We start from the raw sequence: 53,216 nt of genomic DNA, 5'->3' as shown, positions 1-53,216 counted from the left end.
CGACGTAATCACCACCTGACCAAACGCCGGAAAGGAACCGGGCGCAGGACCGGACTTTTCGCATCCAGAGGACTAAATGCGTTCTAGGGTGCCCGAATCGGCGCTTTTTCCGGTGGGTGGTCGCACTGCGTGTTCCCTGGGGCACCTATCGGATGTGGAAACGTCTGAATGGCGGTGGACCATACGCGGCAGTTGCGAAAGCATGCAAAGGGTGGCGGGAAACGCGTGGTCCGAACTCGGCGAAGGGATCCGCCCCGGCCATGCCGCTAGGCGTGGAGGTGCCGGGCCTGGAACTGGCTGGACCGCTACGTGGACCAGCTCGTGCGGGCCGGTGACAAGGACAATGACGCGCTGATCGGTGTGCAGCGGGTGGACCTCATGGTCGGCCTCGCGAGCGCGGCCGAAGCCCTCCGAGCTTAGGAACGGCACGAGTCGGAATCCGCCGAACGAAAGCTGCGTTCGGCACTCGGACTTATGCAGGGGATCGATCTGGATCGCTTTGCGCTTTTCGCTCGTTACCGGCCCAGTAAGCGTCACTCTCTCGAGTACGTGAAGAGCCCGCTCACTCGGGCAGTGTTCGCCGACGGAAGTCCCCATTCTTTTCCTGTGCGCTGTGTGAAATAGCCACACGCAGTAGACAGGAACCATGTCAGCGGGCGACGTCACAGGAGCGCATCCCGATCGGGCCGTCTGCGTGCTCGATACGCAGTATCCGTACTTCTATCTCAGCGAGAACACCGCGTTGATCAATCCCGGGGTCTCCACCTGGACCGGGATGGTCACTGCGTCGAGTGGAAAGCTGAAGCTGCAGGTGCCTTGGACCGCGAAGCGGGTGCGCGTCGTCGCCGAGGTGCACTCCGACAGGCCGGAAGACGTGATCGAGAACTACGACGACGTCATCGAATTCGGTTACTGGTCCGCGACCGGTCTCGCCGCGGTGCTGGACTGGTCGCGGACACTCGCGAGCCCATTGGAGCTGCTGCCAGGTGGCGCCGGTGACTACCGCCTGCGTTATCACGTGCGGGAGTATTCCCGTGAAGCCGCGGACCTCGGAAGCGAGCGAGGCGCGGTGGCGGAAGCGTTGATTCAGCTCTGGCCTGCGAAGCTCGGCGGCAAGGAAGAGCTGCGGATCACCGGTGCACTCGGAACCTTCTGGCATCCCGGCTCGCGGCTGAAAACCGTCTGGAACGACTGAGGAACGCTCATTACTGCCCGAGCACAGCCCTGCTTACACAGTGCGGTGATCGGTAGCGCACGATCTCCTCGACAGCCGCACCGAACAGTTCCGGGGCGGCGATCAGCTTCTTCACCGTGTCCGTCCGGTCGAGCGGCAAGGCGAGCCCGGTTCCGGCGGTGGTCACCGGCTCCGAACCCTCGATGAACAACACCAGGTACGTGAAGCCAACTCGTCGGCGTTCATGCCGCCGTCCGCTTCGTGGATCCACGGCGACCTGGTGAAGAGGTCGTTTCCTGGCCGCGCTTCTTCACTTCGATCATGCGGAGGGCGAATTCGTGCCCTGGTAACAAGACGAACGCGGGTTTCACAGCGTGGAACCCGCCGAAACCTCGGCCACAGGGTTTCCTATATTCCTGGTATCACTCCGAGTGTCAGCTTCTTCGCGCGAGTCGATCACCTGCGGGCGCGCGGGGTGTCGAAGAGGCGGCTTCATACCCCCATGACCTCGATCGACCCGTACCTGGACACCGTCATCCGGTTGCGCGTTCGCCGGAGCGGCAACTTGCGATGACCAGCCGGTCTGCTCGTCGTCGACGGCAGCAATCCTCGCCCATGAGGATTCAACGGAGCCTCAGGAGGCAAGACCATGAGGGCAGCGGTATTGCGTGGACCCGGCCGGGTCACCGTGGCTCAAGTACCAGATCCCAAGATCGAACAGCCGACGGACGCCGTCGTGCGTGTAGTGGCTTCGGCGATCTGCGGCACCGATGTTCGCGGATATCTCGGCAGGCCCGGCCCGGTACGGGGGCCACGGTGCGGACACGAGTTCATCGGTGTGGTGGCCAATGTGGGTTCGTCGGTCCGGTCGATACGTCCGGGAGAGCTGGTGGTGGCACCGTTCATGTTTTCGGACGGTGAATGTCACCGCTGTGTTCACGGAGCACAGAGCTCCTGCGCTCGCGGCGGGATGTTCGGCGTCGCGGCGGGCGGCGCGCAGGCAGAGGGCTTGCGTGTGCCGTTCGCCGACGGCACTTTGGTGCCTGTGCCGTTCGACGAGTACGACGAGCGGATTCCGGCTGTGCTGACGCTCGCGGATGTGATGGCGACCGGCCAGCATGCCGTGCACGCCGGTGGAAGGCCCACACCCATGACGATGGCCGTCGTCGGCGACGGCCCGGTGGGGTTGTGCGCCGTCCTCGCGGCGAGCCGCCTGGGCATAGAGCGGATTTTCCTGCTGGGACACCACGAAGACCGGCTGCGGATCGGGCAGAAGTTCGGCGCTACTGATCTCGTGAGCTTGAGAGGCGCCGAGGGCCGGGCGCAGGTGATCGATGCGACCTGGGGCGCCGGGGCCGGTCTGGTGGTGGAAGCCGTCGGTGAGCAGGACGCGCTGGACACCGCGATGGCCATCTGTGTCGACGGCGGCGCCATCAGTGTGGTCGGAGGGCCGCACGGCACCCTGGACTCGACGGCCTGCTCTTTGCGGAACATAACCGTCAGAAGCGGCCCAGTGCCCGTCCGCGCCTATCTCCCGGCATTACTCGGCGAAGTCATCGCCGGCAAACTGGATCCGAGCGCGGTTTTCGACCGGACTCTTGAACTCGCCGAAGTCGGCCACGGCTACCAGGCAATGGTGGACCGTAATGCGACCAAGGTGCTGATCACATTGTGAGCGTGACGAACGCGCCGTTCCGTCCCGTGGAAATCGCGATTGAGGCGGTTCCACGGGCGGACTTAACATCAAGACCATTCACCACTCCGATCCTGCGAAAGATGTCAGGCGCGTACCGCAAATTCGGCCGCGAGGGTCCGTCGCCCGTATCGGGCCACGGCTGGACGTCGATCGGTGATTTCCCAGCCGAAATCGAAAGGAAGTGCCTACTGTGGCGCTCATTCAAGAGCAGATTTGCGTGCCTGTCATCTCGGTCGCCGAAGCACGTACGTTGGCCGATCTCGAAGCCGCCGCGGGCCCCGTTGAAGTCGTCCTCGGCCCGGCCACCCGGAACAGGGTCGCGGAAGGTCGGGAATTCGTGATGCGATGCCTCGCCGAAGGCCGTCCTGTCTATGGCGCGACGACAGGGTTCGGTCCACTGGTGGGCTTTTCCGGGCGAGACGAGGACACCGATCAGTGTGAGAACCTGCTCTCCCACCTCACCGCGGGGCAGGGGCCCGATCTGCCGACGTCCATCGTCCGCGCGGCCACGCTCGCCCGGCTTTCCTCGCTGGCGCGAGGACGGTCGGGGGTTTCGGTCTCGGTGCTCGACGCGCTGGCGGAAATGCTGAAGACAACCTTCGCTCCAGCCGTACCCCGGCTCGGCTCGGTCGGTGCCAGTGGTGATCTGGTCCCGCTCGCACACTTGACACAGGCTTTGAAAGGTCGTGGTCACGCGTACGCCGATGGAGTGCGGCAAGACGCGGGTGACGCACTCGCGTCCTGTGGGCTGCGACCTCTCGACCTCGACGGACGGGACGCACTGGGCCTGGTGAACGGTGTCTCGCTGACCGCGGCCGCAGCAGGGCTGGCGATGGCGCAGTTCATCCGGTCACACCGGATCGCCGGACTTTTGTCCGCCATGCTCGCCGATCAACTCGGATGCGGTACCGACTTCTGCGATCACCACCTCCTCGAGGCTTTCGGGCATCCCGAAGCGATCGCCGAGGCCGCTGATCTCCGTGCCCGCCTACGAGGTACCCGGCCCACCGGGGACCGGCCACTGCAAGAGCCCTACACCATCCGTTGCGTTCCCCAGCTCCTCGGCGCGGTGAGGGCAAGCCTCGGCCAAGCGCGAGATGTCATCGTGCGTGACCTGAACGGCATCAGCGACAACCCGTTGTTCTTCCCGGAAGACGACCTCGTCGTGCACGGCGGCAACTTCTTCGGCCAGCCTGTCGCCTTTGCCGCCGATACGATGACCACTGCCGTCGTACAGACGGGCAACCTCGCCGAGCGGCAGCTCGATCTCCTCGTCGATCCCCACCGCAACGGCGGTCTGCCGCCCGTACTCGCCACCGAACCCGGGCGACAGCACGGAGTGCAGGGAGTCCAGATCGCCGCGACCGCGATCATCGCCGACATGCGCCGTTCTGCCGTCCCCGCGTCGCTGCAGAGTCTGCCTACCAACCTGCACAATCAGGACATCGTCCCCTTCGGAACGCAGGCCGCGTTGAACGCGTTCGATCAGGTTCGTTCGCTGCGGCTTCTACACGGGTCCTTGGCCGTCGCCCTGCGCCAGGCGATTCACGTCGGTGCGCGCAGGCCTACCGCTCCTGCCTGTGCCGACGTGATGGAGAGGCTGATGGACGCGATCGCCCCCATCGAGCCGGACCGGCCTCTCCACGAGGACGTACGACGGGCCGCCGACGTACTCGACGATGTCGTGGCCTCCCAAGTGGACCAATGACTGAAACTGGGCTTGTCCGACAGCAAGAGGATCGCCCCGCGGTACTCCGAAGCGGAGGTCAGAGACACTGTGACCAGTGGCGTGGTGGCGCGTGCCTGGCTACTGGACTGCTGAGGTAGTCCAGTAGTAACTCAACGGGCCCCAAACGGTTCGCGTGAGGTCGCTGGAGTTCGTCGGCATCCGGCCAGCCGCCCTATTCGCTTCTCGCGGCGCGTCCGGCTCGATCGGACAGCTCCGCGAACGCCGCACGCAGCTCCGGCGGCCCGATCACCTCGATCTCGGTGTCGAAGCGGGCCAACGCCGCCGCGAGGGCGGCCCAGGACCATGCCCCTGTCGTCAGCCTGGTCCGGGTGGTATCGAGCGCCTCGACGACGCCGTCGCCGGCGAACGGGGCCACCTTCGCCGCGGGCAGGTCGAGGACCACCTCGCCGCGGCAGGGCCAGACGTCCGCGCTCTCGGAGCCCTTGAACCGGGCCGACAGGAAGGCGGCTACGTCGCCGCCCGGCACTTCACGGGGAACGAACCGTGGTCCGGTCGGGACTCGCGGTGTCATCCGGTCGGCACGGTAAGTCCGCCAGTCGTCGCGGTCGGGGTCCCAGCCGACGACGTACCAGCGTCCGGCTCGCACCACGAGGTGGTAGGGCTGCACCCGGCGGGGCCGGTGCAGCTCGGCGTCCTCGTGGCGCCCCGGCGATCGGTAGTCGAACCGCAGCTCTTCCCGGGCGCGGACCGCAGCGCTCAGCGTGAGCAGGAGACCGGTGTCGATCTGGGGCTCGGTGCCGTGTCCGGCCGCGCTGATCTCAAGGGCGTCGACGCGCTGCCGCAACCGCGACGGCAGCACCTGCCGCACCGTGGCCAGGGCTCGCGCGGCCGCCTCCTCGATGCCCGCGCCCGTTCCGACGGCGATCCGCAACGCCACGGCCAGTGCGACCGTTTGCTCGTCGTCGAACAGCAGTGGCGGCATTTGACTGCCCGCTTCGAGGCGGTAGCCGCCGTCGGGGCCCTTGACCGCCTGCACCGGGTAACCAAGCTCGCGCAGCCGGTCGACGTCGCGGCGCACAGTCCGCTCGCTGACACCCAGCCGGTCGGCGAGCAGGACGCCCGGCCAGTCGCGGCGGACTTGCAGCAGTGACAGCAACGAGAGCAGTCGGCTGGAGGTCGTCGCAGAGGAGGCAATCGGCATGTTTTTCACCATGCCACAAGTAGCGGACGTTCCCTGACCGGTACTGCTGACATCGTCATTCTCGTTGCCGGAAGCCTCCGGCGCCAGGAACTACTCGCGAAGGACCGGAACATCATGTCGCTCAACGCTGTCGCCCACCTGAACTTCCACGGCCAGGCCCGCGAAGCCCTGGAGTTCTACCAGTCGGTGTTCGGCGGGCAGCTCACCGTCGCCACCTACGCGGACTTCGGGATGCCCGCCGAACTGCCCGGCGCCACGAACGTCGTCTTCGGCCAGGTCGTCGCCGACAACGGCTTCCGGGTCATGGCCTACGACGTGCCCGGCGAGCACGCTCCGGCCGTTTCGGGTGCGCCCACCACGCGCCGCGAGAACGGCACCACGATCACCAAGGAGTCGTTCTTCCTCTCCGTCCGCGGCGAAAGCATCGAGGAGGTCACCCCGGTGTGGGAGGGCTTGGCCAAGGGCGCGGCCGTGATCGAGGCGTTCGGCCCCGCCCAGTGGGCGCCCGCCTTCGGAATGCTCGCCGACCGCTTCGGCGTCACGTGGATCATCGACGTCGCGGCCGAGTACACCCAGGACTGATCTTCCCCTACCAGGAGTGCGGCCGGTCCCGGCCGCACTCCTCCATCCTCGCAGGAGAACCCATGCAGACCCGTCCGCTCGGCCGGACCGGTATCCAGGTCAGCGCCTACGCGCTTGGCACGATGATGTTCGGCCCGTATGGCAACCCCGACCCCGACGACTGCGTGCGCCTCGTCCGCCGGGCCCTCGACAGCGGTATCAACCTCATTGACACCGCCGACGTTTATGGCGGCGACGGTGAATCCGAGAAGATCGTCGGGAAAGCCCTTCGCGGCCACCGCGACGACGTCGTCCTGGCTACGAAGTTCAACGGCCGATGGGATCCGGTCCCAACCAGCGCGGCAATTCTCGCCGGTGGATCGTCTCCGCCGTCGAAGGGTCGCTGCGCCGCCTGGGGGTCGACCACATCGACCTCTATCAGGCCCACCACCCTGAACCCGGCACCGATATCGAGGAAACTCTCGGCGCGCTGACCGACCTGCTGCGCGCGGGCAAGGTGCGCGCGATCGGCCACTCCAATCTGCCCGCGTCGGACATCGTCGAAGCCCAGTGGGTGGCCGAACAGCGCGGGCTGGCGCGCTTCCGCACCGAACAGCCGCACTACTCGATCCTCAACCGCGGGATCGAACGCGAAATCCTGCCGGTCTGCGATCGTTACGGGCTGGGTGTCCTGGTGTGGAGTCCCCTCGCGATGGGCCTGCTCGCCGGTCGCCTCCGAAAGGGCAGGGCGGAAACGGCGTCGGACGGCCGCCTGCACTGGGCACGGCAGCACATGACCGACGAACGCAAGCACGACGCCGTCGAAGCACTCGCCGGGCTCGCCGAACAGGCTGGGCTGTCGCTGCCCCACCTCGCGCTGGGCTTCGTTACCGCCCACCCGACGGTCACCTCGGCGCTCATAGGCCCACGCACACCCGAGCAGCTTGACGACCTGCTCGCGGGAGCCGGCACGCTCCTCGACGACGACCTACTCGACCGGATCGACGAGATCGTGCCTCCGGGTACCGACGTCGGACCGGTCGACGTTGCCTACGTTCCTCCGGCACTCACACAGCCGGAGCTGCGCCGACGCACCGAGACCCGGGCAGCGCGACGGCCGACACTCGGGCTGGGCCAGCACCCCATACAGCCACCTCCAAGTTGACTGCATGACTCGGCCGTGGAGTAGGTGACTTGGGCCGCAGGGCTGGTCCACCCGGGCAGGCGAGGGTGGCGCGCGACTCTCCGGCGGCGAGCGGCAGCGGGGCGCCCCTCAGAGAACGCGGCACCAACGAATACCCCGAGCCGGATCGTGCGCGAGTTCCCGCTCAAGAGCGTCGGCATCCCCGCCGGTGGCGTCCTTGTCCTCGTAGGATTTCCGGCACCGCTGAAGTGCTCCAAGGGCCGGAGCGGGCAGCCTCCTTGGTTCACGGCGTTCGCGGACTCGGCGCTGATGACGAGATTCGCTCACCCAGGCATATCGGCATTTGGTCACCCTTGTCGGAGGGGCGCAGGTCAGACATCGATGGCGGACGTCTTCTGGATGGAACAACTTCGAAGATTTCGTGCTCGCGGGTCTCGCTAAGATCGCCAAGGGGTGACACGTGACCGGCGCCAAGGCATGACTCACGTCGGCGCCGGGCTCTCGCCGTCGTGATGGCGGCGGGGCTCGGCCCACGTGCTCCCGGCCGGCGGCTGAGCGCCGTCGCGCGGGATATGGCGGGTCGAGGTTTGGACAGTGCGGCCGCGATGTTCAGATTGCTGAGCTTGGAGTAGACGTAGGTGGTGCGGGTCGACGGCAGACTGCGACGCTCACTCTTCATCGGCGGAAGCCTGCTTCAACGACGTTGCGTGGCCGAACGTGTGTTCAACTGTTGTCCGTTGATCGTATGGCTCGATCGCACTGTGGGATCGCGACGTGGAGGTGGCCGGATTTTGGGCTGGGTGTTGCGGGAGCGTGCCACGGAGCGGGAGTCGCGCGTGGAAACCAGAGCGTGGTGACGCTGGCGACCCAGTTGAACCCGTTGGCTGGTCCACTCGGGACATCAACGTGCGGATGTCGCCGAACGGCTCCCGTGCAGCGGGCACGGCGGGTAAGCCGGTCAACGAGGAGTGCGCGGAACGCTCACGGGCCGCTGAGAAGCCGCCGGTGAGGACGGCTGGGTTCAGTACGGGAACTGTCGTCGTCCGCGGTGGACAGAAATCCACTTGAGGGTGGTGAACTCGTCAAGGCTGCGATCACCATTGAGGCGCCCGAACCCGGACTGCTTCTCGCCGCCGAAGGGAACGATCGGCTCGTCGTGGATGGTCGTATCGTTGATGTGGACCATGCCGGTGTGGAGCCGCTTCGCGATCGCGACGCCGTGTTCGAGGTCGCGAGTGTGGACGGCACCGCTCAGGCCGAAGTCGGTGTCGTTGGCGACGTCGACCGCCTCGTCCTCGGTATCGAACGGGATCAGGCACGCCACCGGACCGAACATCTCCTGCCGCATCACCGACATCGCCGTTGTCACGTCCGTCAGCACTGTGGGACCGAACAGGTTCCCGTTGACCTCGCCGCGCAGCGCTACCGTCGCACCCTCCGCGATGCCCTGCTCGACCAGAGCGGCGAGCGCGGCGGTTTGCCGCTGGTTGATCAGCGGTCCGACGATCGTCTCCGAGTCACGAGGATCGCCGGTCTGCAGCGACTTCGCCTTCGCCACGAACTTCGCCGCGAACTCCTCGTACACGTCCCGGTGGACGAGGATCCGGTTCGCCGACATGCAGATCTGGCCCTGGTGGGTGAAGCGGGAAAAGGCCGCCGCGTCGACCGCGAGGTCGAGATCGGCGTCCGCCAGCACGATCAGCGCGCTGTTCCCGCCCAGCTCCAGCAGCGGTTTCTTGAAGTGCCGTACCGCGACCTCGGCGACGTGCCTGCCGACGGCCGACGACCCGGTGAACGAGATGACCCTCGGTGCGGGGTGTTCGAGGAACGCGTCGCCGATCGCCGGGATCTCGGTCACGACGACGTTGAGCAGGCCCGCGGGCAGGCCGGCCGCCTCGAAGATCTCGCCGATGAGCGTGCCGCCGGTGATGGGCGAGTCCTCGTGCGGTTTGAGGACAACGCCGTTGCCGGCGCCGAGCGCGGGCGCCACCGACTTCATCGACAGGAAGAACGGGAAGTTGAAGGGGCTGATGACACCGACGACGCCCACCGGTTCGCGGTAGACGCGGTTTTCCTTGTCGTCTATCGGGGACGGCAGGATGCGGCCCTCCATGCGCAGCGGGAAGGTCGCCGACTCCTTGAGCATGTTCAGCACCAGGCCGATCTCGAACATGGCCTTGAGCCGGGTACCGCCGAGTTCGTCGACGATGATCTCCACGATCGCGTCTTCGTGCTCCTCGACGTACCGGACCGCTCGTTCGAACACCGTCCGCTTGGCATAGGGGTTGACCTGATCCCATTCGAGCTTGGCACGCGCCGCCGCCCGGTACGCGTCGTCGATGTCGTCGGCTCCCGCGATCCGGAACTCGGCGACGGTGGTGCCGTCATACGGGTTCCGGTCGACGAGGACCTTGTTCATCGAGCCGTCGCGCCACTCACCCGCGATGAATTGGTGGCGCCTGGGCGAGCCTGCGCCGCCGTGAGCGGGCGGCGTGGGCGACGCGACCCGGGCGGCCCGCTGTGCCGGGGGCTGAGCGAGGTGTGCGGCGACCGCGTCGGCACCATGGAGCCGTTCGAGCGCCGCACGGGCGCGCTCGGTCGCGGTCGGCTGCAGCTCCGGAATCTGGGGGTTGTCGATGAGCACCGTCGGCTGGGAACGGAACTCGTAGGCGCGGATGGACTTGTCGGGGCTCAGGTTCTGCACGGTGTGCGCGTACTTCCGTCCCTTCTTTATGGGCAGGAGATCGCCGCGGTACTGCACGGCATCGTGCTCGAGGTGCTCGCCGTGCAGGGTGAGCGCCCCTTCCTTTCCGCAGTCGACGACCAGCACGATCACATCGGTCCGGGGGTGCATGTGCGCCTTGGCGAGGAACCAGGCAGGGACCTCAAGCCCGCCCACGGAAATGCCCATCCCGGGGGGATCGGCCTCGTGGCGTCCGTCGACCAGCGGCCGGATTCGGTGCCCCTGGGGAGTCAGGACCGGTTCGACGGAGTCGAACGGGACAACAGTGCAGCCACCGTTCACGGAGGGTGTTCGAGATTGGTTCTTCCGGCGGGCGGCCGCGTGGCGCTGTGCCACGTCTCGCAGGTCTGACCGGACGACAGTGTCGGCGAACAGGCACTCGTCCGAACGCACCACGTAGCCGGTGGCGCCGCGGTCGAACCCGGTGCTGACCGCGTAGGGCGTGCCACGGCGGATGGTCAGCAGGTCGCCCTGCTCCTGGACCGCGAGATAGCGCAGGTCATCGCCGTAGAAGACCCACACCGGGTCGCCCTCGGTGAACAGCAGCACCGTGTCGGTGTTGGGATGTTCCAGCGGGTCGCTGAGGAAACCGGCCGACAGCTCCAGTCCGCCGGCGGACAACGCGAAACCGGGAACGTTGCCGGTGGCGGTGCCGTTGACCAGCTCTCTGGCTCGCCCCCATCCCGGTGCGCGGCACGGATCGACGGATGTGAAAGAGATCGGGCTCAACTGCGTGGTGATGGAGTGGGTCGAGGTCACGGTCGGCTCCTTTCACGAGCCTTGTCTCTGAGGATGGAGCGCGCGACGTGACCGGTCCTGTGGTGCTCCTGCCGAACCTTGGCGTTTTCAGGAATTGTCTTCGATATCGGCTGAGTGGTCCTGGCGCGCCTCGTCGCGGGAGGTCAGACACCTGGCCAGAATAGTGATCATGGAGCTGTCGACAACGTCGCGGAGTGTTCGGGGGAGAGGTTCTTAGCCGTACGTCGCGGCGGGCTTGTGTGATCCAGGGCGCATGGGTAAAGAGTCGTGGACTGGCGCGACGGGCGGCCCTTCGTGTACCGGCAATTCCTGGACGAGGAGGTGGTGGTCCAGCGTCGGAGAAATCGATTCAGGGACGCGACGTCAGGCAACTTGTCCGCCGAATTCTGCAGGCGTTTCGAGGTTCTTGGTGCCGCGCATGAAGACGAAGGCAGTGAGAACTGCGACCAGTGACGCTCCGGCCCACATCGCGGACTGCCAACCCGCGACGAAGGACTCCCGCGCGGCTCGGGCCACTGGCTGCTCCCGTTCGCCGGCGGTTGCGATTGCCTGGGCGATGCCTTTTCGAGCGGCTTCGGCGGTCGCGGTGGGAACGCCGTCGAGTCTGGAGTCGATGTTGCTGCGGTAGCCCGCTGACAGCAGCGCTCCGAGCAGTGCGATTCCCACTGCGGCACCGATCTCTCGCGCGATGTCGTTGAGCGCGGAGGCGACGCCTTGGTGGTCCTGCGGCACAGCACCGGTAATGGACTCTGTGGCGAGCGGCATGGACACGCCCATGCCGCTGCCCGCGGCGATCATCCCGGGCAGGACGGCGAGGTAGCCGGAATCGGCGGAGACGGAGGTCGCGAGTAGAACCAGGCCCGTCCCGGTCAGGATCAGTCCGGTTGTCATGGTGGCGCGCGATCCGATCCGCTCGGCCACGCGCGTGGACAAGCCGGAAGCGATCGCCATCAGGCCGGCCATGGGTAGGAGTGCCACCGCAGAGAGCACCCCCGACCAGTCCAAGACATTTTGGAAGTACGGGTAGAGGAGCACGGCGGACCCGGCGTGAACCGCGAAGACCGCCGCGAGCGCGACGGACCCGCTTGCCAGGCCACCGTTTTTGAACAGGCGCATGTCCAAAAGCGGAGCCGGGTGGCGAAGATCCCAAGCCACGAAACCGACGGTGCCGAGGATTCCGCAGGCCAGGCTGATGGTGGTGCCGACCGCCCACCAGCCCCGCTCCGGGCCTTCGTGCAGGAACAGGGTGATCCCGACCACCCCCAGTACTGATGTGAGGGAGCCGATCAGGTCGAAGGGACGTGTCGAAGGCGCACGGGAGCCGGGGACCGAGTGCCACGCCGTGGCGAATGAGAAAAGCACCAGAACGACGGGAAGCACGAACAGGAAGCGCCAGCTCGCCGCGTCGACGAGGACACCGGAAAGGAGCATGCCGAGCACCGCTCCGACCCCGGCGACCCCGGTCCACACCCCGATGGCACGGACTCGCTCCTGCGCGGGGAAGGTCGAGGTGATGACGGCCAAGGTGACCGGCATGATCATCGCCGCGCCCACCCCGCCGAGCAATCGCGCCGCGAGCATGAGCCCGGCGGACGGGGCGAGACCGGCCCCCGCGCTCGCGACCGCAAAGACGGCGAGCCCGACGAGAAGCACGGGCTTGCGGCCCTGTCTGTCGCCGACTGCGCCGAGCGGCAGTAGTAGCGCGGCCAGGGTGAGGACGTAGCCGTTCATGATCCAGACGACTGTGCCTTGTGCTGCGTCGAAGTCGGCGGCGAGGTCCGGCTGAGCGACGTTCAGCCCCGTGACGGAGGCGACGACAGCGAGCAAAGCGGCGCACATCGCGGCCAGGATCGAGCGTCGTTGCCGCGGATCGGTGACGAGGGCTTCGGCAGTCGTGCTTGTCAAGCTGTCCTCCGGGGATGGGAGTGTCGGCTCGCGATGCGACTGGCCGTAGGTCATCTCCGCCGGTCGGCATCTCGCTCCACGGCAACCCGGGCAGGGGCAGCGGCCGCCTACAACCAGATCTGGGGACTCCGCTTCGATTCGTCCCGTTTGGTCTTGGCGCGGCGAGAGAGACGCGCGGCATCGCCGTACGGAAAGTGAGTGATTACCGCTGTGCCGGATGGTGGAAGGGTAGGAAGTTCGTCTGCCGGGGGACAAGCGACGTTCCGTCACGTGGAATGGCAACGCAGGTCGGTCCGTGAGGCGCCGGACGCCGTGTTGGCCGCGTGGCCGACGTTCGCAACGGCAGGTGTTGCCGGCCGGTTCGTCGATCGGCGGACCGGACACTTGGAGGCCGGCGGTTCTCCCCGCGAAGCTCGCTCACGTGCTCACCCGCGATCTGCTTCGCGCGGGCCAATGCGCGTTGCTCATCGGGCAGGCGCCGGAGTGACGCCCAGTGCCGTCGTCATGGAGCGCGTCTGAAGTCGCGGGGTGCGCAAGTCGCCCTGCGGCCGGCGGAGTTCCATGAGCCGGAACGTGATCTTGTCAGCAGGTGGAGGGCGAGAGAGGCTCCCGGCAGGCGGTGTGTGCCGAGTTGCGGAGGAACCATGGTGCAGGTCGTGTTGGCGTCCATTCCCATGCCGGGACACTTGATTCCGCTGCTTCCCATCGGCCAATACCTCGCCGACAAGGGTTACGGCGTCACAGTGCTGACGTCGCAGGCTCTGGAACCCTTGGCACGAGACATCGTGACGACGCCGGGCTGTCGGTTGCACCCCTTGCGCGGCAAGGCCGCGTTCGACGGGAACCGTGTCCTGGCGGAGTTTCCGGCGATGAAGGACACGCCATCCGGGCACCGGCAGGTCGTGGTCGCTCCCCACGAGATGTTCATTCCGCCCATCCCCGAGCAGTTCGCCGCTGTTCAGGAGATCCTCCGGACCGGGAATCCGGCCGAGACTGTCGTTGTCCACGACTCGTTCTTTCACGGCACGTGGCCCTTGCCGCTCGGAGCTCCGGGGTTGCGACCGGCCGGGACGATCGGAATCGGCGTCTCCGTACTGGCACTGGAAGATCCGTGCCTCGCGCCCTTCGGTTTCGGTGTCGCTCCCGACTACTCGCCGGCCGGGATCGAGCGTGCGGGGCAGCTCCGCGTTCAGTTGCGTCAGGAATTCGAGCCGGTGCAGAGTCATCTGGACCATGTTCTAGCCGGCCTCGGCGCGGTCAAGCCGGCGCCGTACTACTGGGATGCCTTCTCCATGCTGTGCGACACCTTCTTCCAGCTGTCGCCGCCGAGTCTCGAGTACGGCCGGTCGCAGTTGCCGGAACACATCGAGCTGATCGGTCGCCCGGAACCGGCTTCCATGGCGGCCTTCGAGCCACCGGCGTGGTGGCAGGACGTCTTGATGACCGAGCGCGTTGTTTTCGTCACGCAGGGTACGTTGAATAACGTCAATCACGCGGCTCTCATCGGACCGACGCTGGATTCGCTCGCTGGCTCCGACGTCCTCGTGGTGGCGACTTTCGGCGGCCGGCCGGTGCCGCCCGATCTCACGGTGCCCGCCAACGCGCGGGTCATCTCGTACCTACCGTACGAGATGATCTTCCCGTACACGTCCGTTTTTGTCACCAACGGCGGTTTCGGCGGCGTTCAGGCCGCCTTGATGGCGGGGATCCCGATGGTCGTCGCGGGTGACACCGAAGACAAGCCGGAGGTCGCGATGCGCGTCGAGTACTCGGGAGCAGGGATCAACCTCCGCACGGGGCTCCCCACGGGCTCTAGTGTGCTCGCCGCGGTCGAACGGGTGCTGCGAGAGCCGACTTACCGGTTCAGGGCAAAGGAAATCCAGGATGAATACCGGGCAAGCGACACACTGGCCCGGATCAGGCACGAGGTCGACGAGATGCTCGCGGCAGCGTCAACCTGATCGCCTCTTGCGAAGCGCCTCGACGGCTCGCGATGGCCACCGGTCGGCAGCCGGGGCCGGCGTGCGCAGCTTTGCCGCGAGCGCGGGGAAGAGTGCACTGCGTCGCTCTGCGAAGTGGTTGAACCGGCCGCCGTCGTTCGGTTTGCCGCCGGAGACATCGGGGTGCGCCCGCGGTGGCAGGCCTTCGGTGTCGACACCAACCGCATCTACTGGCTCGATCGCCCCAGGGACCCAGTGCCCGTTGCGGAACTGGTCAGCGGCAGCCGTGCCCGCCGACCGTCGTCACGACCGCCGCGTTGACCATGACGACGCGGCCACCGACGTTAGCGATGCACGATGAAACCCTGATGACACGGCAATCCTCGCCCTGTCATCCGCACGGGCGCGAGAGCGGCGGCGGCTCGACGCTGCTCTGTCGCTGTTGCGCTGGTGGTGGATCGTCGCTGGACCTCGCCACCACGCTGTTGAGGTCCACAGGGAAGTTGCGCTGTTCGCCGGTCACGCCAGCGCCGCGGTTGCCGTTTACTGCTCCCAGAGGTGGGTGCACAAGCCGTGTCTCGGTGGAAAGGAAGCAACGTGGTCCGGAAGGCGCGGGCTGTCCGGCTGGAAATCGCGCGGACGACGGTCGCCCTGGTACTGCTCGCTTCGGTGCCGGTGGTCGCGTGCGCCGCACCCCGCGCCACACCGGCGGATCCAGGCGGCAGCTCGACTGCGGGAACGGCACCTGCGGTTCCCGCAGCCGAGGCACGGAAGCTGCTGGGGACCTTGCAGGTCGCGGTCCGCGGGACTCTGGACGGGTATGACCGGGACACGAAGTTCCCGCACTGGAAGACCGTGTCCGGTAGCTGCGACGTCCGCGAGGAACTGCTCAAACGCGATGGTGTGAACGTCACGGTCAACGCCGAGTGTGCCGCGGTGTCCGGGGCCTGGCGCAGCCCGTATGACGGTGAGACGTGGCGTAAAGCGTCCGATGTGGACGTCGATCACGTGGTGCCGTTGGCGCACGCGTGGATCAGCGGTGCGAAGTCCTGGTCACAGGCCAAGCGTGAGGACTTCGCCAATGACCTGACGCGGCCGCAACTGCGGGTCATGACCGACAAGCTCAATCGGCAAAAGGGCGACAAGGCACCGGATCAGTGGAAGCCACCGCTGGTGTCGTTCTGGTGCACTTATGCGACAGACTGGATCGTGATCAAAGCCCAGTACGGGTTGACGATCACCGTCCCAGAACGCACGGCACTGTCGGGCATGCTGGACCACTGTTGAGGACACGGTCGCGTGCCACATCGTTCGCCCAACGCCGCGCCGGCAGAGGAGGAAGCGCTACCTCGAGCACAGCCCCAAACCTGTCGCCTTCCTGACAGTCCGAGCCTTCCGACGCGCGTTCGGCCCCACGCCACGGTCATGGCCGGACAAAGTTTGATACCGCGCCGCCCGACTTAGAGCTTTCGGATCGTTGACCAGCCCGCACCGCGGCGTGAGCGGACTGCTCAACCACTGCTGCGGCGGTAGCTCGTCCTCCATGACCGCCCGGCACTCTCTCCGGCGCAGCAAGTCATCACGTGCCGCCTCGATTGCCAACGTTGGCAGTCCTGTCGGGCGACGCAAAGTATGGGCAACATCGACAGGCGAACGGCTGGTACTCGAGGACACCTTCAAGGTGTGAGTACCAGCCGCCCGTCTGTTCCTGTTGGCCGACTCGACGTGGTACCCCCACACACGAGCTGACCAGCAGGTCTGAATGTCGCTTACTTCACCGCCAGCCCGGTCCGATCGCGACGGCGGACAAGCGGCCAGATCCTCAAGCCGTGTGAGGCTGTAGTGGGGCGTCACCTGTCAAGGAGGTGAAAGGGACCGACGCCATCGACGGTCTGCCCTCGGGGGCTTCGGTGAACGTGTCGCGCACCGCTGGCTCCCTGCCCGGCGGTCTGATCGTTGCGTTGAGCCTGATTCGGGGTTGTGTGGTGTGCGGGCGGCTCCGAAGCATCAGTCGTCGGCCTCGTTGACGATGTCGTTGATGTCCTTGCCGGAGTCACGGATGGCCTTGTATGTCTCCTCGGCGATCGCGCTGCCCGCGATGCCTCCGGCGAATCCGCCGGGGGCTCCGCCGAACCGGCCACCTACCACGCCGAGGACGACGCCCCCTCCGGTGCCCCAGGCCACCTCGTCCAGCGGCTTGTCGTCCTCGAAGACGTCGTAGCCGATACCGACACCGGTCGCCAGGCCGGACATCAGGTGACCGGTCGCCTTGGCGGCTTTGAGCGTGCGCTGTTGCTCACGGAACAGGTCCGTCGCGTCAGTGGTCACCGTCCGCAGGGCCTGACGTTTGCGATCCAGTTCCGCCCGGTGCTCCGGCGGAATGGTGCCGTCAGGCGCGCGGACGCTCCTCCTGAAGTCGGTCAGGTCCCGCGCGGCGGTCCGTGCCTGCGCCGATGCGGTTTCGAACTTTCTATTTGCGTTCTCCACCTGTTTGTCCAGCCCTACCCCGACACCGGTGTCGAGGAGCGCGGCACCCATCTTGATCGGGTTCGTCAGGTCTTCACCGATGCTGTCGGCGATCTTCTGTGTGACCGGCTTGCCCGCGTCGTCGACGTACTCCAGCCAGGCCACGTTCCGCTTGGCGTTCTTGACGAGTTCGTCGAACGTGGCTCGCTCGTCCGACCCCTCGGGCTGCTGGTCGCGAAGCTTCCGGAGCGCCTTCTCCTCGTCCTTGGCCGGTTCGACCGCTGCTTCGATCTGGGCACCGACCTCGATCGCTCGCAGTCCGCGAGTCGGCTTGGGCAATGGCTGGTAGCCCCGCCTGACGACCGGCCGTTTCTTCTCCGGTGGAGTTATGTAGTTGTTCCTGGGCCCCTGAAGTTTCTCCAGCCGGGTCGCCTCATGGTCGGCCTCGTCGGCCAGGCGAGCTGTGGTCTCCCACGCGCGGACAGACCCGGTCGCGCCCTTGTCGCGGTCCTTGGCGAGTCGGGTCGACTCCTCGCGAGCCGTCTTCGCGTCGCGGTCGATCTGGATTCCGGTTTCCAGGGCCTTCAAGCCGGGGGCCGCCGTCTTCTTCTCACCGTCGTCTTCACGGGTCTTCAGGTAGACGTTGCCCTTCCCGGACTTCCGGACCTCGTCGTTGCCCCGTTCCCGGTCGCTGTCCCGATCGTTGATCGCTTTCAGTTTGCGATCGCCCTGGTCTTCCATGGGGTTCTTCCGCGCACGGTCGACGGCGTCACGCTCGATCCGTTTGGCTTCGGCTTCCTTCTCTTTGTGCTTGCCACCCCCGGTGGGCGGAGCGTATCGGTTCTCCTTCTGCTCCTGGCGGGTACGGCCCGGGTGCTTATTGGCCTCCCGGCCTTTGTCGACCTGCTTCTTGTCCTCTTTCTGTGGAGCAGGTTGGGTCGACTTCACGTTCGCCGCTCGGTGCTTGTTCATCTGGACTTTCTCGGCCTGCTGCTGGGCAGGTGTTCCACCCGGCTCGGGAGCGGCCTGTGCGGCGGAGGCGGCGAGTACGCCGAATCCGATAGTCAGCAGGCCGCCGGAGACCGAATAGAGTACGGCCCTTCTCAGCTCAATACTGTTGTTCACGGCTACCTCCGAAACGTAGAAGCGCCATGATGCAACGGGGCGGTATACGCCAGGTACATTCCGCTCAGGGATTCAGCTGGTACGCACAGGAAAGCGACTCGGCGACCTGCTGGCCCCCGTCGAGGATGCGCCGGACCGCGGGTGCGACACCTCGCGCCCGTGTCACCGTGCTGACCGCCTGCGCCCACCTGGCCCAGCTTGACGAACAACCAGTGGAAGCCATCGCTGGTGTCGTTCTGGTGCACTTCCGAAAAGTGGTGGGCCGGCGAGGCCACGTTGTCACCCGGTCGGGTCGATTTTGTTCCCGTCGTCGGCGCCGTACGATTCCTGCGGCGAAAAGCGGTGGAGATCGTTGTCGACAAGATCGATGTGCGTGAGCGTCGTAGCCCTGAGGGCCGTGAGGTGCTCTCGGTTGATTTGGGCTCTCGACCGGGTGTCGTTGACAACGGACTAGGAACTAGTGCACTGGGTCCTGCGATTTCCACGCCAGCGAAGCAGCACGACCGAGGCCCGGATGGGTGGTCGTGACCACCGGCCGGGCAGTGCCCGCTCGGGCGAGCACTCACGAAGACGGAGTCACTGGGGTCGGTCGAGCTAACCGCAAGGGGTTTGCGGCCGGGATGAAAGGGCTATGTCTGGTGGGCCGGGCACGACCGTGCCGGGCAACTCATCGAGGAGGTTACGGTGGCTGCTGTCGCGCACTACATAGAGGTCGATGCCCCGGCTCAGGCGTGCTATGACTGGTGGCGGCCGTTGACCCGGCTGCCTCAGGTGTTCTCCGACGTCAAGTCCGTCGAGGCCGTGGACGGTGACGCGACCAGGACCCGGTGGAAGGTCGACGGTCCGATGGGAGCCACGGTGGAGTGGGAAGCCCGGATCGTCGAGGACGCCGCGCCGCGCAAGATCGCGTGGGCGACGGTCGAGGACGCCGACCCGGATGTGAAGAACTCCGGTGTCGTGCGGTTCGACGACAAGGGCAACGGTCGCACCGGTGTCGAGATTTCCCTTGAGTACGAGCCCCCGGCCGGGAAACTGGGGGAGGCGATCGCCTCGTTGCTGGCCGATCCGCAGAAGAAGGTCGAACGGGCCGCGGCCGAATTCAAGACCGTTATCGAAGCCCGCTGATTCGGTGCTCACTTGCACTTCGGGCAAGGGCCGGGGATCGGCGTGGCGGGACCCATGGGCCTAGGCCGAGACGCAGTGTGCCTCGCCGATGACGATCGGGGAGGTCTCCAGCCTGTGCAGCGTGTCGAAAAGGTCTTTTTTGGACAGTTGCTCCGGCGAGAGCAACAGGTTTCCTGTATCGCCTTCCACGCGTTCTTTCGCTCGCTCACGCGCGGGGAAGAATTCACCGCAACCGCGTCCGGCTTTCCTCGGTGCTTACCCGCTGAGCGCTCTGCAGGGCGGTCAGCGCGGCACGTTCCTGCGCACGGGCCAGCCGGAGATCTCCGCGGCGATCGGCTGCAGATCCTCGCGTCTTCCGTTGCCTTCACCGGCCGGTGTTCCGTGCGGAAACGGCGGATTTCCTTCGCGAAGGTGTGCGCTGTGCCGATCCGGGGTAGCCAGTCGGTGATCCATCCCGCTTGGCGAAAGGGAACGACGTGAGCCTGAACGATGACGACATCTCCACCACATCGGACAAGGAAACCGAAGGACCGGCCGACTCCGGAGCGAGTCAGGGCACACCGGGCCAGCACGACGGCGGGGCCGACGGCGGTGCCGAAGGTCCGGCTGACTCCGGTGCCGGCGAAGGCACCGCCGGCCAGCACGATGGCGGAGCCGACGGCGGCGCGGACAGTGGCGCGAGCTGATTCGAGCGAGCCGAAGACCGGTACCGGACAAGGCGGCGAGAGCCTCCCGGTACCGGTCACCGGCCGCGTTTCGGAAGGTGTCTTGGCCCGGTTGGTCGGTTCCGACATCGAGGAGTTCTCCGTCCGGCACTGGGGCCGTGAGCCGTTGCTGCGGCGGACGAGCGGCAAGTTCGGTGACCTGCTCGACCTCGACGGCGTGGACGAGCTGCTGTCCCGTCGTGGGTTGCGTACGCCGTTCCTCAGACTGGCCCGCGACGGGTCGGTGGTCGATTCACGTTCGTTCACCGGCGGCGGCGGGGTCGGTGCCGAAATCGGCGACCAGATCCGCGACGACCGGGTCGCCGCGCTCTTCGCCGAAGGCAGCACCATCGTGCTCCAGGCCCTGCACCGCACCTGGCCGAGCATCATCGACTTCACCACCCGCCTGAGCGGCGAGCTCGGCCACCCCGCGCAGGTCAACGCCTACATTACCCCGCCGTCTTCACAGGGCTTTTCGGCGCACTACGACGTCCACGACGTCTTCGTGCTTCAGCTGGCCGGTCGCAAGCGGTGGAAGGTGCACGCGCCCGTCCACGCGTCGCCGCTGCGCGACCAGCCTTGGGATGAGCACGCCGAGGCCGTCGCCGCGCGTGCCCGGGACGACACTCCGGTCATCGACGAAGTCCTGGAGCCTGGTGACGTGATGTATCTGCCTCGAGGCTGGCTCCACTCGGCGAAGGCGCTCGGTGATGTTTCCGCGCACCTGACCGTCGGCATCCACGTGATCACCGTCTTCGCCCTGGTGGAAGCGCTCACCGCACTCGCCGGTTCCGACGAACGGCTGCGCGCGTCCCTGCCGCTGGGAATCGACGTCGCGGATTCAGACCGGATCGAGGGCCACCTCGAGTCCGTCCGCCAGGACCTGATCGACGTTTTGCGGACAGTGCCCAGCGAGGACGTCGCCCGGCACGTTCGCGATCGGACGTGGAAAGGAAACCGCCCGGAACCGCTGGCACCGGTCGCCGCCGCCGAATTCCTGCTCGGTCTTCGCGACGGGGATGCCGTACGGCGCCGCGACGGCCTGCGTTTCCGTATCACGGGCCCGGCAGACGGCCACGTCGCGCTCGAACTCCCGGATCGCCGCCTCTCGCTGCCGGGGTCCACCTCGACCGCCTTGGCGGCGCTGCTCGACGGGAGCACATGGCGCGTGGGGGAGCTCCCGGGGCTGGACCGAACCGATCAGCTCGTGCTCGTGCGCCGCCTGCTCCGGGAAGGCGTGCTGATGGCCGCGACCGCATGACCGCGACACCGGCGGACCGCTGCGCGGATTTGGCGGACGCCGCGGGCGATCCCGGTGAAGGCACGGCACCACCCGCGGAGCAGTGGCTCATGATCGAGCATCCGGGACCGTGGGGACGACTCGCGCTCAGGGAGTCCGGAATCGATCCGACCGCGGTCGCTTCGTTGAGCTCCTGGGCGCGGCGGGTCAACGGCCGGATCGCCTTGATCCGCCGGGTCGCCCGGCGCACGCCCGCGCGCGAGCACCCCTATCGCTGGTTCCGGGTTGACGCGCGACCCGGTCATGAAGAGATCCGCACCGGGGAATTCACGAACGCCGCCGAACTCTCCCTGGCCAGTTCCGCTCAGGGGCGTGTGTGGCCGGAGCCTCTCGCGCTTGTCTGCGTTCACGGCAGGCACGACACGTGCTGCGCGGTGCGCGGTCGTTTGCTCGCGGCCGCACTGGCCGCCGAGTTTCCCGAGGCCACGTGGGAATGCAGTCACCTCGGCGGCTGCCGCTTCGCTCCCTCGATGGTCTTGCTGCCGCACGGTTTCACCTTCGGCGGCCTGCGTCCTGGCGACGCGGGCGGCGTCGTCCGCGACTACCTGCGTGGCACGCTCGACACGAAGTACCTTCGCGGCCGCTCCTCGTTCGAACCGATGGTCCAAGCGGCTCAACATCACGCACGTGCTGCCACCGGCGCCGTCGGGATCGACGACCTCCGGCCGGTCGAGGACGTACGCGACGGCGGTTCCGGCCGTCGGGTCGAGTTCGCGGGCCCCGACTGCACGGTGTACCTCCGCGAACGACACATACCGGCGAACCGCAGGCTCACGTGTGCGACCGAACCGGTGAGCAGGATCAGGGTGTTCGAGTTACTGGAGCTGCGCTATCAGGGTCTCCGTTGACCGGAGATGACTTCCATGGCGCTCGGCCAGGTGGGAACGAGTCCACTGTGTACAGCCGAATCGCCAACTCGCGAGACCCACGACGACCGATCGCGTCGCCGACCCGCTCTTGGTGCCTTGTCATGCCCGGCGTTGCTGTTTGGCCGGTTCGGCGCGGAAGCGAGTGATTTCGCCGAGCAGGTCGCGGGATTCGGTGTCCGTGCGACCTGCCAGTAGGTGCGTCAGCGGCGCAAGGCGATCTTTGGTACGGACGGAGCCCAGGGCGTCGGCGAGTTCGACGGCTGCCGTACCGGCCTGTATCGCCTCGTCGAGCTGGCCGAGAAGAGCATGATTCTGTGCGAGCATGATCGTGGTCAGTGCGCGGCTGCGGGCCATGGTGGTGTGGTAAGCGTCTGTAGCGGATACCAGGTGCGCGATGGCCTCCTCGCCGTGCCGGGGCGTGACACGGTAAGCCAGTTCCGTCAATACGGTCCCGCGCATCGCTGCCATGTCCGCTCGGCCGAAGAAGGCCTCCCATGGCTGTGGGGAGTGCCAGTTCTCCCAGTCGGCGAATTCACTTTCGGCCGCCGTCAACAGGTCTAGTGCCCTCCTCTCCTCGTTGCATTTGGCCAAGGCCCATGCCTGGTTGACCGTCGAAATCGCATGACCGCGCGGCGAGCCGGATCGCCGCGCCGCTGCGCAGCCCCGAGCGAACTGTGCGAGCGCTGTCCTGGGGTCACCGTAGTGAAGCTCCAGCCGGCCTAATCGGTAGTGAATATTGGCCGTAAGGCTGCCGTTGCTCGCTTCGGCGGATAGTTCGGCCGCGCGCCGGAACCTCAGCCGCGCGGACGCCGGGCGGCCGGTGTCGAATTCGGTCCAGCCGAGCAGGTTGTGTACGTCTGCCAGTACCGTGAGCAGTCGCGGGCGAAGGCTGTCAGGAACCGAACTCCAGCGAAGCAGCAAGCCGACTGTCTTGAGAATATCCACGGTATCGCGGCAGAACCCGCCACCCTGCCGGTAGTCCACCGCGCGCAGGACTTCTACCGCACTTTCCAGTCGAGCCACGTCGGTGCTCCCCACGCGGCTCGGTGGGGCTGCTTTCGCCGTCATCGCGTCCTCAATTCTCCTGAGTGAGGCACACCCGACTATGGATTACCCCCCTCTGGTGACGGGAAACTACTTCCACGCGGAGGTTTCGCGGGAGTGAGGCACACCCTCCGAACCTCAAGATGAAAAAGACTCGGTGTCGATTCCCCCGCACACGCGATCGATTTCGCCTGATGTTCGCATGGTGTGCGGCAGGTCTTCGACCGCGTCCTCCCGGTCGCTCTCCTGCCGGGAGCCGCACTGGCCGTCATGGCGAGCGCCGGCCTGACTTCGCTCCGGAACGGCGGTTGAAATTTCTCCCTGTTTACCCCGAAACCGCACGGGTAGCCCCGAGTGTTCGAGCCGCTCTCGATCCCCGGCTCGATTCGACGCACTCCAGATTTCCTTCAGGAGGTTCACATGTCGCAAGGACCGGTCGGTCAGGCGCCGCCGCAGCGCGGAGCCGACTCGACGTCGACTGCACAGAAGGCGAAGGACGAGGCCAAAGAAGTCGCGACCAGCGCGGCCGATCACGGCGAGACACTGGCGAAGACCGCCGTAGAGGAAGCGAAACACGTCGCCGAGCACGGTCAGCACGAAGCACGTGACCTCCTCCGGGAAGGCCGGGCCCAACTGGAAGATCAAGCCCGCAACGGCCAGCGGCAAGCGGCACAGAGCTTGCACGGCCTGGCCGACCAACTCGACCGCATGGCCCAGCGGACGGATTCTCCCGGTGTCGCGGCGGATATCACCCGCCAGGCGTCGGAGCGCGTCCATACGGTGGCCAATTGGCTCGACGAGCGCGAGCCGGGTCAGTTGCTCGAAGAAGTGCGCCGATTCGCCCGCCAGCGCCCCGGCACCTTTTTGGCGGGCGCGGCGATCGCGGGCGCGCTGGTGGGCAGACTGACCCGCGCCGCCGTCGCCGGTGAGCCGGAAGGCTCCAGCCACGAAGCCGAATCCGGCCAGGGCTCGAAGCACGCCACCCCACTGCCGGAACCGGTCGCTCCGGCACTGTCTTCCGAGTCGTCTCCCGCACCGCCCATCCCCACCGGGCAGGTCGGCGATGCGGAAGTCACGGCACCGACCACCACGGCCGGCCCAGGGGGCTACTCCGCGCCCCAACCGCCGGAAGCCGCTTCCCCGAGCGGGCCTCGATCGCCCGGTACAGGCGAGGTGCCGTGATGTCACAGGCTCCGGGCTCCACACCGGCCGGCGACCAGCATGCCGACGTGTCGGATGTGTCGGTCGGTGAACTCATGACCAACGTCATGAAAGACCTCTCCATCCTGGTCCGTCAGGAGGTCGAACTCGCGAAGGCCGAAATGAAGGCGGAAGCGGGCAAGGCGGCCAAGGGCGCCGGCATGCTCGGGGGCGCCGGATTCGCCGGCTACATGGTGCTGCTCTTCCTGTCCTTGGCGCTGTGGTGGGGCCTCGCCAACGTGATGGACCAAGGCTGGGCCGCGCTCATCGTCGCGGCGGTATGGACCGTCATCGGCGCCGTGCTCTACACCACCGGCCGCAAAGCCATCCGCCGCGTTTCGCCGAAACCCGAACAGACCATCGACACACTCCAGCAGGTTCCCGGCGCGCTGAAAGGGGAACGACCATGACCGAGCCGGACCAGATCCGCCAGGAAATCGAACGGACACAGCGCACGCTGAGCACCGACGTGGACGCGCTGACCGAAAAAGTCACCCCAGGCCGGATCGTCGAACGCCGAGTCGGCCGGCTCCGCGACGCGGTACACCGTGCGAAGGACACGGTGATGGGCACCACCACCGATTACGCCGCCAAACTGGGCGACAAGGCCGGTTCCGTGGCATCGACAACTCAGGAAGGCACCAGCTCGATGGCGTCCGAAGCCGTGAACCAGATGAGCTCCGCCGCCGAGGCGATCGGGGAAGCGCCCGAAGCCATTCGACGGAGTACTCGAGGCAATCCCCTGGCCGCGGGGGTGATCGCTTTCGGAGCCGGTTGGCTGATCTCGTCGCTGCTGCCCGCCAGCGACCCGGAACGGCGCCTGGCCGGCAAGGCGACAGACGTGGCCCGTGAGCACGTGCAACCAGCCGCTCGGCAAGTCGCCGAGGAAATGAAGGACAACCTCCGCGAACCGGTGAAGCAGGCGGTCGAGTCCATCAAGTCCGAAGCCGCCGGCTCCGCGTCCACCGTCACCGACGAAGCGCACGCCGCCACCGATGACGTCACCGAACGCGCCCAAAAAGCCCAGCACAACCTACGCTCTCCGAGTAGCGAATAGTGCCTCGCCGCTTTGGCCCGCCACGTCCAGCGACCAAAGCGGCGAGCCCCGGAGACCGCGGCTGCCTCGGTTCGTCGACAACGGTTGCCATTCACCGGCAGAGTGCGCCGGTGAGTGCATCCACTAGTCGTGGTAGCGCGGTGGGGTCTGATGCCGCGTGGGCGGGATCGAGCTGTCCGATCGACAGGGCGCGGCATTGCGGATCGCTCCAGAGCGTGGACAGGGCGGCACCGAGCTGGGCGATGGTCGGCCCGCTGTTGCGGCCGTTGACGTTTTCGGCGATGGGTGCGTCCAGGAAGTCCAGGACGTCGACATCGACATGGATGACGAACTCTCCGGGAGACAGTGCGTCCCGGGCTGCCTGTGCCGCGCGACGCGGGTCGTTGACGAGATCGTCCTGCGCGACGACGGTCAGTCTCAGTTCGGCCACTGCCTTCCGTTCACCCTCGGTGGTCGCTTCCATGTCGACGCCGAGATAAGCCAGATCGGCAGGAGTGAGCAAGGGTATTTGCCCCGCCGAAAGGAGCGCACCCGTGCCAGGAAGGCCCAGGGCGTGTGCCATGCCCATCCAGCTGAGAGAGCCCTCGTCGGTGGACTGCGGCGTGTTGAGATCCAGGTGCCGGTCGAGATAGACGATGCGGGGTTGCTCGCCCGTCCGGGAGACCGCCGCGCACAGTCCCACCGCGACCGTGCAGCTACCGCCGAGAATCAGCACGCGATCACCAGTTCGGAGCAGGGCCGCGGCCGCTTCCGCGAGTTCTCGCACCGACGCGCTCTCCTCATCGACATTCTGCAGGAACGGGTTTGCCCGGTCCGGCACCCACCGACGCTGGGTGAGATCTCCGGCGTCGACAACGTCCCAGCCTCTGTCCTGCAACGACGACGGCAAACCCGCCGCCCGAAGTGCCGCCGGGGCGAGTTCGACACCGACACAATAGGCGCCGGCGCTGCTGGGAACCCCGAGTATCCGAAGCCGCCTCATCATGTCTTTCCTCCGATTTTCTTTCTTCAGTGCCCCGCTGCCATAGGTAACTTTTCGTCCCCCGGTGATCGTCAACGGAAGGTACCCGGACCGGCGCGAACTGATACCCGCCGTCAGCTGTCGTCGTCGGGAATCGCCACGGAGGTATGTCCGGTCCGGCTCTGGCGGCGAAGGTCGCGAAGGCGTGCACAGTGGTGGTTTCGTTGGCTGCGAGCCATATCGGTGCCAGTACACGGGCTGTGAGTCGATGTCGGCCGACGCCCCGGTACGCCTTCTTACCTCCCGCCGGCGGGCTGGCGCGTCCGTACGAGTACCCCTCAAGTGGGTAGGTGGGTGGTGCTGAGGGCAAGGGCGCGGTCAGTTCATATTGGAATCCTTCGCGCCCGCTGGCCGGCTGAAGCGCAGCCGAGCAGCCAGCGGCCTGCCCCGCCCTCGGCATGAGGTGACGTCAGAGGCAAATCGGTCGACAGCGGTCCGAGGTGGTGAGCAACACTGCCGGGTGATTCGTTTTCACTTCCGTTTCAAGCCGCCGGCCGATGTGGAGCCCTGGGGTGACCGCAGGCTGCACTGGTTCGCTTTGACGGACGGCTGGTTCTGGATCGAAGAGCAACAAGCTGGACGACAAGCGCCGCACGGTGTCCCGATCAGCGTGCTGTGGTGACCGATAGGAGAATGGCTAAACGACGGGGCGGAGATCGGTGATGAGGCGAAAGCGTTGCAGAACCGTCAGTGTCGCGTCGTCCACGGTGAACTCGGGGTCTTCCAACGCCGCACGTGTCTCCTCGCTGTGCCAAAACCGCTCGTGGCTCGCCCGCCACTCGGCCACGCTGGTGTACCCCTCTCCCTCGTCCACGGCGTGAGCGAGATCCACCTGCGCCAGCGGGACGACGCGTACGCCGGTCACCTCGATGACCGCGACTGGACGGTCGTCCGAGTCGATGACCACCGAACGACTCCCGACTTCCGGCAGCGGCTCCCCTTCATGCTCGTAGTCGACGAGGAGGCCTGTGGTAGAGGTTTTGGAACCGTTGAGTATTGCCGCGACAAGCTGGTCACGCAGTGGGCCGGGGAAAGCGAACTCGATCCTGGGCAACGACACGAGGTCTGCAGGTGCGAAGGCGTCATTCGTCATGCGGTCACCGTAACGACCCCTTCCGCGCAAGCGAGCAGAGTGGGCCATGACGTGGCAGGGCCGCGGCGGGTCATCTCATCGAACATCCACTTCGTGACGAGGTCTGTTTCGACCATTCCCGGTAGGCATTCATGGCGACGCACCCGCCTGAAGTCATGAAGTCCGGCCCAGCTGAGTTCACTGATGCTCCGGATCCCGGTACGCATCAACGACGCCGCGTCACGCGCAGCATCGTTGGATGCTCTTCCGGGCAGCGGAACGGGCACTGGTGTGGAGAGCGCCCCTGACAGCTGACTCGGCGTTCCGGCCTCCGGGCAGTGGTACACCGGCGTTGAGCGCCGCTGGCGGGGGTGAGGCGGCTTCGGCTTTGATGCGGGGTTGATGGTTTCTGTGGGGTTCGGCCGTGGTCAGCGGGTGAAGGCCAGGGTGATCCAGTTCGAGAACTCGCAGGCGAGGTGCATCCGGTGCTGGGTGACCATGGAGGGCATCGTGAGTCGCGGGAACTCGACGCACAGGTGGGCGTGGAAGCCGTCGGCGTGGTCGCGGAACTCGTGCCGGACGCCGCCGATGGCCAGGCCGGTGCCGGTTCGGGCGACACCCGAGGCATCGAGAGGGAATTCCGGGTTCCGCTGGGTGATGATTTCCGCGGTGTCGGAATAGTCGATCAGGAATCGGGTCGCGAGTGGGCTGCCGCCGGTCGTTTCGATGACTTCCTGTTGTCCGTCGGGTGCGGTGTCGATCAGGAAGTGGTCCGGGTTGGCAGCGATCATGCTGTGGGCGTAGTCGTCTCGTCCGGTGTCGTTGAACCAGGCGAGGAACTCCGCGGCGGTGCCGGCTCCGGTGACATAGAGGTCGCAGGTGCTGGTGGCGCGGCTCCCGCGCGAGAGGCGGGTGGAGGTGCGCGCGACGGCGTCGGCGCGGCGGATGTCGCGGGCGAGGCGGCGACGGATCTCATCCGGTCCGAGTTCGGATTTGGCGTCGGCGAAAGCCATCCGCGCGCGGGCCAGGTCGCCAGTCGGAACCGGCAGGCCGATCTTCGCGGCGGCCTTTCCCAACCGCTTCGTCTCCCACGCCCGCACGTCTTCGCGTGTGACGGGACGCCCGGCCAGGACGGCCTTGATCGTCGGTTCGCTAGTGGGCATCGGTGCCTCCGGATGAGCTTCGTGTCGAGAACGACCTGTTCAATGCCAGTGTTTAATGTCACTGAACACTGGTGTCAAGAGAGGCGCGCCATAGGTCACCCGCTCTGGAGGCGATGGGCAGTGTCGGGTCTCGGCTCGGCGGTAGTGTTCAGTGATAGCGAACTGAGCTGCAAGGGGGCTCGTGATGGAGGACAAGATCGGGCCCGCGCTGCGGAAGGCGCGGGAGGAGCGCAAGCTCGGTCTGCGCAAGGTGGCGGCCGCGGCCGGGATTTCGGCCAGTTTGCTCTCGCAGGTCGAGACCGGCCGGTCCCAGCCTTCGGTGAGCACGCTGTACGCGCTGGTCAGCCACCTCGGCATCTCGCTCGACGAACTGCTCGGCATCGGCGTTGGGCAGGTCAAGCCGGCCGAAGAGAAGTCGGTGGAGCGGCCGGTTCCGCAGACGTCGGCCGGGGTCGTCCAGCGTGCTGCCGACAACCCGGTCCTGGAGATGGCCAATGGTGTCCGCTGGGAGCGGCTTGCCGTCGGCGGCCAGGCCGATGCCGATGCCCTGCTGGTCACCTATCAGCCGGGGGCCGCCAGTTCGGCCGACCGGAAGCTGATGCGCCACAGCGGAACCGAGTACGCCTACCTGCTCTCGGGTGAGCTGACCCTGCTGCTCGACTTCGATCGGCACCTGCTCGCCGCGGGTGACTCGCTGTGCTTCGACTCCGCCCGTCCGCACCTGTACCTCAACCATGGATCCGAACCTGCGCGCGGCGTGTGGTTCGTGGCGGGCGGGCGAGACCTCGACCACACCCGCGAGTGGGTGGAATCCCAGGTCGGCGGTCTTTCCGGGGACACCTCCTCGCGGCCTTCGAACGTCGTCGAGGCCCTTGCATTGCTGGAATCCAGCCTACCGGCAAGCCCTTCCGAAATGGAGCGAAACCAGAGCCACTGAGATCCTTCTCGTCCGCTGTCACATGACGGTAGCGCCCAGGTGTTCAATATTAGTGAACACCTGGGCGGACGGGTGACGGAGGGAGATGCCGTGCTGATCGGATTCGCCGGGCTCGGACGAATGGGCCTGCCGATGGCCCTCCAGCTGGTACCGACGGGACATCGGGTCCTGGCGCAGGACCCGCGTCTCAGCAGTGTCCCGGAGGGCATCGCGGTGGTCGCCTCGGTGTCCGGACTCGCCGAGGCGGAGCTGTCCATCAGCATGCTGCCGGACGGCGCGGCGACCAGGGAGCTGGTCCTGACCGGGCTGGCCGGTGCCGGGAGCGAGCACCTGCACGTCGTCATGGGCACCGTCGGTCCCGCCCTGGTGAAGGAACTGGCCACCGTCGGGCCGGTGGACGTCATCGACGCGCCGGTGTCCGGGAGTGTGTCGATGGCCGAGGCCGCCACGATCACCACCATGGTCGGCGGCACGGCGGAGCAATTCGGACGGGTGCGGCGGCTGAAGGCGCTCGCGGCCGTCGTGTCCGGACAGTCGAGCGACCAGCCACCTACGCCCAGCCGGGCACGACGACCTCGGAACGCCCCGGTCCCGGATGAATTGGCCCTCGCGTTCCGACGAGGCCCCTGAACTCGCGGTTCACCACGGTGTCACCAGCCTCTCGGCCGACCACAGACCGCGTCGCATGCGCAGCGGGTGCGGTGACAACCACGGACGGACGGCGTTGCCAGGAATGCAGGTAGTGCGGATCCAGGTCAACGATTCTAGTTCACCGGCGGACAGTACCCCTGGATCGGAAAAATCCAAGGCTGTCGATTTCGCTTGCGCGGACGCCCGGCCGGCCTCCGCGGGTTAGGAGTGCGGGTTGCTTGTGCGTAGCCTCCGCCCGGTGGTTCATCTGGCCGCGTCCGCCAGGCCGATGCCGTACGAGGCGTGACGACCGCGAGGGTTCGCTGCCTCTTTTCGGTTCGTTCCCTGTCGGCAAGTCCCACAGGGAACGCACGTACTGCCATGCTTTCGGTGCTGCGGATGTCGCTCATGGCGTCGCCCACAACCAAGGGGGAACAGCAGTGGGGGAGACTTCGTCGTCGGACGGCGAGCGCTGGATGTCCCGGTTGCCGGATCGCCGCCTGGCGCGCTGGGTCGGCTTTTACCTGGATTTCCAGCGAATCGCGCCGGTGCCGGAGACGCGGACTGTGGCGGCGTTGAACTCGGTCGTGGTGGTCTTCGATCTGGACACGCCGGTTCGGTATCCGGTGGCAGGCTCGCCGCTGGCGGCGGTTTCCCCGGTCGTGGGGCTGTCGAGCAAACCGTTGACCTACACGCGGGTGGGCCGGGAGCGAGGGATCATCGTCGAGCTGACGCCGCTGGGCGCGCGGGCGCTTTTCGGTCTGCCACTGCGGGAAATCAGCTGTACCAGGGTGGGAATCGACGATCTCCTGGGCGCACGAGCCAGAGTTCTGCGGGAAGAGTTGCAGGAGGCACGGGATTCGAACCACCGGTTCCGGATCCTCGACCGGCGGTTGGCGAGCTGGCTCCTGGACGCACCGGAACTGCCCGAGCCGGTTGACCGCAGCTGGCGCAGCCTGACCATATCGGGCGGTGCGGTCAAGGTCGACGACCTCGCGAAGCGGGCCGGTCTGAGCCGGCAACATCTGGCCACTCGCTTCCACCGGGAAGTCGGGCTACCACCGAAAGTCGTCGGGAGAATCGCCCGATGCCACCACGCTGTCCGGCTCCTGACAGGCACCGACCCACCACCGCTACCACGGCTCGCCGCGCTCTGCGGATACACCGACCAGGCGCACCTCAACCGGGACTTTCGCCTGCTGATCGGTCGCACCCCGACAGCGCTACAGCGGCCTGGGAGCGCGACCGACCTCCATCTCGGCAGCCTCTTCAGCCTGCGCCCCACACCACTGACCGGCACAAACCTGGAAGCGGGCCGCCCGCTTCTCTAGCGTGGACCACGACCGGCGGTCCAGCGCGTCGGGAGGCAGCGCACCTCCGAACTGCCTCGCCGAACGCTGGATGGCACCTTCGCCGTCGGTATGAGGATCGGCCTCGGTCGGGAACGCCCGCTCATGCCCGAACACGGCCGAAGGTTGTGCTCTGCCGCTGGTGTTAGCTTCTTGACCGTGAGTCTTGATCTCGATGGTGGCGTCGAGCAGCGTCCGTCCGATTCTCCGTATGTGGAGCGGGTTTACCGCGCTGGGATGGGCGCCGTGGTGGTGCCGGCGCGGATGCGGTCCCTCGCGAACTCCAATTGGGAGCTCGTGATGTGGCGTGACCGGGGCGAGACGCAGGTGGCAGTGCGCGGCCCTGAGACGGGTCCCACTGTGCTGGACCTCGGCCCCAGCCTGGGTGAGGGGCATACGATCGGGATCATCTTCCGGCACGGCGCCTTCCTGTCGCCGATGCCGGTGCCCAAGCTGGTCGACACCGCCGTGTCGAGTCCGCACACCACGGCCCACTCGTTCATTCTGCAGGGCGAGGAATGGGAGACACCGACCTACGACAACGCCGAGGTCTTCGTGAACCGCCTGGTCCGTGCCGGATTGCTGGTGCGCGATCCGCTGGTCGCCGATGTGCTCCGCGGGGACACGGCCACTCTGGTCACACCGCGGTCGGTGCAGCGGCGGGTGGCCGCGGCGACCGGGTTGACCCAAGGCGCGATCCGGCAGATCGAGCGAGCCAGACAGGCCGTGATGTTGTTGGGCCAGGGGATGGCCGCGATCGAAGTCGTACAGCAGGTCGGATACCACGACCAACCACACCTGGCGCGCTCACTGACCCGGTTCACCGGGCGCACGGCATCCCAGCTGAGGCAGGCCAGCGGCGACGAGATGTTGTCGCTCCTGTACAAGACCGAGGTCGCTGTACGCCCCTAGAGTTCGGTCGTGACACCGGGAACGCCCGGCACACTGACATCCTGGAGGGCGAGTCATGGCAATCACGCAGATCTACGTCAACCTGCCGGTCACCGACGTGGAAGCGAGCACGAAGGTCTACGTGGCGATGGGGGGCACGGTCAATCCGGAGTTCAGCGGTGACACCTCCGTCCAAGTGGTGTTCGCCGACGCGATCGTGGTGCAGCTGATGACACGCGGGACCTTCGCGACGTTCACCAAGCGAAACCCGGCGGACGGCCCCATCGAGGTGATCAACGCACTGGCCGCCGGGTCGCGCGAAGAAGTGGACCGCCTGGCCGACGCGGCGCTCGCCGCGGGTGCCACCGAGCCTCGTGCGGCCCAGGACATGGGCTGGCTGTACAACCGGGCCGTCGACGACCCGGACGGACACTCCTGGGAGTTGCTGGCCTACAACGCGGAAGCTCTGGGCGACAACACGACCGCCGGCCAGGATTGACGCCGGGAAGGTGGGAACCGCCCACCCGCCGACCAGCCGCGCGTCAAGGACCGTAGTCGGCCGGGTCGCGGCCAGTTCCCGGCGTGCGCATCGGAACCGGCCACATCGGCAGGCGGCGTGAGCCGGGGAGGGCCGCGCCGCTGCCGAGTAGTCCCATCTCGGCATTCGTGGAGATTCACCCGCACTTCCGGGGCGGGAAACCGCACATTCAGGTGGGGTAGCACTTCATCCGGAACCAGGAAGGCCCAGATCGGCGAGCGCAACACCTGCGGTCACGACCTCCGCAATATCCCCGGCTGGCCCCAAAGCCACGCACTCGGTTTAAGTACCCCAGGGGGTGGCACTCATGGCACGGGGTGTTGTTCAGAGAACAGTAGCGCTCTGGTCCCGCCGGTTCATCCTATGTCCGGCGGGACGCAGTCAATTCCCTCGACGAACTCGGCGAGACACTCCGGTGCTCCGGCAAACTCGCTGAGGATCGCAGGGCCTTCGAAGTGGCCGTCGCACCGGCTCGAACTCGACGCCGCCACGGCGTTGGCTTTTGGGTAGGCGGGGACGCCATCGCCGCCGGATCAACGAGATCGCCCGTCACGTCATACACACGAGCGAATCCCTTCCCGCTTCGGCGGCGCATGGTCAGGGAGAGTAAGCAAGCTCGCCGCCCGCTACGAAGCCATTGTCACCGCCGCAGTGACCAACGAGTGGCTCTGACTTCGAGACCCGGCCTAGTTGGCGGTGTCTTCGAGTAGAACCACCGCTCGGGGCGTTCGTTGGTACAGCACATAGCGTCCGTCCCTGACCTTGCTGACGAGGCCCGCGCGATGCAGGGCGCTGAGGTGATAGGAGACGGTGCCCGCACTGTATCCGGTCCGGTCGGCGAGTTCCGCGGTCGACCGCGCGCTTTCCAGGTCCTCGAGCAAGGCCGCGCGTGCGGAACCGACAACCTGCGCGATCGTTCCCCTCCTGTGGTCCCGGCCTGTTCCGATCCGGGTGGCGGGATAGTAGACGACGACCTCCCCGGGAACATCCACCTGGACGATGACGTCGGGCCAGGTGAGCACGCCGGGCACGAGGACCAGTTCCCGGCCGGCGATATCGAGTTCACCGTCCCACGGCTTGGCCAAGGTGACAGCGTCACCTACCCAACCGATGTCCGGATGGATTTCTCCCAGCGCCCGGCCGACACCATGGCCGACAACGGACTTCGCGCGACGTGAGATGTCTTGGTCGACGATCGAGCCGAGTTCGGACCAGCTATCGGACAACACCACTCGCCAGAACTGAGCCAAGCCGTTGGCCAGGCGTCGTTGCAGCCGTCCGGACTCCGCGAGCCGACGGGTAGCGGCCGACAGGGGCCTGCTCCAGTGGACCTGAGTGTAGGCGAACACCTGACTCTCCAGGTCGTCCTGCGTTGTCGCTTCGATCCGCGCGATCTGCTCCTCGATCAAGTCGCCGCGCCGGGTATCCGCTCCAGGTTGCGGCGTGAGCAGGTCAGGCAGGTAAGTGTCGCCACCTCTCGGCAGCAGGTCCACGAGGAGCGCGACGTCCCGATGGGCAAGTGACGCGCGGGCGAGCGCTCCGGGATCTCCGAAGACCGGATGCCTGCCCGAGGAGGCGGTGAGTTTCAGCCAGGCCATGGACTCTGACGCCGGCGATGGCGACCAACGTGTCCTGGAGATCGTCTCGGCGTCGACCCGCAGTGTGAACACCGGCCGACGGTAACAGCCGCCGCGCCGGATTCGGACCGGCTGGAAAACTTCCGGCGGGAAACCGGAAGGCCGTGTTGCTCCTTTCGGCGTGCATGAACAGCGCGGCTAATCGCCGAGTGGCCATCTTCGGTTCCGACGCTTCGATCCGCGCGGTGACGAGCCCACCACCACCCCGAGCAGCGACTCGGCCTTCAGATAGCCGAACTGACGCGAGTCGTAGCTGTCCTCGGGATTGTCGCCGACGACGACGAACCGGCCGGGCGGCACGAGCGGCTCCTGATATCCCCACAGCACCGGTACCTCCGCGCGCGGCACCCGATCGCCGGGCGCGGCCAGTACCCGCTTGATCATCCAGGAACGCTGTTCCTCGCGCGGCCTGGCGAATACGACGAGATCACCCCGTTCGAGCGAGCGCGCGGCCATCCGGCGAACCAGCACCCGGTCGCCGGGCCGCAGCGTCGGCAACATGCTGGTGCCGTTCACGACGACGTGCACGAATCGGAAGCGCAGCCCGGCCAGGACGGCGGCGAGCGTTGCCGCGAGGACCACCGCGACCGTGCTCACGGCAGTGCCACCTCCTCGTGGTATCCCTTGGCCTGCAACGTGTACAGCCGGTGATATATCCCGCGGGAAGAAATCAGCCCGTGGTGGTCGCCGACCTCGGTGACCCTCCCGTCGGACAGTACGGCGATCACGTCGGCGTCGCGCACCGCGCCCAGCCGGTGGGAGATCAGGACGCTGGTCCGGTCGGCCCGGTGCGCGCGCAGCCGGGTGTGGATGTCGGCCTCCGCCTCGGCGTCCAGGCCCGCGCTCGGCTCGTCCAGGATGAGCAGGTCGCGCCGGTCCCGGAGGAACGCGCGCGCCAGTGCGAGCCGTTGCAGCTGCCCGCCGGAGAGCACCACGCCGGTGGACGGGTCGTCCCGGTCGATGTTGTCGGTGAAGATCCGGCTGAGCATCGTCTCGTACCCACGGGGAAGCGCCTCGATGAATTCGTGCGCACCCGCCCGCCGGGCCGCGGCACGCAGCCGTGACTCGTCGGTAAGCGCGTCGAGGTCGCCGACCGCGATGTTCTCCGCCGCGGTCAGGTCGTAGTCCATGTAGTCTTGGAACACCGCGCCGATGCGGGTGCGCAGCTCGTCCGGGTCGAACGCGCGGAGGTCGACGCCGTCCCAGTGGATCGAGCCGCGGTCCGGGTCGTAGAGCCGGCACAGCAGCTTGATCACCGTGGACTTGCCGGCACCGTTGTGCCCGACCAGCGCCAGCGCACTTCCGACCGGAATGGTGAGCGTTACGCCACGCAGCACCCACGGGTGGTCTTCGCTGTAGCGGAACCACACGTCACGCAGCTCGATGCCCCGCCGCAAGGGTGGCACCGGTATCGGCGTCGCGGACACCGGCAGGTCACCGGTCACGGCGGTGACGAACACATAGTGGTCGAACAGAAGCAGCGCCTGATGCATCCGGGCGGCCTGGTCGACACCGGACGCGAGCGCGGCCTGGATCCCGGCCACCGCCGCGACGAACACGGCCAGGTCCCCGACGCTCACCGAGCCGTTCGCGGCCGCGCCCACGACCCAGAACAACCCGTAGCCGGCGATCCCGGCGGACAGCACCGCGAGCAGCCCCTGCACCCGCAGCTCCCGGCGGTCCAGTACCCGTTCGGCCCCGTAGATCCCGCGCAGCTCGGTCACCATCCGGGTGCGAAAGAACCGGCCGAGCCCGAACAGCCGGACCTCCTTGGCCGCCCGCGGACCGGACAACAGCTGCGCGTAGAAGAGTTCGCGCCGCTGCGCCGGCTCGACCTCCCACATCATCCGGGCCCGCTGCCGTGCCAACGCGAACTCGGCGATCCCGACCGGAAGGGCACCGATCAGCACGATCACGGTCACGAACGGCCCGATCAGCAGCAGTGACACGGCGAAGCCGATCACGGTGATCGCGCCCCTGGCCAGTTCGACCACGCCGGACAGCACCGACGGCGGGCTGGCCCGGCCCGCGTCGGCGGCCAACTGCAGCCGGTCGTGGAAATTCGGGTCCTCGAGCCTGCGCAGCCCCCGAAGTCGTTCCAGTGCACCGAAAAGCCGGTCGCGAGCGAGGATCCCGACCGACCGGTCGAGTTCGGCACGCAGGTATCGCTCCACGTTCGGTAGCACGGCGGCGCACACGCCGACCAGGACCAGCGCGAGCGCGAGGCTCACGAACGACCGGCCGGAGCCGGCCGCGATCCCGTCCAGGACGGTCCTGGTCAGCCACGCCACCGCCACCGGCGCGGCGCCGGCCAACAGCGCGACCGCGAGCTGCCCCGTCGCCGCGGCGGGGTTGGCGGCGAACGCGAGCACGATCGCGGCGCGCAAGTGGCGAACCCCCGCGCGAACCGGATCGACCGCACTCATGCGGGCTGATGCTGCGGGAGATCCGCCACCGAGTGCGAGGACTGCATCACCGAACCGTCCACGACCACGACGAACGCGGGGTAACCGCGCGTCTTGAAGGCTTTCTGGACCGGACCGGTCAGCTCGGCTTCGGTGACGATCCGGCCGAGGCCACTGAGCGCCGAATGGTACTTCGCACCGCCGGTTTCACTGGTGATCACGATGAGCGTCCGCTCGGGACCGCCGGGAAAGGTTCCCGTGTAATCGACAAAGGGCGTCAGTTCTTGCTCGCACGCCGGACAGTCCGGGGAGAAGAACGCGACTAGATTCGCACCGGCGAGGTCGTCGGCCGACACGGTCGCACCATCCACAGTGGTCGCGGTGAACGGTGCCACCAGCTCGCCGGGTGCGGCGATGGCCGTCTCACCGGGTGCGGCTTGCAGCGCGGTCAGCCGGGCGGTGTGGTCACGCAGCCGGCGGATGACGCCGAGGGTGAGCACGAGGTCGAGCAGGCACAGCATCCCGACGAGCGCGACGGCGACGGACAGGACGGTCATGAGGGGATCCCTTCGTGATGGTGGAGGGCGGCGGCCCACCCAGGAAAAGGTCGGCGAGGGCGTCGAAGCTGATCACCAGCGAGGCCACGACGACGCCGGCGCCGGCGGCCAGGAGCAGTGCGGCCGGATCGCTCCCGACGTCGTCGCGACCCGGCAGGACGAGCGCGAGGACGGCGAGCACGATCAGCAGTGCGTTGCGCACCAGATGACGAGCGCCCAGCGGAGTGGCCGAGCCGCCGAAGCACCGGCATGACGCCGTAACGCCCCGGCGCAGGGCTGCGGCGATGGCCACCGTGAACGCCGTGCACAGCGCACTGGCCGCCAGCAGCCCGACGGTAGCCGTGTTCGGCACGACCAGCCCCGCGACGACGAGAAGCTCGGCGACGACCACCGAGACGGCCAGTGAAGTGCCGTGACCGCGCGCGGCCGGTACCAGCTCGACGGTGGCCCGGCGGAATGCCGCGAACGACTCCCGATTCCGGGACTTGGACATCGCGGACATCGCGAACACGACGATGAGCGCGCACCGGCAGCCGAATACGACGTAGCACATCATTTCTCCCGACGGGGGAGGGGCGGCGGAAGGAGCCCACCGCCCCGGAGACGGAAAATCAGCCGCCGCAACAACTTTCGGCCATCTGGCAACTACCGCATACGCCGTTGCAGCAACGGCGATACCGCTGGATGCAGTTCAGGCAACCGCCGCAGTTCGGGTAAGTGCACGCGGCGGTGGTGGCCGCGTCGGCGACGATCGGGACGAACACGCTCAGGACGCGCTCACCCAGCCGTTCCATCAATTTGACCATCGAATCCTCCTGATCAGCAGTCGAGGAGCAGGTGGCAGCCGCACCCCGCACAAGAGCGGTATCTGGCCTGGTGGTTCCGGCAGTAACAGAAGATCTGCGCGCTGGCTCCCATGCCACCCGCCTGCGCCTCGACGACCGGAACGATCTTGCTGAGCAGCCGATCGCCGAGTCTGCCTAATTTCGCCATCATGTGAGTTCTCTTCCTGTGGTGCCCACACCACTTCGAATTCCCCTGGTTACTCCTCCGGGCGAGCGGTATTCCGGAACCGCTCCCGTTTCACGCAACCACGAGCCGTTAACTTTTCACTAAGGACGCTCGGATATTCGCGATCGTGCGGGTCCGAGAATGATGTTCCAGAGAGCCAGGAGATAACCCGTACGGGTGTCCCGGCCATAAGTCCTGCTAGGGGTGAGGTCTACCTGTCGCTGGTGCAGATGCTGGGGATGTAGCCAGACCACCCGGCATATCCGTTGTGGCGCATGACCCCGTCCTGGACCAGGATCCATCCGTTCATGCCGGTGTAGCCGCACGCCTTGTAGCCCGCGCCGACGACCAGCTTGCGGCATGGGAACGTCTCTCCGGCGAAGACGTCGAAGATCTTCGGGGACGCCGCGTCGGGCCGGGCCCTGGCGACCACGGTTTCGTGGACATCGACCCATGACCCGGTGCACTGGCCGCCCGCCATGACGGTCGAGCCGCCGTTCTCCGCCGCGACACCGGTTCCGGACGCCACGGCCGAGGCCGTCAACACCGCGGCCGTCAGGGCTGCCAGGGGAAACAGCTTCGATTTTCGCATTTCTTCCCTTTCGTATGCCGCCGCTACAGCGGCGCGAGTGATGAGCAGAATCGCCGGTCGCCGATTCGGCGCCTGGCCTCCTTGCGGTGATTTCTCGCGAACATGGCTACTCAACCGGGTGCGAGCCGGAAACCGGAAAGCATTCGAACCAGTTCAAATCCGCCACGGTGACTGCTGCGGCCATGGGACGTACCGTCTCGATCGATTCTGAACAACTCGGACGCGCGGCGGCCTGCTGTCGTCCGGCTGGTCCAGCTATCGAGGGGTAAGGCGAATGTGGCGTGCGCGGCATCGCGCTCGTCGGGTCCGTGAAGGCCTCCTTGCCTACCCTGAAGGTAGGGAAGGGGCCCTTCGCTACCGGACACTGGAGGTCACGAAAGAAGCTTTCGCGACACGCCAGATTTGCCTTACGGGTCAATAACCGCAGTCAGTTGCAGAAAGTCGCACCACTATGTGACGAGGTTTGCCGATCTCGCCGAATTCTTCCAGCCGTCGGCCGCTTCGCCGAGGTCTACGGCATCGCCTGTGGTCCGTCGGCCTGGCGGTGGCTGTCGTGCTGTGTTGTGCTTGCGGTCCGGAGCATGGTGGCGATCAGAATGGCCCCACCGGCTGTTACGACAGCGCTGACCATCGCCGCGATCCGCATTTCGTGGGTGAAGGCGTGGAAGGCGATGCTCCGCAACGCTTCCCCGGTCTGGTGCGGTAGGGCCAGGGCGGTGTCGATGGCTCCGCCCAGCGTTTCCTCGGCTGCCGCCAGCTGTGAAGGGTCGAGGGCGGCCGGGGCTCGTGAGGTGAGCTGTGCGCGGTAGACGGCGGTGCCGATGCTGCCCAGGATCGCGATGCCCAGCGCGCCGCCGAATTCGGCGGAGGTCTCCGCCAGGGCGGAGGCGGCACCGGCTCGCTCCGGTGGCGCGGCGGACAAGATCACTTCAGTGACGACGGCGGCCACGCCGCCGATGCCGAGCGAGACCACGGTCAGGGCGCCGACCAGATGGACGATGCCCGAGTCGGTGCGGATCAGGGACAGCACGGTGTATCCGGCGGTCGCCACCACCAGGCCGGCGATCATCACGGTGGGCTTGCCGATCCGGTGCCCCATCGCGGTGGCCAGGGCGATACCCACGGGCATCACGAGGAACGTGGGGAGCGACCACAAAGCGGACTCGAAGGGGCTCATGCCGAGCACGAGCTGCATGAACTGCCAGTTGAACAGTGAGAAGCCGATCACGGCGAAGGTGTTCAGTGCGTTGACGAGCAGTGGCACGGTGAACCGGCGCGTGCGGAAGAGTGCGAGGTCGAGCATCGGGTTCGTGGTCGTGCGCTGGCGACGGATGAACAGCACGCCCACGGCGAGGCCGGCGAGGACACTGACGGCCGAGGTCCAGTCGAAGCCGTGTTCAGCCATCAGTTTGATGCCGTAGATCACGGCGAGGATGGCGACCAGCGACAACAAGGCGCCGAGCAGGTCGAATCGGCCTGGCTTCGAGTCGCGGTATTCGGGCAGCAGCACCGGTCCCAGTACCAGCAGCAGGATCATGACGGGGACGTTGATGAGGAAGACCGAGCCCCACCAGAAGTGTTCCAACAGCAGGCCGCCGATGATGGGGCCGACGACGGCGCCGCCCGCGAACCCGGCCGTCCAGACGCCGACAGCGGTGGCTCGTTGCCGGTCGTCATGGAACATGTTCCGGATCAGGGAAAGGGTCGAAGGAGCCAGTGTGGCCCCCGCGATTCCCATGAGTGCGCGTGCCGCGATCAGCACTTCGGGGCTGGACGTGCAGGCGGCCAGGACCGAGGCGATACCGAAGGCCGCGGCGCCGGTCAGGAGTACTCGCCGTCGTCCGACGCGGTCTCCCAGAGTGCCCATCGTGATCATCAGGCCGGCCAGCAGAAAGCCGTAGACGTCCATGATCCACAGGAGTTCCGAGCTGCTCGGCTGGAGGTCGGCCGTCAGGGACGGGAGCGTGACGAACATGACGGACAAGTCCATGGACGCCAGCACGCACGGCAGGACCAGGACGGCGAGCCCGACCCACTGCCTGGTGCCGGCTCTTTTACGTTCTTCGATCATGTCTTTTCTGCTCCGAACTAATTTCGTCACATTGCTGTGTACTTAATACGCGTTGGCGCGTACAAGGTACACATGCACCCGCGATGGAGGGCAATCCATTTAACGATCCACAGAAGAGACCTGGTCAGCGAGTTTCAGTTAACGCAGGGTAGAATTTCGACACGCGTTCGAAGGTTGTGACGAAAAGGGAGACTGGTGACGGTGTCGGCCTGTGTGGCGTGCGGAAAGACGCTCAAGTCCGCGGAACGGGGGCGCCCGCGGCGCTATTGCTCCCGTGCCTGCCAGGCACGGGCTTACCGGGCACGGCGAACAGAAGACCCGGTCGACGTCCCGGAAGAAGACGCCAACGCGCCACAGCTCACGATCGAGCGCATCGTGCGGGCGGGGATCGAGGTCGCGGACGCCGAAGGGCTTGACGCGCTGTCGATGCGCCGGGTCGCCACAGACCTCGGAGCGAGCACCATGGCCCTGTACCGGCACGTGACGTCCAAGGACGAACTGGTGGCTCTGATGGTGGAGGCCGCGCTCGCCGACGCCCCGCTGCCCGATACGCCGCCGCGTGACTGGCGGCACGGTCTCGAACGCGCCGCCTATCGCGATTGGGAGCTCTACCACCGCCACCCGTGGATCCTGTCGAAGGTCCTCGTGACGACCCGTACACACTCCAGCCCGGCCCTCGCGGCCGACAGCGAGAGCGCCTTCTCCTCCTTTGACGGACTCGGCCTCGAACCCGCGGACGCCTTCCGCCACATGTTCACCTTCGCCTCCTATGTACAGGGTGTGGCCCTGACCTACGTCAGCGACGTGGAGGCGGAACGTCAGGCGCGAATCACCGGGTCGCGGCCGGCGCACCCTCGGGACGATGAACGCCGCCGGATCTTCGACCATGGCGCGTACCCGCGGCTCGCCCCCGCGATGCGCGCGGGCGCCGACCCCTGGAACCTCGACGCCTTGTTCGCCGCGGGTCTCGACGGTGTCCTGGACGGCATCGCGGCCGAGTTCGAACGGCGGGGCATCGGCGCCTCCGTCACGGCGGACGGCTCCGTCGCGCAGCCCAAGAGGTCCGCGGCCGACCAGGCCGACCCCAAGAGTAGATAAGCGAGCACGCGAAGACTCACGACGTACAGGCGGGCACGACTCGCACTTCGCCGGTTCGGTGACCGTACGGGCGTCGTTCGGCAGGGCGCGTTATCGGCCGAGGTCCGCTCCGTCGTGCTACATCCGCGCCGAGGTCGGGTCGAAGTAGCAGAACAGCATCCGGCCCGCCCCGTCGCGGATCTCGTAGCGAACCCTGGCGCGGAACAGGAAGCTGCGAGCGGTCAGGTCCGGTATCCCGTCGGTCCGGACGGTGAAGGGCGCGTCGAGGCCGACGCCCAGACAGGCGATCGCCGAGGAGTGGGGACCGAGGCGCAGTAAGGGGCCGAGGTAGAAGGCATGCCCGAGCGCAAGCCACAACCGTACGGGGGCGCACGTTTGTGGAAGTGCCGGAGCAGCCATGTGATCGAGAACAACCGTCGACCAAGATCAGCTCGCCCGGAAGAGGTGCCTATATGCAACAGCCCGAGCAGTTCGTCACAGAATTCATCGACTTCTGGAACGACTCATCTCCCCGGTGAATGCCAGGGATCTTGCACCCGGACATCGTGTTGACCCAGCCATTGACCGCACCGGTGCGCGGGATGGCGGCCGCGCGGGAAGAGTTCCGGCGGATCTGGCGCCTGCTGCCCGACTTGCGCGTTCAGGTCGACAGGTGGCGCGGCGACTCGGAGATGGTGTTCATCGAACTCCGGCCGCGCGCTCACGTCACGCGTGACCTGATCGAATGGCCTGCCATCGACCGGATCGTCTTGCGCGACGGCAAAGCGATCGAGCGGATGACCTACTTCGACCCTCTGCCGCTGCTGCCGGCGATACTCAAACATCCCTCGCTATGGCGCCGCTGGTGCATATCCGGAGCGGCCCGACCGTGGCGCACCGGGCATCGTATAGCCGACTACACCGGGCAGGCCAACGCGACAGAGAATTGAACCCCGAATTTCACGGTTCAACTCCACCGCATTTCCCCAAGGCTGTTTCGAGCCGCTCATTAACCACTGTCCGGTCGGGAAGCCGGTCAGCTGTTCGTAGCCCGGTGATCGAGGTATTCGATGCTGCATCCGTCCAGTCGCTGCGCGGCGTCGGACGCGTGGGCCGAGCAGAGTGAGCCGGTCACGCCGTCGCGGTCGGTGGCGATCGCCGCGGCCGGTTCGGTGCAGGGGGTGTGCAGCCGGTCGTAAGTCCAGGTGTTGCCGCAACCGGTGGCGGTGCACCAGGCCCGGTCTTCGAGCGAGCGCAAGGTGACGCCGTGGTCGGGGCAGATGCCCCAGGGGACGTCGCAGAGGTGGGGATCGCGGGATACGCGGACGCGGGTCAGGTACTCGGCGGTCCGGGCGATCTCGCCGATGTAGTCGGCCAGGTCGTGGGTGGCCTTGTTCATCGGCTGGGCGAGGCGTTGCACGTGCCCGTCATCCGTGGCTTCCAGGCGGGCGGCGATTTCCGCGGTCCGCTCGGCGAGAGCGTCGGCCTCGGCGGCCAGGGCCCGTAATTCGGCTGGAACAGGTTCCGGTGCCGTTGGTTCAGACATTGTTGTCCTCGTTGGTGCGGTGGCGTGGAAGCGTTGCGGGATAAGGACGTGGTCCCAGTCCGGGGCGCCGGGTCGGACGACGAGTGGCTCAGAACCAGTGGGCGCGGCCGCCCACCTTGCGTCCCGTGCTGCCGAGGATCGCGAGCACCACACCGGCGACGGCGACGACGGCGCCGATGGTGGTCAGCACGGGAATGTCGACGATCAGGCCGATCACGAGAATGATGACTCCGAGCACGATCATGGTCACTCACTTTCTGAAGCGGCCGGAGGAATCCGCCGCGACAATGGGGCTCGCCCCGGAATGCCCGCGCCGACGTCACGTCAAACGCCGGGCGCGACGGTCTGAGTCGTGAAGTACCGCGGGAGGAAAGGGGTTCCGAGTTTGAGTGAGCGATATCCGTGGTACTGGAGACATCATTACCGTCTTCCCGCGGAGGGTGCTCGTGCAGATCGAAGTCAACACCGACCACAACGTCCATGGCGGCGAGGGACTGGCCACCTACGTGAAAACGGACCTGGCGAGCACCCTGGCCAGATTCGGCGGTTGGTTGACCCGGGTGGAGGTGCACCTCAGCGACAATGGGGGCACCAAGCCGGAAGACAAGAAGTGCGTGATCGAAGCACGTCCCGGGAGCAAACAGCCCGTGGCGGTCACGCATCACGCGACGACGGTGGACGACGCGTACGCCGGGGCGGCGCACAAGGTGAAGAGTGTACTGGATTCCCTGTACTCCCGCGCCCACGACCACAAGGGCGCGGAGAGCATCCGCCACATGGCGCCCCCGGAAAACCCTGAGCAGGTCGGCGTGATCGACGATCCACAAGCCCCGACCTCTCCCTGACGCTCGTCGCAGGGCGGGGTGCGTAGGCTCTCGTCGCACCCCGCTCGGTGAAGGTGACCGGGAAGCTGGAATACCGACGGTGCGCGGCACGTCCTCGACGGGGAACAGTGGGAGCCCGTGGTCAGCGTCGCCCGTCTTTCAGGAGTTCGACGGCCAAGGCCGCGAGGTCCCGAGCGCCGTGATGCTGCCGGACGTAGACCATCAGATCGGCCAGCTGCCGGGGCAGCCGTCGATCGCGGCAGAGTGCCGTCGGCCCGGTGATCTCCGGTGCGATGTCCAGGACCTGCCGGGCCGCGTGCTCGACGGCGGCCCGGCAGAAGCCGGTCAGCAGGGGCAGGTCCTCGTCCTGTTCGGTGTCGACGACTTCCGCCGTCCGCACGAGCAGCGCGTCGGCCTGGTGGAGGGCGGTGTGCAGTGCGCCGAGGTGGGCGTACTGGTGGTCGTCCGCCGCGCCGCGGGCGCGCAGGTACGCCGTCACCGAGTCCACGACGGCCGCACAGCCGCCGAGCCACACCGCGGCGACGCCCGCGCCGCCAAGGCCGAACCCCGGCCGGGACAAGTACCAGCCCGGCTCGGCGACGATATGGTCCGAGGTCATCGGGACTCCGTCGAACCGGACGTCACCGCTGTCGGAGGCGTCCATCCCGATCGCCTGCCACGTTTCCGGCAGTGGCTGGACGCCCGGCTCGTCCAGGCCGACTTCCAGCAGGATCGGCGGCCCGTCCTCGTAATCCGCCATCACCAGGGCACGGTCGAGGACTTGAGCGCCGGTGCAGAATCGGACGGTACCGGTGAGCGCACCGCCCACGACGGCCGCGCCGGTACCGCCCGAACGGGCGGCCCAGACGCCGTACAGCGCGTCCGGCACGGGCTCCCGGCCGGCTTCGGCCAGAATCGCGAGAGCGTCCGTATGGCCCTCCGCGAGCCGGCCGAGCACCAGGTCGCGACGCCCCAGTCCGGCGAGCGTCGTCCAGCGGCCCCACGTGTCGCCTCCACCCGGCAGCGGCAGGTCGAGGACCCCGTTCTGCATCAGCAACCGCACCATGGCGGTGATGGTCTCGACGGTTCTCGGCTCCGGCAAAGGTTCCGGTGCGGCCGGTTCGAGCAGGGTCTTCATCAAGGTCCGATTCCTCAGGCGTTCATCACACGTTCGGCCCGCTCCCAGACACGGTGCAGCCCCACGGAACTCACCAGCTCGGCGGAAAACGGTTCGGCGACCTCGTCGGCGAGCACGATTCCCGGTGCGTCGACGTCGATCCCGGCGTCGGTCAGCACTTGACGCCCGTCACCCCAAGCACCGATGACCTTGCAGTGACGGAACATCTCCTGCAGCAGCACGGTCAGCTTGATGTCGTGCAGTCCGGCCGCACCGCCGGCGACCACCACCGCGTCGAACTCGATGGAGCGGGCGGTGAGGAACGTCCTCGCCACCGGCTGTCGTCCGCCTCCGCGCTCCAACGTTCCGCCGACCGGCGCCAGAACCCGCAGAATCGCGCCCTGGTCCTCGACGGTCCGGCGGAGTTCGCCGATCCCGCCGAGATCGGCGCCGGACGTCGCCACCACCCCGATGATGCGGCCCGCGATCGGGCCGGGCCCCGCCGGGATCTGCGACAGCGCGGCGGAAGGAGTGACGTCCGCGGCCGGGGTGCCCAGGGGAGCGGCGAGCCCGAGTCCTTCAGCGACCGCCGCGCACAGTTCGGCGTCGACCTGGGCCAGCGATTCGAGGACACGTTCCTGGATCGACTGGGCGAAGCACTTTCCCAGCTCGAACGTGAACGCTTCGATCAAGTGGATCTTCTCGATCCGGGACATGCTCTTCCAGAAGAGCGTGGCCTGCGAGAAGTGATCGTCGAACGACACCGGGTTGGCCCTGACCTTGGGGCCTCCGACCGCGATGGGCCGGTGGACGTAAGCGCCGTCGGCTTCCGTGGTCGTCGCCGGCAGCGCGTCGTCGACGCTGTTGGGCAGATAGGGGGCCTGTCCGTGGTGGATGAGGGTTTGATGCATCCCGTCGCGCAGGTTGTCGTTGACGGCCACGTGCGGGCAGTTGATCGGCAGTTGCGTGAAGTTGGGGCCGCCGAGCCGGGTGAGCTGAGTGTCCAGATAGGAAAACAGCCTCGCCTGCATCAGCGGGTCGTCGGTCACCTCGATGCCGGGCACCAGGTTGCCGGTGTGGAAGGCGACCTGTTCGGTCTCGGCGAAGTAGTTGGTCGGGTTCCGGTCCAGCGTGAGCTTGCCGACCAGCTGGACCTCGGCGAGCTCTTCCGGGACGATCTTGGTCGGGTCGAGCAGGTCGATCCCCTCGAACATCTCGTCATCGGAATCCGGCATGACCTGGAGGCCGAGCTCGTACTCCAGGGGAGCCCCGGCATCGATGCCGTCCGCCATGTCCCGGCGGTGGAAGTCGGGATCGGCGCCGGCGGCGATCTGAGCCTCTTCCCACACCAGTGAGTGCACACCGGCCACCGGTTTCCAGTGGAACTTCACCAGGCTGGTCGCGCCTTCGGCGTTGACCAGCCGAAAGGTGTGCACTCCGAAGCCCTCCATGGTCCGATAGGACCGAGGGATTCCGCGATCGGACATGGCCCACATGACGTGGTGCGTCGCCTCGGTGTGGAGGGAAACGAAGTCCCAGAAGGTGTCGTGCGCGGTCTGTGCCTGAGGGATCTCCCGGTCCGGGTGCGGTTTGCCCGCGTGGATGACGTCGGGGAACTTGATGCCGTCCTGGATGAAGAAGACCGGCATGTTGTTGCCGACCAGGTCGAAGTTCCCCTCCGCCGTGTAGAACTTCACCGCGAATCCGCGGACGTCCCGGACGGTGTCCGCGGACCCCCGCGAGCCCAGCACTGTCGAGAACCGCACGAAGACGGGGGTCTCCCGGCCCTCCTCCAGAAAACCGGCCTTGGTCACCGACGCCGCGTTGCCATAGGCGCGAAAAGTGCCGTGTGCCGCCGCACCGCGTGCGTGGACCACCCGCTCCGGGATGCGTTCATGGTCGAAGTGGGTGATCTTCTCGCGAAGGTGGAAGTCCTCCATGAGCGACGGCCCCCGCGGGCCCGCCTTCAGCGAGTGGTCGGTGTCCGAAAGCCGGACTCCCTGAGCCGTCGTCAGGTGGTTGCCGCGCTGCCCCTCGCCCGACCGGCCGGTCCGCGCGTTCGATTCGCCTTCGGCCGGTGCTGACTGCTCGCGCTGACGTTCCGGGGGCATGATTCTCCTTGCCGAGAGGGGTGGTGCCCGGCGGATACCCCCTATTGATCGTCTTTAAGCGACCGGTACGGCAACCCGTTCGTGTATCAAGTCAGTCGGCTCACGGCTCGTCCGCGGTGCGGCGTTCGACGACCTCGGTGGCGCCTCGTTTGCTGAACGCCGCCCACAGGTTGAAACCCACCACCCCGACGCAGAGAGCGGCCCACAGCCAGACGAATCCGTTGCCGCGGCCGATTCCGCTGAGCAGAACGAACGCCAGCATCGCCATCCCGCCCACGGCGCCGAACAAGGCGACAGGCTTGGAGGGTTTCACGTTGTACGACGCCACCGGGCGGCTCCTCACGTAGGACGGATCATGGCGAGACCGTGGTGCCCTCGTCCGGTGCTGGCCAAACTCGGCCTACTTCGTGGATGGTGATGTTGGACCGTTCGTCCTAAAGCGCGCTACGGCGAACGGACGTCGCCACTGTCAGCAGCCGGGGTGGTAACCCCTTGCCCGGGACGCGGACCCCGCCCACGTGCGGCGGCTCTCCGATGAGATCGCGAGCCGCAAGCGGACCTGACCCGAAGCCATCGGCCGGATCCCCACGGCGGGTCCGGCTGGGTCGAGCGTGGCTGTGCCAGGCGGTGGTTCCGCTGCGGCTTGCGCTTTGGCCGGTTCGTGGGTGGCTATCGCCAACCGGATCGTCATCGGTGGGCTCCCGGTTCGCCGGCGCCGGAAACCCGCGCCCGGGCGGGCGTGGTGGCGGTGAGGACGGGTGCGCCCGTGGCGGTGATGACGTCGTCGGGGGTGACTTCGGGCGCGGTTTCGATCAGCTGAAGTCCCGCCTCGGTGACGTCGAGGACGCCGAGGTCGGTGATGATTCGGTTGACGCACCCGCGGCCGGTGAGCGGCAAGGTGCATTTCTCCACGATTTTGGGGCTGCCGTCGCGGGCGGTGTGCTCGGTGAGGGCGACGACGTGGCGAGCGCCGTGAACGAGATCCATGGCGCCGCCCATGCCCTTGATCATCTTTCCGGGAATCGTCCAGTTGGCGAGGTCGCCGTCGGCGGAGATCTGCATGGCGCCGAGGATCGCGGTGTCGATGTGGCCGCCTCGGATCATGCCGAAGGAGTGCGCGGAGTCGAAGAAACTGGCGCCGGGGAGGGTGGTGACCGTTTCCTTCCCGGCGTTGATGAGATCGGGGTCGACCTCCGGGTCACTGGGGTAGGGGCCGGTGCCGAGGATGCCGTTCTCGGAATGGAGCACGACGTGGACTCCCGCCGGGATGTGGTTGGGAACCAGAGTGGGCAGGCCGATGCCGAGGTTGACGTAGCTGCAGTCGGCGAGTTCGGCGGCGGCGCGGGCCGCCATTTGGTCACGTGTCCACGGCATCAGTCGGCGGTCCTCTCACTGGTGGTGCGGCGTTCGATGGGTTTGTCCGCGGCTTGCTCGGGGGTGAGTGCGACGACGCGTTGGACATGGATTCCCGCCACATGGATCTGGTCGGGGTCGAGGGTCCCGGGTTCGACGAGTTCTTCCACTTCCGCGATGGTGACGCGCCCGGCGGCCGCGGCCAGCGGGTTGAAATTGGCCGCGGAACGGTGGAAGACCAGATTCCCGTGCCGATCGCCGCGATAGGCGTGCACCAAGGCGAAATCACAGACGGTGGCTCGTTCGAGGACATATTCGCGGCCATCGAATTCGCGGGTCTCGCGCGGCGGGGAAGCGATCGCGACCGTGCCGTCCCCGGCATAGCGCCAGGGCAGACCGCCGTCGGCGATCTGGGTGCCCACTCCCGCTGGGGTGAAGAACGCGGGAATGCCCGCGCCCCCGGCGCGCAAACGCTCGGCGAGCGTGCCTTGGGGGATGAGTTCGACTTCGAGTTCGCCTGCCAGGTATTGGCGGGCGAACTCCTTGTTCTCGCCCACATAGGACGCGACGACCCGTGCGACACGGCCGGATTCCAGCAGCACTCCGAGTCCTCGTCCGTCCGTGCCGCAGTTGTTCGACACGAGGCTCAGCCTGGACGCTCCGGTCCCGTGCACGGCGTGGATGAGGGTCTGGGGTATGCCGCAGAGTCCGAAGCCGCCGACGGCCAGGGACGCTCCATCGTGGACATCTGCCACGGCCTCGGCGGCGGTGGCGACGAGCTTGTTCATGGGAAAACCGCTCCTGATGGGGTCATGGGTGCTTCCCGGCCGGGGCGAGCGGACACTTTCGGCCCCGGCCGGGAAGGGTGGTCGGTGAGGTGGCTACGGGCAGGTGCGGTCGATGACGTAGTAGTTCGGCCCGGTTTGCCGCAGTTTCGTCGACACGTAAAGGGAGTTGACGCCGAGGTTCTGGTTGGAGCCGTTGGCCAAGGCGTAGCCGTAGCTGTCGTGCGCCCGGCCGTCGACCACGTGGCCGTGATTCGAGGACGAGAAGCATTGACCGGACGGCGTGCTGGTGGGCGGCGCCGTGGTGCTGGTCGGTGTCCCGGTGGTGGGGGTGGGCGTGCCGGTCGGCGGGTTCTCGTGCGCGATGATGAACGCGCGCATCGCGGCGAGCGCGGTGGCGTCCTTGACGATGGTGAAATGCGTCGGTGCCGTGGCCCCGGAGAGCAGGTAGTTGTCGTCGGCACCGGCGAGTTTGGCGGTGTCGTACGGTGCCGCGTTGATGTCCTTGACCGATCGGATGGTCATGTAGGCGACCTGAGGGTGGCCCGGTACCTCGGTGCCGGAATTGAGTTCACGCAGGAACGGGGAGTTCGCGGAGCCGAACTGCTGACAGGACACATAGAACTGGCAGCCGTTGTTGGTGGTTCCGTGCTGCGGACCGGCGTAACCGATGTACTGCGAAACCTTGTCCGCGCCGCCGAGGTTCTTGATGTAGTAGCGGGCCGCCAAGGTCGAGGCGGACCAGGTCGCGAGCACGACCTTCGACGCCCCGGTCTGCGTGCGTACCTGATCGACCTTCGTACCCAGTTCCTGGGCGGCCTTGGCCAGGTCCTGGGTCATGCTGCTGCTGTCGGTCCAGGTGAACAGCCGGTTCGCCGCCCACCCGTTGGACTGCAGATTCGCTTTCATCGGGTCCATATTGGACGGTGTGCCGGTCATGCCGGGGATCATGATCACCGGGTCGTGGGTCGCGGCGGCGGTGGTTTCCGCGCTGGCCGAGTACGACGTCAACGCGACCACCGTCGTGGCCACCGCGACCAGTGCGGCGGACGCCGCGGCCAGTAGTCGTTTCCGTCGGTCCGGGCGGTTTTCTGATGCGAAAGACGGCTGAGTGTTCGCAGGCATCATTGCCTCCTTGAGCTACGGTACTTGCGCGTAATCGCTTGAAGCGTTTCGTGCACTCGGTGCGTGAAGGGCCGTTTGATCCGAGGTGGCAACACTGTAAAGACAGCGCCCCCCGGTAGCGGTATGTGCGGACCGCACACTCTTGCGTGGCCACGGATGTGTCCTCTGTCGCCTTGTCCCGCCGCGGGCTGGCGAATCACTCGGGGAGTGACAGAGGAACACTGCCGAGGGCACAGGAGTGTGTCATCCGCCTATTTGTGCGGTGGTCCGGCGCTCATACCGTGGTGCTCACTCGCAGTTGTCGCACTGTCGACGCAGCACCGGCAGAAGTCACCGGCCCATCACAGGGCGATCCTGAAGGAAGTCATTCAGTGACCCGTTTCGGCATTATCGGCGGCGGTCTCATGGGCCACGGCATCGCTGTCGCCTTGGCCAAGGCCGGCCACCAGGTCGGTGTCTTCGACATCGATCCCGTTGTCCTGTCGAGCCTCGACGACCGTGTCGGCCAAGCACTGTCGCGCATCGGGGTTCCGCCCGGACAGGCCGGCACGGTGCGGGATCTCGTCGCACCGGTCGCTTCGCTGCCGGAACTCGCGCGGCGGTCGGAGATCGTCGTGGAGGCGGTGTCGGAGCGCTTGGCGGTCAAGCACGACGTGCTGGCCGCCCTCGAGTCCGACATCGCGCCGGACACGCCGATCTGGACGAACACGTCGGTGCTCTCGATCAGCAAGGTGGCCCACGCGATGGCGCACCCGCAGCGGCTGGTCGGAGTGCACTGGTGGAACCCGCCTTATCTGATTCCCCTGGTGGAGATAGCGCCTGGCGCGAGCTCTGACGCCGACGTCGTCGAACACGCCTACGACCTGATCACCTCGCTGGGCAAGACCACGGTCCGGCTTCACCGGGACATCCCGGGGTTCATCGGCAACCGCCTGCAGTTCGCCCTGGTGAGAGAGGCGCTCTACCTGCTCGACGAGGGCGTGTGTGAGCCGGAGACGATCGACACGGTCGTTCGTGCCAGCCTGGGGCTGCGCTGGGCGACCGTGGGGCCGATGGAGAACGCCGACTACATCGGACTGGACCTCACCCGCGCGATCCTGGCGAACCTGGCGCACGACCTGTCGACCCAGACGAACTCGTTCCCCACCCTCGACCAGCTCCTGGAGCAGGCGCGCACCGGCCGTCCCACGGGGAGCGGGTTGCTCACGTGGCCGGACGGACGCGGCGACGAGGTGGCCGCGCGGCTGGAAGCCGGGATCCGCCGAGGCCTGTCCGCGAACTGACTCTCGCGATCTCGATCAGCGAAAGGTCGCCCTGGCCACAAGGTGTTGACGGGCCGTCGCCCGACAGGAGGATCGATGCGGTCGAAAGGTGAATCCCTGCTGCGGCTGCTGCAGCAGGACGCCGACATCAGTGCCTTCGACACCGCCGTGACGCGGGCACGGGCGGCGAACGTGCCTCCCGACGAACTCGCCGAGGTCGAGCGTGAACGCGCGATCGCGTTGCAGCTGCGCGAAACCCTCATCCGGCACCGCCGCAACGAAGCCGAACTGCAACTGCTCAACGACACGGCCAACGATCTCGCGTCGATCCGCGACCTCGATTCGATGCTGCAAGCCATCGCCGACCGGGCCCGAAGGCTGCTGGAATGCGATCTGGCCTACATCAGTCTCAGCGACAGCGATCGCGGCGACTGCTTCA

At 67.0% G+C, this 53,216-nt stretch carries 51 protein-coding genes and 1 pseudogene (1 of these 52 only partly in view); 25 read left to right on the top strand and 27 right to left on the bottom strand.

Annotation, left to right across the window (positions count from 1 at the left end):
• The first annotated feature begins 646 nt into the window (after nt 1–646).
• Complete coding sequence (locus tag AVL48_RS03755) at nt 647–1,195, top strand: hypothetical protein (RefSeq protein WP_061990279.1); 549 nt, start codon at nt 647–649, stop codon at nt 1,193–1,195.
• 10 nt (nt 1,196–1,205) lie between these two features.
• On the opposite strand, the gene AVL48_RS39935 is transcribed toward AVL48_RS03755, so the two are convergent.
• Entirely contained in the window at nt 1,206–1,361 is a 156-nt protein-coding gene (locus tag AVL48_RS39935) for a cytochrome P450 (RefSeq protein ID WP_244162292.1), read from the bottom strand.
• A 462-nt stretch (nt 1,362–1,823) separates the two neighbouring features.
• Here AVL48_RS39935 and AVL48_RS03745 point away from each other — a divergent pair, with 462 nt between their 5' ends.
• Entirely contained in the window at nt 1,824–2,849 is a 1,026-nt protein-coding gene (locus tag AVL48_RS03745) for an alcohol dehydrogenase catalytic domain-containing protein (RefSeq protein WP_061990275.1), read from the top strand.
• Nucleotides 2,850–3,087: 238 nt separating this feature from the next.
• Nucleotides 3,088–4,578, top strand: coding sequence for an aromatic amino acid ammonia-lyase (locus tag AVL48_RS03740; RefSeq protein WP_244162291.1), 1,491 nt, complete (start codon nt 3,088–3,090; stop codon nt 4,576–4,578).
• A gap of 193 nt (nt 4,579–4,771) precedes the next feature.
• Here AVL48_RS03740 and AVL48_RS03735 read toward each other — a convergent pair whose 3' ends face one another.
• A complete protein-coding gene (locus tag AVL48_RS03735; protein ID WP_061990271.1) occupies nt 4,772–5,761 on the bottom strand; it encodes a helix-turn-helix transcriptional regulator in 990 nt (329 codons plus the stop codon).
• Nucleotides 5,762–5,875: 114 nt separating this feature from the next.
• Here AVL48_RS03735 and AVL48_RS03730 point away from each other — a divergent pair, with 114 nt between their 5' ends.
• Both AVL48_RS03730 and AVL48_RS03725 read left to right on the top strand, forming a co-directional pair.
• A complete protein-coding gene (locus AVL48_RS03730; RefSeq protein ID WP_061990269.1) occupies nt 5,876–6,343 on the top strand; it encodes a VOC family protein in 468 nt (155 codons plus the stop codon).
• A gap of 62 nt (nt 6,344–6,405) precedes the next feature.
• Nucleotides 6,406–7,487: pseudogene (locus tag AVL48_RS03725) on the top strand (aldo/keto reductase).
• A gap of 1,000 nt (nt 7,488–8,487) precedes the next feature.
• Here the strand turns inward: AVL48_RS03725 and AVL48_RS40480 are convergent.
• Both AVL48_RS40480 and AVL48_RS03715 read right to left on the bottom strand, forming a co-directional pair.
• Complete coding sequence (locus AVL48_RS40480) at nt 8,488–10,968, bottom strand: aldehyde dehydrogenase family protein (protein ID WP_279626619.1); 2,481 nt, start codon at nt 10,966–10,968, stop codon at nt 8,488–8,490.
• 363 nt (nt 10,969–11,331) lie between these two features.
• Nucleotides 11,332–12,927 carry an MFS transporter gene (locus AVL48_RS03715; protein ID WP_244162290.1) on the bottom strand — a complete coding sequence of 532 codons (1,596 nt, stop codon included), beginning with the start codon at nt 12,925–12,927 and terminating at the stop codon, nt 11,332–11,334.
• 590 nt (nt 12,928–13,517) lie between these two features.
• Here AVL48_RS03715 and AVL48_RS03710 point away from each other — a divergent pair.
• Both AVL48_RS03710 and AVL48_RS03705 read left to right on the top strand, forming a co-directional pair.
• Nucleotides 13,518–14,834 carry a nucleotide disphospho-sugar-binding domain-containing protein gene (locus AVL48_RS03710; RefSeq protein ID WP_061990267.1) on the top strand — a complete coding sequence of 439 codons (1,317 nt, stop codon included), beginning with the start codon at nt 13,518–13,520 and terminating at the stop codon, nt 14,832–14,834.
• A 576-nt stretch (nt 14,835–15,410) separates the two neighbouring features.
• Complete coding sequence (locus AVL48_RS03705) at nt 15,411–16,100, top strand: HNH endonuclease family protein (protein WP_063054076.1); 690 nt, start codon at nt 15,411–15,413, stop codon at nt 16,098–16,100.
• A 720-nt stretch (nt 16,101–16,820) separates the two neighbouring features.
• On the opposite strand, the gene AVL48_RS03700 is transcribed toward AVL48_RS03705, so the two are convergent.
• On the bottom strand, nt 16,821–18,404 hold the full coding sequence (locus tag AVL48_RS03700; protein ID WP_061983585.1) for a hypothetical protein: 1,584 nt from the start codon (nt 18,402–18,404) through the stop codon (nt 16,821–16,823).
• A 684-nt stretch (nt 18,405–19,088) separates the two neighbouring features.
• Between AVL48_RS03700 and AVL48_RS03695 the strand changes: the two genes are divergently transcribed.
• The 4 genes from AVL48_RS03695 to AVL48_RS03680 all read left to right on the top strand — a co-directional run bounded on the left by AVL48_RS03695 (nt 19,089) and on the right by AVL48_RS03680 (nt 22,381).
• Nucleotides 19,089–19,529 carry an SRPBCC family protein gene (locus tag AVL48_RS03695; RefSeq protein WP_061983586.1) on the top strand — a complete coding sequence of 147 codons (441 nt, stop codon included), beginning with the start codon at nt 19,089–19,091 and terminating at the stop codon, nt 19,527–19,529.
• Nucleotides 19,530–20,005: 476 nt separating this feature from the next.
• The gene (locus AVL48_RS03690; protein ID WP_061983797.1) at nt 20,006–20,215 is read left to right on the top strand and encodes a hypothetical protein; all 210 of its coding nucleotides are present in this window, start codon (nt 20,006–20,008) and stop codon (nt 20,213–20,215) included.
• 82 nt (nt 20,216–20,297) lie between these two features.
• Nucleotides 20,298–21,494 carry a cupin domain-containing protein gene (locus AVL48_RS03685; protein ID WP_244162289.1) on the top strand — a complete coding sequence of 399 codons (1,197 nt, stop codon included), beginning with the start codon at nt 20,298–20,300 and terminating at the stop codon, nt 21,492–21,494.
• A complete protein-coding gene (locus tag AVL48_RS03680; RefSeq protein ID WP_061983587.1) occupies nt 21,491–22,381 on the top strand; it encodes a sucrase ferredoxin in 891 nt (296 codons plus the stop codon). Before AVL48_RS03685 ends, AVL48_RS03680 begins: the two co-directional genes overlap by 4 nt.
• A gap of 120 nt (nt 22,382–22,501) precedes the next feature.
• On the opposite strand, the gene AVL48_RS03675 is transcribed toward AVL48_RS03680, so the two are convergent.
• On the bottom strand, nt 22,502–23,470 hold the full coding sequence (locus AVL48_RS03675) for a tetratricopeptide repeat protein (RefSeq protein WP_061983588.1): 969 nt from the start codon (nt 23,468–23,470) through the stop codon (nt 22,502–22,504).
• 396 nt (nt 23,471–23,866) lie between these two features.
• On the opposite strand from AVL48_RS03675, the gene AVL48_RS03670 reads away from it, so the two are divergent.
• From AVL48_RS03670 to AVL48_RS03660, 3 genes are read left to right on the top strand one after another with little or no spacing between them, the layout of a single operon-like run.
• Entirely contained in the window at nt 23,867–24,628 is a 762-nt protein-coding gene (locus AVL48_RS03670) for a hypothetical protein (RefSeq protein WP_061983589.1), read from the top strand.
• The gene (locus tag AVL48_RS03665) at nt 24,628–25,056 is read left to right on the top strand and encodes a phage holin family protein (RefSeq protein ID WP_061983590.1); all 429 of its coding nucleotides are present in this window, start codon (nt 24,628–24,630) and stop codon (nt 25,054–25,056) included. The genes AVL48_RS03670 and AVL48_RS03665 overlap by 1 nt, the downstream gene beginning before the upstream one ends.
• On the top strand, nt 25,053–25,703 hold the full coding sequence (locus AVL48_RS03660; protein ID WP_061983591.1) for a DUF3618 domain-containing protein: 651 nt from the start codon (nt 25,053–25,055) through the stop codon (nt 25,701–25,703). The genes AVL48_RS03665 and AVL48_RS03660 overlap by 4 nt, the downstream gene beginning before the upstream one ends.
• Nucleotides 25,704–25,794: 91 nt before the next feature.
• On the opposite strand, the gene AVL48_RS03655 is transcribed toward AVL48_RS03660, so the two are convergent.
• Nucleotides 25,795–26,760 (bottom strand): arginase family protein, encoded by a 966-nt coding sequence (locus AVL48_RS03655; protein ID WP_208616202.1) that lies wholly within the window; start codon nt 26,758–26,760, stop codon nt 25,795–25,797.
• Between the two features lie 367 nt (nt 26,761–27,127).
• On the opposite strand from AVL48_RS03655, the gene AVL48_RS40780 reads away from it, so the two are divergent.
• Nucleotides 27,128–27,346 carry a DUF5984 family protein gene (locus AVL48_RS40780; RefSeq protein ID WP_425266077.1) on the top strand — a complete coding sequence of 73 codons (219 nt, stop codon included), beginning with the start codon at nt 27,128–27,130 and terminating at the stop codon, nt 27,344–27,346.
• A gap of 15 nt (nt 27,347–27,361) precedes the next feature.
• On the opposite strand, the gene AVL48_RS03650 is transcribed toward AVL48_RS40780, so the two are convergent.
• Both AVL48_RS03650 and AVL48_RS03645 read right to left on the bottom strand, forming a co-directional pair.
• On the bottom strand, nt 27,362–27,817 hold the full coding sequence (locus AVL48_RS03650) for an ASCH domain-containing protein (RefSeq protein ID WP_061983593.1): 456 nt from the start codon (nt 27,815–27,817) through the stop codon (nt 27,362–27,364).
• 407 nt (nt 27,818–28,224) lie between these two features.
• Nucleotides 28,225–28,959: a hypothetical protein gene (locus AVL48_RS03645; RefSeq protein ID WP_061983594.1), complete on the bottom strand. Its 735-nt coding sequence runs from the start codon at nt 28,957–28,959 to the stop codon at nt 28,225–28,227.
• 184 nt (nt 28,960–29,143) lie between these two features.
• On the opposite strand from AVL48_RS03645, the gene AVL48_RS03640 reads away from it, so the two are divergent.
• The 5 genes from AVL48_RS03640 to AVL48_RS03620 all read left to right on the top strand — a co-directional run bounded on the left by AVL48_RS03640 (nt 29,144) and on the right by AVL48_RS03620 (nt 33,265).
• Nucleotides 29,144–29,896 (top strand): helix-turn-helix domain-containing protein, encoded by a 753-nt coding sequence (locus AVL48_RS03640; RefSeq protein WP_061983595.1) that lies wholly within the window; start codon nt 29,144–29,146, stop codon nt 29,894–29,896.
• Between the two features lie 90 nt (nt 29,897–29,986).
• Nucleotides 29,987–30,526 (top strand): NAD(P)-binding domain-containing protein, encoded by a 540-nt coding sequence (locus tag AVL48_RS03635; protein WP_061983596.1) that lies wholly within the window; start codon nt 29,987–29,989, stop codon nt 30,524–30,526.
• Nucleotides 30,527–30,966: 440 nt separating this feature from the next.
• On the top strand, nt 30,967–31,857 hold the full coding sequence (locus tag AVL48_RS03630; protein WP_061983597.1) for a helix-turn-helix domain-containing protein: 891 nt from the start codon (nt 30,967–30,969) through the stop codon (nt 31,855–31,857).
• A gap of 177 nt (nt 31,858–32,034) precedes the next feature.
• Nucleotides 32,035–32,787 carry an AraC family transcriptional regulator gene (locus AVL48_RS03625; RefSeq protein WP_061983800.1) on the top strand — a complete coding sequence of 251 codons (753 nt, stop codon included), beginning with the start codon at nt 32,035–32,037 and terminating at the stop codon, nt 32,785–32,787.
• 55 nt (nt 32,788–32,842) lie between these two features.
• Nucleotides 32,843–33,265, top strand: a complete 423-nt coding sequence (locus AVL48_RS03620) for a VOC family protein (protein ID WP_061983598.1) — start codon at nt 32,843–32,845, stop codon at nt 33,263–33,265.
• A gap of 725 nt (nt 33,266–33,990) precedes the next feature.
• On the opposite strand, the gene AVL48_RS03615 is transcribed toward AVL48_RS03620, so the two are convergent.
• From AVL48_RS03615 to AVL48_RS03580, 9 genes are all read right to left on the bottom strand, one after another.
• A complete protein-coding gene (locus AVL48_RS03615) occupies nt 33,991–34,974 on the bottom strand; it encodes an ArsR/SmtB family transcription factor (RefSeq protein WP_061983599.1) in 984 nt (327 codons plus the stop codon).
• Between the two features lie 105 nt (nt 34,975–35,079).
• Nucleotides 35,080–35,538, bottom strand: coding sequence for a signal peptidase I (gene lepB, locus AVL48_RS03610; protein ID WP_061983600.1), 459 nt, complete (start codon nt 35,536–35,538; stop codon nt 35,080–35,082).
• A complete protein-coding gene (locus AVL48_RS03605) occupies nt 35,535–37,367 on the bottom strand; it encodes an ABC transporter ATP-binding protein (RefSeq protein ID WP_061983601.1) in 1,833 nt (610 codons plus the stop codon). Before AVL48_RS03605 ends, lepB begins: the two co-directional genes overlap by 4 nt.
• Complete coding sequence (locus AVL48_RS03600) at nt 37,364–37,903, bottom strand: redoxin domain-containing protein (protein WP_061983602.1); 540 nt, start codon at nt 37,901–37,903, stop codon at nt 37,364–37,366. The genes AVL48_RS03605 and AVL48_RS03600 overlap by 4 nt, the downstream gene beginning before the upstream one ends.
• Entirely contained in the window at nt 37,812–38,456 is a 645-nt protein-coding gene (locus tag AVL48_RS03595; RefSeq protein WP_061983603.1) for a MauE/DoxX family redox-associated membrane protein, read from the bottom strand. The genes AVL48_RS03600 and AVL48_RS03595 overlap by 92 nt, the downstream gene beginning before the upstream one ends.
• A 58-nt stretch (nt 38,457–38,514) precedes the next feature.
• Entirely contained in the window at nt 38,515–38,709 is a 195-nt protein-coding gene (locus tag AVL48_RS03590) for a hypothetical protein (RefSeq protein WP_061983604.1), read from the bottom strand.
• A gap of 13 nt (nt 38,710–38,722) precedes the next feature.
• Entirely contained in the window at nt 38,723–38,899 is a 177-nt protein-coding gene (locus AVL48_RS38880; protein ID WP_156515756.1) for a hypothetical protein, read from the bottom strand.
• A gap of 226 nt (nt 38,900–39,125) precedes the next feature.
• The gene (locus AVL48_RS03585; protein ID WP_061983605.1) at nt 39,126–39,506 is read right to left on the bottom strand and encodes a hypothetical protein; all 381 of its coding nucleotides are present in this window, start codon (nt 39,504–39,506) and stop codon (nt 39,126–39,128) included.
• Between the two features lie 511 nt (nt 39,507–40,017).
• On the bottom strand, nt 40,018–41,577 hold the full coding sequence (locus tag AVL48_RS03580) for an MFS transporter (protein ID WP_061983606.1): 1,560 nt from the start codon (nt 41,575–41,577) through the stop codon (nt 40,018–40,020).
• A gap of 195 nt (nt 41,578–41,772) precedes the next feature.
• Between AVL48_RS03580 and AVL48_RS03575 the strand changes: the two genes are divergently transcribed.
• Nucleotides 41,773–42,675: a TetR/AcrR family transcriptional regulator gene (locus tag AVL48_RS03575; RefSeq protein WP_082857533.1), complete on the top strand. Its 903-nt coding sequence runs from the start codon at nt 41,773–41,775 to the stop codon at nt 42,673–42,675.
• Between the two features lie 117 nt (nt 42,676–42,792).
• On the opposite strand, the gene AVL48_RS03570 is transcribed toward AVL48_RS03575, so the two are convergent.
• Nucleotides 42,793–43,074 carry a hypothetical protein gene (locus AVL48_RS03570; RefSeq protein WP_143104750.1) on the bottom strand — a complete coding sequence of 94 codons (282 nt, stop codon included), beginning with the start codon at nt 43,072–43,074 and terminating at the stop codon, nt 42,793–42,795.
• A gap of 131 nt (nt 43,075–43,205) precedes the next feature.
• On the opposite strand from AVL48_RS03570, the gene AVL48_RS03565 reads away from it, so the two are divergent.
• Entirely contained in the window at nt 43,206–43,604 is a 399-nt protein-coding gene (locus AVL48_RS03565) for a nuclear transport factor 2 family protein (protein WP_063823064.1), read from the top strand.
• Between the two features lie 86 nt (nt 43,605–43,690).
• On the opposite strand, the gene AVL48_RS03560 is transcribed toward AVL48_RS03565, so the two are convergent.
• Both AVL48_RS03560 and AVL48_RS39460 read right to left on the bottom strand, forming a co-directional pair.
• The gene (locus tag AVL48_RS03560) at nt 43,691–44,200 is read right to left on the bottom strand and encodes a hypothetical protein (protein ID WP_143104751.1); all 510 of its coding nucleotides are present in this window, start codon (nt 44,198–44,200) and stop codon (nt 43,691–43,693) included.
• A gap of 88 nt (nt 44,201–44,288) precedes the next feature.
• Nucleotides 44,289–44,444 (bottom strand): hypothetical protein, encoded by a 156-nt coding sequence (locus tag AVL48_RS39460; protein ID WP_167386329.1) that lies wholly within the window; start codon nt 44,442–44,444, stop codon nt 44,289–44,291.
• Nucleotides 44,445–44,589: 145 nt separating this feature from the next.
• Here AVL48_RS39460 and AVL48_RS03555 point away from each other — a divergent pair, with 145 nt between their 5' ends.
• Nucleotides 44,590–45,045: an HPF/RaiA family ribosome-associated protein gene (locus tag AVL48_RS03555; protein WP_248846467.1), complete on the top strand. Its 456-nt coding sequence runs from the start codon at nt 44,590–44,592 to the stop codon at nt 45,043–45,045.
• A 121-nt stretch (nt 45,046–45,166) separates the two neighbouring features.
• Here AVL48_RS03555 and AVL48_RS03550 read toward each other — a convergent pair whose 3' ends face one another.
• The 6 genes from AVL48_RS03550 to AVL48_RS03525 all read right to left on the bottom strand — a co-directional run bounded on the left by AVL48_RS03550 (nt 45,167) and on the right by AVL48_RS03525 (nt 51,515).
• Nucleotides 45,167–46,162 (bottom strand): acyl-CoA dehydrogenase family protein, encoded by a 996-nt coding sequence (locus AVL48_RS03550; protein WP_061983609.1) that lies wholly within the window; start codon nt 46,160–46,162, stop codon nt 45,167–45,169.
• Between the two features lie 14 nt (nt 46,163–46,176).
• Nucleotides 46,177–48,252 (bottom strand): catalase, encoded by a 2,076-nt coding sequence (locus AVL48_RS03545; protein ID WP_061983610.1) that lies wholly within the window; start codon nt 48,250–48,252, stop codon nt 46,177–46,179.
• A gap of 100 nt (nt 48,253–48,352) precedes the next feature.
• A complete protein-coding gene (locus AVL48_RS03540) occupies nt 48,353–48,580 on the bottom strand; it encodes a hypothetical protein (protein ID WP_061983611.1) in 228 nt (75 codons plus the stop codon).
• 359 nt (nt 48,581–48,939) lie between these two features.
• Complete coding sequence (locus AVL48_RS03535; RefSeq protein ID WP_061983612.1) at nt 48,940–49,626, bottom strand: 3-oxoacid CoA-transferase subunit B; 687 nt, start codon at nt 49,624–49,626, stop codon at nt 48,940–48,942.
• The gene (locus AVL48_RS03530; RefSeq protein ID WP_061983613.1) at nt 49,626–50,393 is read right to left on the bottom strand and encodes a CoA transferase subunit A; all 768 of its coding nucleotides are present in this window, start codon (nt 50,391–50,393) and stop codon (nt 49,626–49,628) included. Before AVL48_RS03530 ends, AVL48_RS03535 begins: the two co-directional genes overlap by 1 nt.
• Nucleotides 50,394–50,486: 93 nt before the next feature.
• The gene (locus AVL48_RS03525; RefSeq protein ID WP_061983614.1) at nt 50,487–51,515 is read right to left on the bottom strand and encodes an esterase/lipase family protein; all 1,029 of its coding nucleotides are present in this window, start codon (nt 51,513–51,515) and stop codon (nt 50,487–50,489) included.
• 371 nt (nt 51,516–51,886) lie between these two features.
• Here AVL48_RS03525 and AVL48_RS03520 point away from each other — a divergent pair, with 371 nt between their 5' ends.
• Together AVL48_RS03520 and AVL48_RS03515 are read left to right on the top strand one after the other, a co-directional pair.
• A complete protein-coding gene (locus tag AVL48_RS03520; RefSeq protein ID WP_061983615.1) occupies nt 51,887–52,798 on the top strand; it encodes a 3-hydroxyacyl-CoA dehydrogenase family protein in 912 nt (303 codons plus the stop codon).
• A 75-nt stretch (nt 52,799–52,873) separates the two neighbouring features.
• Nucleotides 52,874–53,216, top strand: the 5' portion of a protein-coding gene (locus tag AVL48_RS03515; RefSeq protein WP_061983616.1) for a helix-turn-helix domain-containing protein. The gene runs 1,574 nt beyond the window's last position; only the first 343 of its 1,917 coding nucleotides appear in the window; it begins with the start codon at nt 52,874–52,876; its stop codon lies off the right edge, out of view.

The organism is Amycolatopsis regifaucium (assembly GCF_001613935.1).
Lineage (GTDB): Bacteria > Actinomycetota > Actinomycetes > Mycobacteriales > Pseudonocardiaceae > Amycolatopsis > Amycolatopsis regifaucium.
The sequence above is the reverse complement of the archived record's forward strand: the minus strand, read 5'-3'. Positions and strand labels throughout refer to the sequence as shown.

Bases quoted from the DNA above. Each gene is read 5' to 3' on its own strand.
- AVL48_RS03605 (WP_061983601.1), bottom strand. From the start codon at position 37,367: ATGAGTGCGGTCGATCCGGTTCGCGCGGGGGTTCGCCACTTGCGCGCC.
- AVL48_RS03595 (WP_061983603.1), bottom strand. From the start codon at position 38,456: ATGTGCTACGTCGTATTCGGCTGCCGGTGCGCGCTCATCGTCGTGTTC.
- AVL48_RS03600 (WP_061983602.1), bottom strand. From the start codon at position 37,903: ATGACCGTCCTGTCCGTCGCCGTCGCGCTCGTCGGGATGCTGTGCCTG.
- AVL48_RS39460 (WP_167386329.1), bottom strand. From the start codon at position 44,444: ATGATCGTGCTCGGAGTCATCATTCTCGTGATCGGCCTGATCGTCGAC.
- AVL48_RS38880 (WP_156515756.1), bottom strand. From the start codon at position 38,899: ATGATGGCGAAATTAGGCAGACTCGGCGATCGGCTGCTCAGCAAGATC.
- AVL48_RS03560 (WP_143104751.1), bottom strand. From the start codon at position 44,200: ATGTCTGAACCAACGGCACCGGAACCTGTTCCAGCCGAATTACGGGCC.
- AVL48_RS03640 (WP_061983595.1), top strand. From the start codon at position 29,144: ATGGAGGACAAGATCGGGCCCGCGCTGCGGAAGGCGCGGGAGGAGCGC.
- AVL48_RS03730 (WP_061990269.1), top strand. From the start codon at position 5,876: ATGTCGCTCAACGCTGTCGCCCACCTGAACTTCCACGGCCAGGCCCGC.
- AVL48_RS03680 (WP_061983587.1), top strand. From the start codon at position 21,491: ATGACCGCGACACCGGCGGACCGCTGCGCGGATTTGGCGGACGCCGCG.
- AVL48_RS03535 (WP_061983612.1), bottom strand. From the start codon at position 49,626: ATGCCGTGGACACGTGACCAAATGGCGGCCCGCGCCGCCGCCGAACTC.
- AVL48_RS03670 (WP_061983589.1), top strand. From the start codon at position 23,867: ATGTCGCAAGGACCGGTCGGTCAGGCGCCGCCGCAGCGCGGAGCCGAC.
- AVL48_RS03715 (WP_244162290.1), bottom strand. From the start codon at position 12,927: ATGACCTACGGCCAGTCGCATCGCGAGCCGACACTCCCATCCCCGGAG.
- AVL48_RS03645 (WP_061983594.1), bottom strand. From the start codon at position 28,959: ATGCCCACTAGCGAACCGACGATCAAGGCCGTCCTGGCCGGGCGTCCC.
- AVL48_RS03735 (WP_061990271.1), bottom strand. From the start codon at position 5,761: ATGCCGATTGCCTCCTCTGCGACGACCTCCAGCCGACTGCTCTCGTTG.
- AVL48_RS03550 (WP_061983609.1), bottom strand. From the start codon at position 46,162: ATGAAGACCCTGCTCGAACCGGCCGCACCGGAACCTTTGCCGGAGCCG.
- AVL48_RS03585 (WP_061983605.1), bottom strand. From the start codon at position 39,506: ATGCGAAAATCGAAGCTGTTTCCCCTGGCAGCCCTGACGGCCGCGGTG.
- AVL48_RS03650 (WP_061983593.1), bottom strand. From the start codon at position 27,817: ATGACGAATGACGCCTTCGCACCTGCAGACCTCGTGTCGTTGCCCAGG.
- AVL48_RS03745 (WP_061990275.1), top strand. From the start codon at position 1,824: ATGAGGGCAGCGGTATTGCGTGGACCCGGCCGGGTCACCGTGGCTCAA.
- AVL48_RS03620 (WP_061983598.1), top strand. From the start codon at position 32,843: ATGGCAATCACGCAGATCTACGTCAACCTGCCGGTCACCGACGTGGAA.
- AVL48_RS03545 (WP_061983610.1), bottom strand. From the start codon at position 48,252: ATGCCCCCGGAACGTCAGCGCGAGCAGTCAGCACCGGCCGAAGGCGAA.
- AVL48_RS03755 (WP_061990279.1), top strand. From the start codon at position 647: ATGTCAGCGGGCGACGTCACAGGAGCGCATCCCGATCGGGCCGTCTGC.
- AVL48_RS03530 (WP_061983613.1), bottom strand. From the start codon at position 50,393: ATGAACAAGCTCGTCGCCACCGCCGCCGAGGCCGTGGCAGATGTCCAC.
- AVL48_RS03660 (WP_061983591.1), top strand. From the start codon at position 25,053: ATGACCGAGCCGGACCAGATCCGCCAGGAAATCGAACGGACACAGCGC.
- AVL48_RS03570 (WP_143104750.1), bottom strand. From the start codon at position 43,074: ATGGCTGCTCCGGCACTTCCACAAACGTGCGCCCCCGTACGGTTGTGG.
- AVL48_RS03525 (WP_061983614.1), bottom strand. From the start codon at position 51,515: ATGCCTGCGAACACTCAGCCGTCTTTCGCATCAGAAAACCGCCCGGAC.
- AVL48_RS03580 (WP_061983606.1), bottom strand. From the start codon at position 41,577: ATGATCGAAGAACGTAAAAGAGCCGGCACCAGGCAGTGGGTCGGGCTC.
- AVL48_RS03675 (WP_061983588.1), bottom strand. From the start codon at position 23,470: ATGACGGCGAAAGCAGCCCCACCGAGCCGCGTGGGGAGCACCGACGTG.
- AVL48_RS03665 (WP_061983590.1), top strand. From the start codon at position 24,628: ATGTCACAGGCTCCGGGCTCCACACCGGCCGGCGACCAGCATGCCGAC.
- AVL48_RS03710 (WP_061990267.1), top strand. From the start codon at position 13,518: ATGGTGCAGGTCGTGTTGGCGTCCATTCCCATGCCGGGACACTTGATT.
- AVL48_RS03590 (WP_061983604.1), bottom strand. From the start codon at position 38,709: ATGGTCAAATTGATGGAACGGCTGGGTGAGCGCGTCCTGAGCGTGTTC.